Raw genomic sequence first — 55794 nt, 5'->3', positions numbered from 1 at the left:
AACTCGAACAGCAGCGCAACGAGGTGCAGACCCAGTTCCTCACCGCCGAGCGTGATCTGGAGTTCGCCCGGGGCGCGGTCCAGCAGGCGCAGCAGCGCGCCGACCAGGTCGCCGCCGAGGCCATCAAGGCTGCCGCCGCGCTACCTCCCGGTGGTTTCGCCACCGACCTGCGTGACCTGGATCTGCTCAGCCGGGCGAACCGCGGCGAGAAGGTCGGGCACGACACCGGCCCGGCCGCTGGCGAGATGGCGCGTGCCCGCGCCGACGAGCAGGTGGCGACGCAGGCGCACGCCGCCGCCCTGTCGCGACTTCAGGGCGTTCAGCAGCAGTACACCGCCACCAAGCAGGCACTGCGCGACGCCGAGGCGGAACTGATCAAGCTGCGCGACGAGAACTCGGCGCAGTTGGTCGAATTGGCCCGCCAGCAGGAGGCCGCCGAGCAGCAACTCGGCGCCGACTACGTCGACCAGTCCGCCGGTGGGCTGGCCGCGCACCCCATCGCAAAGGCCGCCGTCGCGTACGCCCGCAAGCAGCTCGGCGACGACTACGAATGGGCGGCCGAGGGCCCGGACACGTTCGACTGCTCGGGCCTGATCTGGGCGGCATACCGATCGGCGGGTTACCGCCAGCTGCCGCGAGTCTCCCGGGACCAGTACCGCGCAACCAGCTCGCGGACGGTGCCTCGTACCGCGCTTCTCCCCGGCGACCTGGTCTTCTTCGCCTCCGGCAGCAATTGGCAGAGCATCCACCACATGGGCATGTACATCGGCGGCGGCAAGATGATCCACGCGCCGACCACAGGTGACGTGGTCAAGATCTCCACGGTTCGCTGGTCCCGGCTCTACGCCGCGACCCGGGTGGTGGGTGCGGTTCCGGCACCGACGTCCTCGCCGACCCCGTCGCAGCCACCCAAGCCCAAGCCCAAGCCGACGCCGAAGCCGACGCCGACCAAGACGACAAAGCCGACGCCGAAGCCCACCAAGACGACGACTCCCTCGCCCACCCCCTCGGGCTCGACCACGCCGTCGCCGACCCCGACGGGCTCCACCACGCCGTCGGCAACTCCGTCGGCGACCGCCACCCCGTCGGCAACCCGGTCTGCGACCACCACCCCGTCGGCGACGACCTCGGCCTCCGAGGCCACCTCGCCGACCCTCGGGGCCAGCAGCGTCGCTCCGACCACGGCCGCCAGCAAGGCCGACCCGACCACGGCGGCGAGCAGCGCGGCACCGGACGAGAGCGCTTCGGCCAGCCCGTCCACGGCCAGCGGACGGTGAGCTGAGCCCGCACCCGCCGCCCGCCCGCGCCGCGCACGCCTGCCGGTCACCGGTAGTGACAGGGCAGGGTGCAGATTGCACTTGGACCGTCATGTCTCTGCGGCATTTTCATGTCTCCCTGACATGACGCTCGTGGGACAGGTGTCCGTCCGCGCAGGGCAGCCACGCCAAAGCCACGGCATAGCATCTGATCGCGGCTGGTCGATGTGTGTGCTGCCGGGCGGCCGATGACACCCGCGACGCGGTACGCACTCCGGGTGTGCCGCACGGGTGGAATATGGCACGGTGTCACTCAGGCACTCCCGGTCCGGCGACACGGTCCGGTTGCGAGCGTGGCGCGGAGGCGACGATGACGGAGCAAGAGGTTCCGGCGGGGCTGGCGGGTCCGCCCCCCACGCCCACCGCCGAGCGAGAATCCACCGACACCGCCCAGCCGGAACCCGCCCCCACCAGCGAGCCGGGTGCCGGTGGTTCCGCAGACCCGACGGTCGATGAGCCCGCCCAACCACCCACCGAGCGGCCCAGCGCAGACGCCGCCCAGCCAAGCGCAGACGCCGCCACCCCGCCGAGCGCGGACGCCGCCCCGTCGAACGCGGACATCCCCACCGGGCCGAGCGCAGACATCGCCGCACGGTCCAGCGCAGACGCCGCCACCCGGCCGGCGGGACCGGCCCGGGGCCGGGCAGGCGTCGCCAAGGTGACGGCACCCGGCGGCGTGAGTCACGGTCAGCCACCGGCCGGTGCCGGGCTGACCGGGGGCGGAGGGGGCACCACGTACCGGGCCACCGCCGGACCGGTGGGCACGAGCGGAGGTGTCGCCCTCGGCGGATCGACCTCGGCGGCCGGCACGGCCGGTGTACCCGGTCAGCGGGAGGCCGTCCAGCCGTACCGGAAGCCGACGGCATTGAAACCGGCGCGGGCCAGTGTCCGGGTGCCTGGGCTCAGCCGGGTGAGCGTGGACGAGGCGGAGTCCGCCGGAGGCGGCGGCAAGACGCCCGGTGTCTACCGGTCCGCTCCGGCCCAACCGGGAGCGGCCAGGCCGGCCGAACCGGAACCGGTCGAGCCACCGGAGCCCGCTCGGCCGCCGGAGCCGGCCGAACCGCCGACGCCACCCGCACCCGGGCCGGAACCGGCACCCCATCCCCCGGTGCCTGGACCGGTCCCACCTGGGCCTACCCCACCGTCGCCGTCGCCGGCACCGCCCTCCCCAGCACCGGTGCCGCCGACGCCCGGTCCGTACCCGCCGGGACCAGCCCCCGTTCCGCCGCCCGCCCCCCGGCCCGCGCCGCCGGTTCCGGGCCCGCCGACGCCGCCTCCCGGGCCACCCGTACCGCCGCCGACGCCGCCTCCCGGGCCACCTGTACCGCCGCCACCGCCGCCACCGGGCCCGATGCCGGCGCCGCCGTTCCCGCCGCCACCGGCCAACGCCGACACCATCCGGCCCACACCGTCCACCGCCGTGTCCCACACCGGCTCGCCCGCCAGCCCCGGCGAGGCTGACGTGGCTCCGGTCGTGCCGGCGCCGGCGCTGCCGGTCTGGCCGCCACCGACCAACCCCGGCGGCCGCCGGGACGAGCCCGCGCCCATCTCCCCGGCGCTCGCGCCCCGGCCCTCGTCCCGTCCGGGACTGCGTCCGGGCTCCGCCGGGTCACTCGCGGGCTCCGCCGGGTCGCTCGCGGCGGTGGACGGGCCGGGCGGTGATCCAGGCGCGACGCGAACCCAGAGCAGCACGGCCGAACCGCCTGCCTGGGTCGGGACGTCCGCGACCGGATCCACGCCGGGCGTCCGGTCCCCCGGAGAGAAGGAGCAGACGGACCGCCCGGCCAAGACGGAGCGCCCGGCTGAAGTAACGCCTGCTCAGCGTCCCGGCGGCTCTGACCTGAGCGCGTACTACGCCGGGTTGGAAAGCTCGGCGACGGTGGCCTTCCCGGCCGGTGAGCAGGAGACCTCCGGCTCGTTGACCGGGCACATCCTGGCTCAGGGCTGGGCGGACACGGCGGCCGAGAGGTCGCGCAGCACGCTCCGGGTCGTGATCCTGATGGCGGTGGCACTGGGGGTGCTGGTGGCGATCAGCGTGATGGTGGTGCTCTTCGCAAACGACGCGCTGCCCAGCGCGAGCAGTGGGCTGCCGGGCGACCGCCAGCCCCCGGATCGTTGGTGAGTCCGCCCACTACCCGACTCCGGCGCGGGTGGGCACGCGCCGACCGCCGTACACTGGTCGCTGATCATTGACCTGGCGCGTGCACAAGCGCCCATGGGCGATCTTGCGGAAGATCCGGCGGCCACGGCCGCAGCGGGACATCGCGAAGATGCGCCCCGCTCGAAAGGCATTTCTTGACCACCTCCGCTGAACTCGGCATGCCCCCGTTCTCCCCCGACCTTCCCGCCACGCCGCAGCCGGCCGGCACGACCACCCCGGTCACCTTCGACTCGCTCGGGCTTCCCCGGCAGTTGGTCCGCGCCTTGGACCGACAGGGCATCACCACTCCGTTCGAGATCCAACAAGCCACCGTGCCGGACGCGCTGGCCGGACGCGACGTGCTGGGCCGTGGGCAGACAGGCTCCGGCAAGACCCTCGCGTTCGGGCTGCCGCTGTTGGCCCGGATCGCCGCCGGTGAGCGGGCCCGGCCCCGGCATCCACGGGCTCTCGTCCTGGTGCCCACCCGCGAACTGGCCATGCAGGTAAACGACGCGCTGCTGCCGCTGGGCAAGGCCGTCGGCGTGTTCCTCAAGACCGCCGTCGGCGGGGTGCCGTACGACCGGCAGATCGATGCCCTGCGGCGCGGCGTCGAGGTGGTGGTGGCCACCCCGGGTCGGCTCGCCGACCTGATCGACCGGGGCGTGTGCCAGCTCGACGACGTCGAGGTCACCGTGCTCGACGAGGCCGACCAGATGGCCGACATGGGTTTCCTGCCCGAGGTCACCGAGTTGCTGGCGAAGACCCCTGCGGATGCGCAGCGACTGCTCTTCTCGGCCACTCTGGACGGCGACGTCGACGCGCTCGTGCGGCGGTTCATGACCGACCCGGTCACCCACTCGACCGCCCCACCCACCGCGGCCGTGTCCACGATGGACCACCACCTGCTGCTCATTCCGCCGCAGGAGAAGTTCCCGGTGACCGCGTCGATCGCCGCGCGGCAGGGCCGGACCATCGTGTTCGCCCGTACCCAGTTGGGCGTGGACCGGCTGGTCACGCAGCTCGCCGCCGTCGGGGTACGGGCCGGCGGGCTGCACGGCGGCAAGACGCAGCGGATGCGCACCCGCACGCTGGCGGAGTTCCGCGAGGGACGGACAAACGTCCTGGTCGCCACCGACGTCGCGGCGCGGGGCATCCACGTCGACGGGGTCTCCCTCGTGCTGCACGTCGACCCGCCGAAGGACCCGAAGGACTACCTGCACCGTGCGGGGCGTACCGCCCGGGCCGGTGAGGCCGGTGCGGTGGCCACTCTGGTGCTGCCGAAGCAGCGCCGCACCACCCTGGCCATGCTGGAGAAGGCCGGCGTGGAGCCGGCTCAGTCCCGGGTACGCGTCGGCGACCCGGTGCTGGCTGAGCTGACCGGGGCGCGGGAGCCGAGCGGGGTGCCGGTACGCGAGGAGCCGGAGCAACAGCACCGGCGCGGCAGCCGGCCGGGCGGCCCCCGTCGCTTCGGCGACCGGCCTGGCGGCGAGCGCCGCTACGCCGACCACGGTCACCGGGGCGAGCGCCGCTTCACGGAGCAGGCACCGGGCGACCGCCGGTACCACGACAACCCGCGCGGCGACCGCCGCTTCGGCAGTGACCGGGGCGGTCGGTCGGAGGGCTGGAATCGGTCGGAGGGCTGGAACACGCACGATCGGCCACGCGACGACCGGCGTGGGACGGGCGGCCGACCGCGGGCTCGCAGCTACTGACCACCGCGCTCCGCTCGCGGTGCTGATCTTCGGCGCATACGCTGCCCGGCTCCGCCGGGTGGCGTAACGTCCGGCTCATGCCGACCACGCCGAAGTCACTGCTGTGGACCCGTACGGACACCGCCGGTGCCGAGCACGCCCTGGTCGACGACGGCCACGGCTTGGCGGCGCAGGGCACCCAGTTGGCCGTCGACCCGGTTCCCTACACGTGTCGTTACCAGGTGACCACCGACACCGACTGGGCCAGTGTCCGCCTTGAGGTCGAGGTCGAGGGAGCCGGGTGGCGGCGCAGCGTACGGCTGGAACGGGCGACGCAGCGGTGGCGGGTGACCGCCGCCGAGCAGGGTGACCTCGACGCGGTCCTGACCGCCGCCGGGCACGCCCCGGCCGGGCTGCCCGGCGTGGAGGACCCGGATCGGCTGGCCGACGCCCTCGACGTGGATCTCGGTGGCTCGCCGCTGTTCAACACGCTGCCGCTGCGTCGGCTCGGCCTGAACACCGCGCCCTCGGACACCGCGCACTCGATAAGCGTGGCCTGGGTGCTGCTGCCCAGCCTCACCGTGCTTCCCGCCGAGCAGGTCTACACCGGGCTGGGCCCGAACCGGTTCCGGTACGCCAGCGGCGGCTTCAGCGCCGAGGTCGAGGTGGACGCCGACGGCTACGTGCTGCGTTACCCAGGGCTGGCCGAGCGCGCCGCCACCCGCTGACGGTCCGGCCGGGCGGTCAGGCCGGCCATGGCACTCCGGTTCAGGGACGCCGGCCGGGCGGTCAGGCCGGCCAGGAGCCGTCGGTCAGGAAGCGGTCGACGGTGGCCAGGTGCGGTGCCAGGTCGAGGCCCTGCCCGGCCACCCATTCGTCGGCGTAGTAGGTGTCGGCGTACCTGTCGCCCGCGTCGCAGATCAGGGTGACCACCGAGCCCGTCCGGCCGGCGGCCAGCAGCTCGGCGATCAGGCCGAAGGCACCCCACAGGTTGGTGCCGGTCGAGCCGCCCACCCGCCGGCCCAACACCGCCGAGGCGGCCCGCATGGCCGCCAGGGAGGCGGCATCGGGCACCTGCACCATCCGGTCCACCACCGAGGGCAGGAAGGACGCCTCCACGGTCGGGCGGCCGATGCCCTCGATCCGGGAGCCCCGGCCGGTGCGTACCGACCAGTCGGCCGCCTGCCAGGCGGGGTAGAACGCGGAGTTCTCCGGGTCGACCACGCAGAGCTTGGTGGGCAGCCGCCGGTAGCGGGCGTACCGGCCGATTGTGGCGCTGGTGCCACCGGTACCCGCGCCGACCACGATCCACGCCGGGATCGGATGCCGCTCCAGGGCGAGCTGCGCGTAGATCGACTCGGCGATGTTGTTGTTGCCCCGCCAGTCGGTGGCGCGCTCCGCGTAGGTGAACTGGTCCATGTAGTGCCCGCCGGAGTCCTCGGCGAGCCAGCGTGCCTCGATGACCACCTTCGCCGGGTCCTGGACGAGATGGCACCGGCCGCCCTGGAACTCGATCTGGGCGATCTTCTCGGGCGAGGTGGAGGCGGGCATCACCGCGATGAAGGGCAACCCGAGCATCCGGGCGAAGTACGCCTCGGAGACCGCCGTGGAGCCGGACGACGCCTCGATGATCGTGGTACCCGGCCCGATCCAGCCGTTGCAGAGCCCGTACAGGAACAGGGAGCGGGCCAGCCGGTGCTTCAGCGACCCGGTCGGGTGGACCGACTCGTCCTTGAGGTAGAGGTCGATCCCCCAGTGCCGGGGCAGCGGGAACGGCAGCAGGTGGGTGTCGGCGGACCGGTTCGCGTCAGCCTCGACCGCCGCGATCGCCTCGGTCACCCACCGCCGGCTGGCCTCGTCGCACCGGTCGAGATGAGTCACGCCCGGAAACCTAGCAAGCCGACAGGCGGTGCTCGGGCTCAGGCCGTCGGCGGAGCGACCGACTGCGGGCGGTTCTCCCACTTGGTCGACAGCGCGATGCCGGTACGGGTGGAGGCGACCCCGGGTGTCCGGTTCAGCCGTACGATCAGCTGCTCCAACTCCGCGATGGTGCCTACCCGGGCCTTGAGCAGGAAGGACTCGACGCCGGCCATGAAGTAGCAGGATTCGATCTCGGGCATGACCCGGAACGCCTCAAGCACGTCGTCGGTGTCCGCCCCGGAGTCCTCCACGATGCCGATCAGGGCGGTCACACCCAGCCCGATGGTCTCCGGCTCGACCTCCGCGCGGTACGCCCGGATGACGCCCCCGGACTCCAGCTTCCCGACCCTTTCGTGCACCGCCGGAGCGGAAAGGCCGACCTGGCGGGCCAGCTCGGCGTACGACAGGCGGGCGTTGCCGCGGAGCAGGTCCACGAGGTTGAGGTCGATGGCGTCCACGGACTGTGACCCTAGTCGGCGTGGCGTTACACCCGGACTCCGGTATCCGTTTGACCTGGCAGCGGGTGACAGTTCGCATACCCGGGGTTCGGAGGGCGCGACGCCGGTACCATTTACTAACTTCCCACTCAGTGCGTTTTTCGCGTTTGGCGGACACGCCAGGTCGCTGGTGCTGTAATTGCCATACGTCCCTCATGACGGCTCTGGGCTCGCACCGGCCGGGGGCAGTGTGTTCAGCCGGGGGCTTCGTCGACGCGAGGAGGGGGCTGTGGACACTGGAGATCGCCTGCTGACACCGGGTGAAGTCGCCGCACTGTTTCGGGTGGACCCGAAAACCGTGACGCGATGGGCGGCGGCGGGCCGGATCGGGAGCATCCGGACTCCAGGAGGGCATCGCCGGTTTCGGGAATCCGAGGTGCGAGCCCTGCTTGAAGGGGAGGGCATGCTGGACGAGGCGGACGAGATGGGTAGACCGCAAAACGCGGGCCCGGCCGCTTCGACCGGCACTGCGGGCCCGGCGAATGCCGGAATGTACTGAAGTACGGGTCGGGACGCGGGCCGGTCGTCAGGTCCGGTCCGCGTTCAACTTTCCGGCCCACCGCTTGAACAGCGTGTGCGGCACATCGAGGGCGTCGAGCACCTTGCCCGCCACGAAGTCCACCAACTGGGCCCCGGAGGCGGCGGCGCCCGCACCGTAGAAGCCGGGACTGGCCGGCAGCACCACCGCGCCGGCGTCGTGCAGCGCGATCAGGTGTTCCAGGTGGCTTCGGGTCACCGGCGTCTCCCGGGGCACCACTACCACCCGCCGACGTTCCTTGAGATTCACCTCGGCGGCACGCTGCAACAGGTCCTTGGACAGGCCGATGGCGATGCCGGCGCAGGCCGCCGTGCTGGCGGGCACCACCACCATCCCGCGTACCGGGTAGGAGCCGCTGCTCGGTCCGGCGGCGAGGTCACCGGCGGGCCAGTGGCGCAGATCCGCGGCGGCGATGTCCCGCCCGAGCCAGGCAGCCAGATCCTGGGCCCAGTGAGCGTCCCGGAACGGCCGTCCAGTCTCGTCGAGGACGGTCAGCCGGGCAGCCCGGGAAACGATCAGGTCCACCGGCTCCCCGGCGTCGAGCAGCCCACGTACGACTGCGGCCGCGTACGGCGTGCCGGACGCCCCGGACACCCCGACCACCCATGGTTCGCGCATGCCCTCAGCCTGCCTGGTCACCGCCGGCTCCGGTCGGGCACCCCGGGAAGGCGTCCGAGGTGCCCATGATCGCCGCAGGCTGAGCCGTTACGCCACCGACGCCCGGCGGGTCTGCGGGGGTCACCGCAAGCTGGCATGCTGCCGGGGACGAAAGCACAGTGGGGGCCGACCGGAAGGATGTGGGGACCATCTCGTCGTCGGCCGACTCCGCCCACCACATCCTGCCGTCGCTGCGTGCCGCCTGCCCCATCGCGCCACAGCTCTCCCGGTACGCCGACGATGTGCAGGCGTGGCTGGTGTCCGAGCTGCCGTTGGACGCGCCGACGCGGGAGCGGCTGGGGCGGGCCGGTTTCGCCCGCTACGCGGGGCGGCTCTACCCCGATGCCAGCGAGACCGACCTGCGTACCCTGACCGCGCTGTTCACCTGGTTCTTCCTGGTCGACGACGCCTGCGACGGGCCCGAACGGACCGGCCTCGACGACATCCGTGCCCTACGGGACGGCGCGGTCGCGCTGCTGCGCTTCCGGCTGCGGCACCCGGGTCTGGCCGGTCCGCTACGTCGGCTGCTGGTCAGCGCCTGGCGGGAGCCGCACCGCCGGATGCCCGCCCGCTGGCGGCAGCGCTTCGCCGACGCGGTCGCCCATCACCTCGACGGCACGTGGCAGGAGGCGGTCAACAAGGCGACCGGGTACGCGCCCGGCGTCGAGGAGTACGTCGAGCTGCGCCGGGCGACCTCAGCGGCGTACGTGTCGTATCCGCTTGTGGAGTTCGTCCACGGCCGGTCGCTGCCGGACCCGGTCTACCACCACCCACGGCTGGGCCAGTTCCGCGACATCGGCAACGACCTGCTCTCCTGGTACAACGACATCGCCTCGCTGGACCGGGACGCGGCCATCTCCGGCGGCCACAACCTGGTGCTGGCGTTGGCCACCGCACACCGCGTGCCGGTGCCCGCCGCCGTCGAGCTGGCGGCGCAGCGTTGGCACGAGTCGATGCGCCGCTTCGTCGCCCTGCGCGCCACGATGCCCTCGTTCGGTCCGGCCTTGGACCCGGCCGTCACCGCCCACCTCGACGGGGTGGCCCGAGCCGTCCGCGGCACCATCGACTGGACCATGGAGAGCGCCCGCTACGCCGTGCCGTCCAACAGATGATCAGGCGCGCAGGCCGAGCCGGACGACCAGGTCGAGCAGGGCGAAGGCGAACAGTGCGATGCCGACGAAACCGTTGGCGGTGAAGAAGGCCCGGTTGACCCGGCTCAGGTCGGTAGGCGTGACCACCAGATGCTGGTAGCCGAAGGCGACCGCCGTGAGGGCCAGCCCGATCCACCAGAGCCAGCCGAAGCCGATCAGCACGCCGAACCAGCCGAACAACGCGAAGGTGACCACGTGCGCGACCGTGGAGGCGTGCAGGGCGAAGCGCAGCCCGTAGCGGGCCGGCACGCTGTGCACGCCGATCTCCCGGTCCACCTCGGCGTCCTGGCAGGCGTAGATCAGGTCGAACCCACCGATCCACAGGCCGACGGCGGCACCGAGCAGCCAGGCCGGTCCGGAGCCGGCAAAGGTGCCGGTCACCGCGAGCCAGGCACCGACCGGGCCGACCATCTGCGCGACGGCCAGGATGGCGTGCGGCCAGTTGGTGAACCGCTTGCCGTACGGGTAGAGCACCAGCGGCACCACGGCCAGCGGCGCGAGCGCCAGAACGAGCGGGTTGAGCAGGGCGGCGGCGGCGAGGAAGACCACCAGGGCGACGCCCGCGCCGGTCCAGGCCGTCCGCAGGCTCACCGCCCCGGTCACCAGTTCCCGATTGGCGGTACGCGGGTTACGCGCGTCGATCCGGCGATCCAGGATCCGGTTCGCCGCCATCGCGAACGTCCGCGCCCCCACCATCGCCACAGTGATCAACAGCAGATCCACCCACCGAACCCGCCCCCCGTCCACCTGCATCGCGGCCAATGCCGACAGGTACGCGAACGGCAACGCGAACACCGAGTGCTCAATCGCCACGAGCTTGAGGAAGGACTTCACGCGCCCGGGGCGCTCGGTCGGCTGCACAGCGGCGGTGGTCGCCATCAGATGCCGTACTCCTTCCAGCGCTTGTCGACAAGCGAGACGACCTCGGGAGCCATGGTCATCTCCTCGGGCCAGCCCCGGTGGTAGCCCTCCTCGGGGAGCTTGCGGGTGGCGTCGATGCCGGCCTTGCCGCCCCAGAACTGCTGGTACGAGGAATGGTCGAGGTGGTCCACCGGGCCCTCGGTGAGCAGCAGGTCCCGGGCGTAGTCGACGTTGCCGAACGCGCGGAAGGCGACCTCGCGGTAGTCGTGCACGTCGCAGTCCTCGTCCACGATCACGATCAGCTTGGTCAGCGACATCATGTGCGCGCCCCAGATCGCGTTCATCACCTTCTGGGCGTGCTTCGGGTACCGCTTGCGGATCGACACGATCGCGCAGTTGTGGAAAACGCCCGCGGCCGGCAGGTCGTAGTCGACGATGTCCGGAATCAGGAACCGCAGCAGCGGTGCGAAGATCCGCTCGGTGGCCTTGCCGAGGCCATGGTCCTCCTGCGGCGGCTTCGAGGTGACGATCGAGTGGTAGACCGGGTCGCGCTGCATGGTCATCGCCTCGACGTGCAGCACCGGGAACGGCTCGACCGGAGTGTAGAAGCCGGTGTGGTCGCCGAACGGCCCCTCCGGCAGCCGCTCACCCGGCTCCAGGTAGCCCTCCAGCACCACCTGGGCGTGCGCCGGCACCTGCAACGGCACGGTCAGGCAGTCGACCATCTCCACCCGTTCGCCGCGCAGGAAACCGGCGAACAGGTACTCGTCGATGTCGGCGGGCAGCGGCGCGCTCGACGCGTAGCTGACCACCGGGTCGCAGCCGATGGCGATGGCGACCGGCAGCCGCTGGCCGAGTCGCTCGGCGACGGCGTGGTGCGCGGTGGAGTTCTTGTGGATCTGCCAGTGCATCCCGAGGGTGTTGTGGCTGTGCTGCTGGAGCCGGTAGAGGCCGAGGTTCCGCTTGCCGGTCTCCGGGTGCTTGGTGTGGGTCAGTCCGAAGTTGTGGAAGATCCCGCCGTCACCCGGCCAGACTTGGAGCCCGGGCAGCCGGTTCAGGTCGACGTCGTCACCCCGGTAGACCACCTGCTGGCAGGGGGCGGTCTTGACCTTCTTCGGCGGCATCGACTTGAGCTGCATGACCTTGCCCAGGCCGCCCATCATGCCGGAGAAGCCCACCGGCAGCTCCGGCTTGAGCATCTCGCCGATCCGGTTGCCGATCTCGTCGAGCGACTCGACGCCGAGCGCCATCGCGGTGCGCTTCTCGGTGCCGAACAGGTTGATCGCCAGCGGCATCTCACCCCGGGTGGGCTGCTCGAACAGCAGCGCCGGCCCGTCGGCCCGCACCGTCCGGGTGACGATCTCGCTGATCTCAAGCGTCGGGTCGACCGGGACGCTGACGCGCCGCAGTTCGCCCGCGCGCTCCAGCGCCGCGAGAAAATCCTTCAGATCGGTGTACGGGAAGCCACGAGCCGCCATGCCCGCAAGTCTGTCCTACGCCCTGCGGTCCTGCCCACGCCGGGTGGCCGTACGCCGTGTGGCGCGCCCCACCCGCGCGGCCCCGGCTCGTCGCGCGGCCCCCGGTACGGGTCGCCTGGCGGGGTCTCGTGAAGCGCGGCCTGGGCCTGTGTCGAAGTCCTCGGTCGAGCCGAGGCGGAGCCGAGGTCGAGTCGAGGCGGAGCCGAGGCGGCGGTGGGCAGGGGACGCCGACGCCGGGAGTGAGCGGGTTCGAGCCTGTCGAGCTGAGAGCGCGAACGGATCGCAGGGGCACCGCGATCCGGCGAATCCTGCGATGCTTGCTACCGCCCAGTCGGGGGCAGACCACGCAACCGCCACCTGCGGCGCCCACAGTCGGCCTCTGCGCCTCATCCTCCCGAGGAGTGACAGATGGACCAGGACCGGACGAACCTCTCCCGGTACGCCCGGCCGGGCCGGCTGACCTCCGCCGGCTCGTTGGCCCCGCTGCTCGACGCGCTGCCGTCGGACCCGGCGGGGATCGCCCGGACGTTCCAGGGGCTGCTGATTCACGAGCACATCGCCGAGGCGTACGAGGTCACGTTGACCGACGACGAGCGGCAGACCGTGCACCTGCGACCCGCCGACGCGATTCTCGCCCGCATCGCCGACACTCCGGGCGGCCAGCCACTGACCGTCCCTCGTCCTCCCGACCAGCGGGTGGCTGGCAACTGCCGGCACTACTCGCTGCTGCTGGTCACGGCGCTGCGGGCCCGGGGTGTGCCGGCGCGGGCCCGGTGTGGGTTCGGCGGCTACTTCATCGACGGCCGGTACGAGGACCACTGGGTCGCGGAGTACTGGAGCCCCGAGCAACTCCGCTGGATCATGGTCGACGCCCAGCTCGACGCGCGCCAGCGTGAGCTGTTCAGCATCGACTTCGACACCACTGACGTGCCCCGGGACCGGTTCCTGGTCGCCGGTGAGGCGTGGGCCCGCTGCCGGGCCGGTCACGCGGACCCGGACGTCTTCGGACTCAGCCTGACCGACGAGGGCGGCTGGTGGTGGATCGCCGGCAACATGATGCGCGACGCTGCCGCGCTGCACGGGGTGGAGCTGCTGCCGTGGGACTCCTGGGGCGCGATGCCCGCCCCGGAGGAGAAGCTCGACGATGAGCGGATGGCGCTCTTCGACGAGCTGGCCCGGCTCACCCGCGAGCCCGACGAGCACGCGGATGAGTTGCGCCTGCTGTACGCCGACGAACGGCTACGCGTCCCCGCCACCGTCCGCAACGACGTGCGTGGCCGCGACGAACCTGTGTGACGACAGGTCCCGCGCCGGTCAGGCAGCCGGCTGCCACGCGTACGCGGCCAGGGGCGGGTCGATCGGTGCCCGGGTGAGCCGGTTGGCGAAGGTGGAGATGGTGTACGTGCCGACGCCGAGCACCACGTCCAGGGCGTGCCGGGGCTGGTAGCCGCTGGCCAGGAAGGCAGCCAACTCCTCGTCGGGCACCGCGCCCTGATTGACGAGCACGGCCAGGGTGAAGCGGCGCAACGCCTGAAGCCGCTCGTCGGGCAGGTCGGTGCCGGTGCGCAGCGCGTCGATCAGCTCGGCGGCAGCGCCGTGCCGGACGAGGGTGGCGGTGTGCATGGCGACGCAGAGGTGGCATTCGTTGCGGCCGGCGACCGTGAGCACCACGACCTCCCGCTGGATCGGGTCCAGTCCGCAGCTCTCGAAGTTGGCGTTTGCGGTCAGGAAACCCTTGAGCAGTTCGGGGGACTCGGCCATCAGGCCGACCGCCCCGGGCAGGTGACCGATCTTGCGGCGTACGCCGGTCATGGTGGCGCGGGCAGCCTCCGGCGCGGTGTCGATGGTGTGGGTGGTGAATACGTGCGTGGACATGGCGGCGCCCCTTGCCGTAGATTAGTCAACGTGGTTGACCAAACCGTAAACCAGGTTGTCGAAATTGCCAACACCTGAACCGCAGCGACCCGGCTTCGTGCTGCCGCTGCTGTTGCTTGCCGGCTTCCGGACGCTCATCGACGACCTGCACGCCGAGCTGGCCCGGCAGGGTCACGCGGAGCTGCGCCCGCTGCACGGCTTCGTGCTCCAGGCCGTCGGCGCCGACGGCACCACCGCCTCCGAGCTGGGCAACCGGCTGGGCGTCTCCAAGCAGGCCGCCGGCAAGACCGTGGACCGGCTGGTCGCCCTCGGCTACCTGGAACGCGCCGACGACAGCCGCGACGCCCGCCGCAAGCTGGTCCGGCTGACCCCGCACGGGCTCGACGGGCTACGCCGGTCGGCTGCCATCTTCGACGCGCTGCGACAGCGCTGGACGGAGACGCTCGGCGCGGACCGGGTGGCCGCCATCGAGGACGACCTGCGGGCCGTCACCCCCGCCAACTGGTTCCGCCTCGACATCCCCGGCTGGTTCACCGGCTGATCGGGAGCACCGCCACGAACGTCCGCCAAGCCGCCGGGCCGAAGACCAGCACCGCGCCGTCGCGGTCCTTGCTGTCCCGGACCGCGACCAGACCGGGCAGGTTGTCGGCCACCTCGACGCAGTCTCCGCCGTTGGTGCTGCTCCGGGTGCTTGTGCGCCACCGGGCGTCGGTCAGCTCCGCCATGACTCCGCCACCTCCGTCAACAACTCGATCGACTGCCGGGGCGGCAACGCCTCGCCCTGGATCGCCTCCCAGGAGGCCCGGATCGCCAGCACGTCCTCGGTGTGGTCGATCACCTGGCCCTTGAGCTGATCGTCCAGATAGGCCACATCCTCCCCACCGGGAAGGGTAGCCAGCACGAAGGCCCCGGCGACACCCGGATACGCGCCGACCGAGGCGGGCACCACGTGCAGCCGTACCCGGGCGTGCTCGGTGGCCAGCTTGACCAGCCGCCACAGTTGCTCGCGCATCACCACCGGCCCACCGACCGGCCGGCGCAGCACGTGCTCGTCCAGCACCGTGACCAGCTGCGGCGGTCGCTCGCAGGTGAGCACCGCCTGCCGGGCCAGTCGCGCCTCCACCCGCCGCTCCACCTCCGCGTCGTCGTAGAGGCCGACGCTGCGGAACAGCGCGCGGGCGTACGCCGAGGTTTGCAGCAGCCCCGGCACCACCGTGTGCTGGAACGACCGCAGCACGGTGGCCTGCCGCTCGTTGGCCTCCCACTCCCGCATCCACTGCGGCGCACCGAGCCGGGCCAGCATCCGGACGAACGCGCCGCCGGTGTCGAGCGCCGCGTCCGCCAGCTCCCAGAAGTCGGGCGGCGGCTTACGCGCCTCGGTCTCCACCATGGCCACCGTCGACGGCGAATAGTTGATCGCCCGGGCCAGATCCTCCTGCGTCACCTTGCGTGCCGCCCGCATGTGTCGCAGTTCCTCGATGAGCACTCGCGACCGCTCGTCCACCCACACCACTCCTCACCAGCACGACAGGCGTTTCTCACCGCCCTCACCGGGGGACAGACCAGGCACACAGGGCGACGGGATGCCTTCCGAGCGTAGTCGGCGGCGCACCAGACTGTCCCCATCGGAACCGCCCGGATCCGGCAGAAAGGACGGGCGCAACCGAGGCGGGGCCGTCCGGCACGTCGGCGACGGACGGCCCCGCCTTCAACCGGCTGGCAGACAGGAGTACGCAGATGACGTCGCAGATCCACGTCGCGCTCCGGCCGCTCTGGCTGTGCCGGGCCTGCGCCGCACCGTGGCCCTGCGCCAACGCCCGGCTCACCCTCCTCGCCGAGTACCGGGACAGTCACGTGGCCCTGTCGATCTACCTCGCCGGGCTGCTGTACGACGCGGTCGAGGATCTGTACCGCCTCGACCCCCACAACGCGCCGAAGCCCGCCGCGCTGCACGAGCGGTTCCTCGGCTGGGCCGCCCCACGAGCCCCTCGCCCACACCCCACCGACTGACCGCCGCTTTGGTCGTACGCTCGCACCTCATGACGATCGTCCCTGCCGACCGGCCGCACTCCGACGACGAGCCGGCGGTAGTCGAGGAGCCGGGCGCGGCGGCCACCGCCGAGGAGCCGGGCGCGGCGGCCATCTCGCCGGCCTCCGTGGCCGAGGCGGAGCGGATCCAGCAGGAGCTGCGGCGGCACCTCGACCTGGAGGAATGCCTGGACGGCGCGCCGAGGCTGGTCGCCGGCGTGGACGTGTCGTACCACAAGGATTCGCCGCGGATCGTCGCCGCCGCCGTGGTCATCGACCTGACCACCGGCGCCGAGGTGGAGTCGGCCGTGGTACCCGGCACGGTGAGCTTCCCGTACGTGCCGGGGCTGCTGGCCTTCCGGGAGGTGCCGATCCTGATGGCGGCGCTGGGCCGGCTCGGCCATCGCCCCGAGGTGGTGGTCTGCGACGGGTACGGCATCGCCCATCCCCGGCGGTTCGGGCTCGCCTGCCACCTGGGCGTGCTGACCGGGCTGCCCACCTTCGGGGTGGCCAAGACGCCCTTCGTCGGTGCGTACGACGAGCCGGGCACCCGTCGGGGCGAGTGGTCGGCACTGCGCGACGGCGACGAGGTGCTGGGTCGGGTGCTGCGTACGCAGACCGACGTCAAGCCGGTGTTCGTCTCGGTCGGCCACCGCACCAGCCTCGACCAGGCGACCACGATCACGCTCGACCTGAGCCGGCGCTACCGCCTGCCCGAGGTGATCCGCCGCGCCGATTTCCTCTCCCGCGAAGCCCTCCGCTGACCGTCGACGCCTATTACATCGAGTAATTCTTGGACAGTTCCCGTTAGCGAAGAACGGGAACTGTCCAAGATCTCGACGGATTTGGGGAACATCTCACCGACCGTGGACCGGGATGCCGGGCGACGACACCATTGAGGCATGTCGGATGCGTACGTCGTCGGCGAGCCGGACGGGTTGTCGCCGCTACAGGTCGAGCTGCGCGACGCCATCGCCCGTGAGTTGCACGCGCAGCTCGCACTGCGGTCTGAGCGCATCGAGTTGTCCGATGTACCGGAGGTCGCCTACCAGGTCACCCTGCGGGTGAGCGAGACGCTACGGCGGCACCGGCCGCTGTCGGCCCCGCCTCGGAGCTGTCCGCAAGACGTATAACCACAGTTATTATAAGTGCGGTTATACGTCTTGCGGATCAGAGGCCGCCGTAGGAGTGCAGGCCCTCGAAGAAGATGTTCACGCCGAAGAGGTTCATCAGCACGGTCAGGAATCCGAGGATGGCCAGCCAGGTGGCCGTGTTCCGCCGCACGCTCGGCGTGGCGCGGGCGTGCAGGTAGCCGGCGTACACCACCCAGGAGATGAACGCCCAGGTCTCCTTCGGGTCCCAGCCCCACGGGCGACCCCAGGCCGCCTCGGCCCAGATCGCCCCGGCGATCACCGCGAAGGTGAAGATCGGGAACGAGAAGGCGTGCAGCACGAAGGTGAGCCGTTCCAGCCCGGCCGCCGCCGGCAGCCGCTTCGCCAGGGTGTACGGGAAGCTGCGCTTGCCGTTCTCGTACCCGGCCCGCATCAGGTACGCCGCAGCCGGCACCACGCCCAGCAGGAACAGGCCCGAGGCGAAGACGATCGTCGACACGTGCACGATGAACCAGTACGAGTTGAGCGCCGGCACCAGCGGCACGATCGGGGTGTAGAGCACCAGCTCGGCGGTGGCCACCAGCAGCACCATCACCAGGGTCAGGAACAGCCCGAGGCGGCGCAGGAACGGCCACTTCACCAGCACGGTCAGCCAGGCGGCGACCCCGATGAACGAGACCGTGAGCACGAACTCGTACATGTTGCCCCACGGCATCCGGTCAGCGGCCAGGCCCCGGGTGACGAGTGCTGCCAGGTGCAGCGCGGCGGCGACGGCGGTCAGCCCGACCGCGATCCGGCCGCCCAGCTCCGCCCGCCGCGCGGTCCGATCGGCCCGACCCGATGTCGCCGGGTCCACCACAGCGCCACCGACCGCCGACGACCCGTCGGCGAGATCGCCCGCGCTCCGGCCATCCGTGGCGATGCCGTCCGTCGCCAGGCCGTCCCCGGCCGGACCGACAGTCACCTCGACGGTCGACGCGCCCACCCCCGCGCCGACCAGCTCGCGGGCCGGTGCCACGACGACCCTGGCGCGCGAGTTGCCGAGGGCGTACTCGACGGCGTGACTGATCATCGCCAGCAGATACACAAGCGTGGCGATCGACACCAGCTGATCGGAGAGTGCGGACATCACTCGGCTCCTTCCCGCGCCCGGGCCGACGCGCCCGGGTCGGTGCCGGCGTCACCGGATCGTCCACCGATCGCGGCGACCAGTTGGGCGAACTCGGCGGCGAACCCGGGATGCTCGGTACGCGGCAGACCAGCCACCTCGACCAAACTACTACCGCCCGTCGGAGATCCACCGTCGGGGTCACCCGGACCGGCCGGCAGACCTGGACCCGCCGGCAGCAGCCGCACGAACACCCGCCGACGCCTGACGAAGAGCGAACCCATCAGCCCCAGCACCAGCCCGATGGAGCTGACCAGCAGCAGCATCGTGCCCGGGTCGTGCCGTACCGACAGCACGATGTACCGCTCCGTGCCCACGAACTCGACTGTGGTGCCGTCGTCAAGCGTCCAGCGCTCGCCGATCCGCAGCTGCTTCGCCCCGATCTCGGTGAGCCGGCCGTTGCGTAGCTGACGCTGGTCGAGCTGGTAGACCGAGCCGGGGATGCCGGCGTCGAGCCCCAGGTTCCCCCGGTACGCAACCAGGTCGAGCAGCGGATTCTGCTCGGTCGGGTGCTCCGAGCGTACGAACGGCGGCTCCTGCGGCGCGGTCGGCAGGTAGAGCCCGGAGAAGGCCACCTGGAGATCCGGGTTCCGCTCGCCGGTCTCCGGGTCGACGTTGGCGTCCGGGAAGGCGGCCAGCCCCTCGCCGGTCAGCCCGATGTCGCCGGTGGTGAGGAACGGCACGGTGCTGGTCTGGGTGCCACCGAACCGGTCGGTGTACCGGATCACCGGGGCGTAGCCGTGCCCGAGCAGGTAGACGTTCGCGCCGTCGAGGCGCAACGGTGCATTGACCGAGAACTCGGCCTGGCGGGGCGCGCCGCCGTCCTCGTCGACGGTCACCTTCGCGTTGAACGAGGACGCCTGGCCGTTCGGCAGGAACTGCGCGTCGAACTCGTCCAACTGCATGCAGAACCGGGGCAGGTCGTCACCGACGCGCGGGCCGAGTTTCGCCTCGGCGTACTGCTGGCGGGTGTTGCAGAAGACCTGGTCCGCTCCCGCCACCAGCAGCCGGTTGCCGTGCCAGCCGTACCAGGAACCGAGCGCGACACCGACAAGCACCAGCACCATCGAGGTGTGGAAGATCAGGTTGCCGGTTTCCTTCAGGTAGCCCTTCTCGGCGGAGACCTCGTCGCCACGTACCGCCACCCGCCACCGCCGTCGGCGCAGCGTCTCGGCGACCGCCGCCGCGCCGCCCTCGGGCGCGGGCACCACCGCATGCTGCGGCAGCCGCTCCAGCCGCTTCGGTACGGCCGGCGGACGGGCCCGCAGCGCCCGGACGTGGTCGCGGAGCCGGGGCGTGATGCAGCCGATCAGCGAGGTGAACAGCAGCAGGTAGATCGCCGAGAACCAGACCGAGCTGAACGCCTCGAACGCGCCCACCCGGTCCAGCACCGGAGCCAGGTCGGGGTTGGCGGTGTAGAAGTCGCGTACGTCCTCGGGGTTGACCCCGCGCTGCGGCAGCACCGACCCGGGGATCGCGGCGATCGCGAGCAGGAAGAGCAACACCAGCGCGGTACGCATGCTGGTCAGCTGCCGCCACGAGTTGCGCAGCAGCGCGAGCAGCGGGTTGGGCCGGCGCCGGGGCGCCTCGGCCGGTGTGGCGGGACGGTCGTCCACGGCGGTCATCAGATGCCCACCTCGAAGTTGCCCACCCCGACCGTGGTCTGCAACCAGATCACCACGTTGGTCCAGCCACCGGTGACCAGCGCCAGCCCGATCAGGATCAGTAGCGCCCCGCCGATCCGGGTGACCCAACGGCTGTGCCGGCGCACCGCGCGGAACACCCCGAGCAGCCGGTTGAAGCCCAACCCGAAGACGACGAACGGAAGACCCAGCCCGAGGCAGTACGCCACCGCCAGCACCACCGCCCGGTCGGTCTGCCCGCTGGTGGTGGCCATCCCGAGCACCGCGGCCAGCGTCGGCCCGGTGCAGGGCACCCAGCTCAGCGCGAACACGGCACCGAGCACGGGCGCGCCGAGCAGGCCGGCGGCGGGCAACCTGTTGATCCGGAACTCACGCTGGAACCCGGGCAGCGCACCGAGATAGCCCAGACCGAGTACGACGATGAGCCCGCCGACGATGATCTCCAGCGTCCGTTCGTGGTCGAAGAAGACCCGGCCGACGCCGCTGAACAGGACCGCGGTGGCGGTGAACACGACGGTGAAGCCGGCGATGAACAGCAACGTCCCGGCCAGCACCCGCCCCTTCACCGCCGGGGCGACCCGGGTGCGCTCCCGTACGGCCGTGCCGACGCCACCGCCACCTGGTGACTCTGCGGGCGTCGGCTCGTGCCGACCTTCGAGGTCCGCGCCGGCCAGCCCGGTGACGTACGAGAGGTAGCCGGGCATCAGCGGCAGCACGCACGGAGACAGGAAGCTCACCAGACCGGCCAGCGCCGCCGCGCCCAACGCCAACAGCAACGGGCCGGACTCGGCGAGCTGACCGAAGGTCCCGCCCATCAGCGCTGACCGGCCGGCGCGGGTGCCTCGGCGGCGATCCGCTCGACGATGGGTTGCAGCCCCTCCTGCCGGACCGCCGCCCGGATCACCGTGGCGATGCGTCCCTCCCGGTCCAGTACGACGGTGGCCGGGATGGTGTTCGGCGGGATGTCCATGTCGAGGGCGAGTCGGCTGCCCGGGTCGAAGATGCTCGGGTAGCTGACCCGGCCCTCCTCGAAGGCGATGGCCTTGTCCCGGCTGTCCTGCACGTTGATGCCGAGGAAGGTCACTCCGGAGTCCTTCGTGGCCTGGTAGGTGTTCTCCAGGTCGTCGGCCTCGGCCCGGCACGGCGCGCACCAGGAGCCCCAGAAGTTGACCACCACGACCTTGCCCCGCTGGTCGACCACGTCGTAGGACCCGCCGGCCAGCAGCTCACCGGCGATCTTCGGGGCGGCGGACCGCTGCTCCGGGGCACACTCGACGATGCCGCCGGCACTGTCGCAGTCGGACTCCCGGCCGTCGCCCGTACAACCGCTCAGGAGCATCGCGGTGGTCGCGGCGGCGAGCAGGCCGACAGCCAGCCTCCGGACGCCCATCTCAGGCCCCCTTGGCCGTCCGCGCCGTCGGCGACATCGCCACCAGGTGTGCGGCCGGTTCGGAGTAGCCGATGCCGACGATCTTGGCACCGTCGAAGTGGAAGGTGGTGAGGGAAGCCAGTGCACACTGCCGGCGACGCGGGTCGTGCCACAGCCGCTTGCGCTCCACGTAGCGGCGCAGCGTCCAGATCGGTAGCTGGTGCGAGACCAGGACGGCCTCCCGGCCCTCGGCGGCGATCCGGGCGGCGTGCAACGCGGCGAACATCCGCTCGGCGATGGCCCGGTACGCCTCGCCCCAGGACGGGGTGACCGGGTCACGCAGCACCCACCAGTTGCGCGGGTCGCGGAAGGAGCCGTCGCCGGGCGAGACCTTCTTGCCCTCGAACCAGTTGGCGCTCTCGATCAGCCGCTCGTCCACTCCGACGGGCAGCCGGAACTGGGCGGCGATCGGCTCCGCGGTCTGCTGGGCGCGTTCCAGCGGGCTGGCCGCCACGTGCACGACCTCGCGTTCGGCGAGCCCCTGCGCGGCGGCCTTGGCCATCTGGACGCCCAGTTCGCTGAGGCGGAAACCGGGCAGCCGGCCGTACAGGATGCCGTCCGGGTTGTACACCTCGCCGTGCCGGAGCACGTGGACCACCGTCTTACTCACCGCTACCCCCCGTGACCTGCCGCTGCCGCCGCGTTGGCCGCCGTCGGCAGCGCGCCGGCGATCTGTTCCAGGGCGGCATCGTCGATCGCCGCCGAGACGAACCAGGACTCGAACGCGCTCGGCGGCAGATAGACCCCGGCAGCGAGCATCGCGTGGAAGAACGCCTTGAACGCCGGCACCTGCTGGGTGCGGGCGCTGTCGTAGTCCACCACGTCGGCATCGGTAAAGAAGATCGAGAACATGTTGCCCGCGTACGACAGCCGGTGCGGGACTCCGGCGGCGGACAGCGCGTCGGCGGCCAGCTTGCCCACGACGGCGGCGGTGTCGTCCAGCCGGCGGTAGAGCGCGTCGTCGGCGAGCCGCAGCGTGGTCAGCCCGGCCGCGCAGGCGAGCGGGTTCCCGGAGAGGGTGCCGGCCTGGTAGACCGGACCAGCGGGAGCCAGTCGCGACATGATCTCCGCGCGCCCGCCGAACGCCGCGGCGGGCAGGCCGCCACCCATGACCTTGCCGTACGTCCACAGGTCCGCCTCGACCGGATCGAGACCGTGCCAGCCGGCGCGGGAGACCCGGAACCCGGTCATCACCTCGTCGACGATCAGCAGTGCGCCGTGCGCGTGCGCGATCCGGGCCAGTTGCGCGTTGAACCCGTCACGGGGGGCGACCACGCCCATGTTGCCCGGTGCGGCCTCGGTGATCACCGCAGCGATGTGCTGGCCCTCGGCGGCGAAGGCGGCCTCGACGGCGGTCACGTCGTTGTAGGGCAGCACGATGGTCTCGCTGGCCGCCGCGCCGGTGACCCCCGGCGAATCGGGCAGGCCGAGGGTGGCCACGCCGGAGCCGGCGGCGGCCAGCAGCGCGTCGACGTGCCCGTGGTAGCAACCGGCGAACTTGATGACCTTTGAGCGACCGGTGTAGCCGCGCGCCAGGCGGATCGCCGACATCGTCGCCTCGGTGCCCGAGTTGACCAGCCGGACCTGCTCGACCGGGGTACGCGCGACGATCTCGTCGGCCAGTTCGACCTCGCCGGGGGTGGGCGTACCGAAACTGGTGCCGTTCGCGGCGGCGGCCTGCACGGCCGCGACCACCTCTGGGTGGGCGTGCCCCAGGATCAGCGGCCCCCAGGAGCAGACCAGGTCGACGTAACGGCGACCGTCCGCGTCGTGGAGCCAGGGCCCCTCACCTCGAACCATGAAGCGTGGGGTGCCGCCGACCGCCCGGAAGGCGCGCACAGGGGAGTTCACCCCGCCCGGCACGATGGCGCAGGCGCGGTCGAACAGGGCCGCTGAGGCCGGCGCGTCGACCGGGTAGCGGTCGGATCCGGCGGTAAACACCTCGGTCACGATGCCGCCATTGTGTCAGCGCCCGGCTGTGGATCGGCAGCCACCCCGGCCGGGGGTTACCGGGCTCACCCCCGGCACGCTGCGCGGGGACGGCACGCCTCGACAGGCCGGTCGACGGAGATCGCGATAGGCTGACCCGGTGGATCGTGCCGAACTGTCCATCACCGTACACCGAACGGGCGACGAAGCAGTCCTCCGCCTTGCCGGTGAGATCGACATGCAAACGGCCGCCCAGCTATCGACCGTCGTCAACGAGGTTCTCACCGAGCCCCCGCCCCGGATCGTCCTCGATCTCGGCGGCGTGACGTTCTGCGACTCGCAGGGGCTGGGCACCCTGGTCGTCCTCAGCCGCAAGGCCAGTCACGCGCAGAGCCTGCTCGTCCTGACCAACGTCGGCGAGTTCCTGCTGCGCGTCCTGGACATCACCGGCCTACGCAGCGCCCTGATGATCCGCAACGACACCCCCACCCCCTAACCCATCCCCACCCGGCCCGCCGCCCGCGCCCGCCCGCCGCCCGCGCCCGCCGCCGCGATCTTGCACTTTCGGTCGTCCAAATGCCCCGGATTGCACCTTTCGTCGGGACAAAAACTGCAAGATCGCGGGGGCGGGCGGCGGGGTTGGGGGGGTGTTGAGGGGTGGGGGTGGGTTGGGGGTTAGTCGGGGGTGGTGCCCCAGCGGGCTTGTTCGAGGAGGGCTACGGCGCGGGCGTGGGCCTCCGGGTCGTCGGCGTTGCGGAGCAGGGTGGTGGCTTCGTCGACGGCGTCGGTGAGCAGCCGCCACTGGGCGTCGCGTTCGCGCACCATCTCGGACTGCGCCGCCAGCTGGCGGGTCTTGGTCCACAACTCGACGAAGACGGAGACCTTGGCCCGCAGCACCCACGGATCGAACGGCTTGGTGAGATAGTCGACCGCGCCCGCCGCGTAGCCGCGCAGGGCCAGTTGAGCGTCCCGGTCGGCAGCGGTCAGGAAGATGATCGGCACGTGCCGGGTACGCTCCCGCCGCTTGATGTGGCTCGCCGTCTCGAACCCGTCCATGTCCGGCATCTGGGCGTCCAGCAGGATCACCGCGAAGTCGTCCACCAGCAACTGCTTCAGCGCCGCCTCACCGCTCTCCACGGCGACCGACTGCACCGGCAGCCCCTGGAGGATCGCCTCCAGGGCCATCAGGTTCTCCCGGCGATCATCGACCAGCAGCGCCTTCGCCACCTGCGTCACGAGCCCTCCTCGGTACGGCTGCCACTGATCCAGGTGCCCATCAGCTCGATCAACTGGTCCAGGTCGACCGGCTTGGTGATGTAGTCGCTGGCTCCGGCCGCTATCGCCGACTCACGATCCCCCGGCATGGCCTTCGCCGTCAGGAACACGATCGGCAGGTCCGCGAACCGGTGATTACGCCTGATCTGTCGGGTTGTCTCGTATCCGTCCTGATCGGGCATCATTGCATCCATCAGGACGATATCGACCTCCGGGTGTTCGGCCAACAGGCGGACCCCGTCGGCGCCGTTGTCGGCGTACAGCACGGTCATGCCGTGCAGTTCGAGCGCGCTGGTCAGCGCGAAGACGTTACGCACGTCGTCGTCGACGATCAGCACGGTGGCACCGTCGAGCTGGCGGGTCTTCGGCGCCTCGGGCGCCTCCGACAGCAACTCCATCGGCGGCATCAACAACGACGACGGCAGACCCGCCCGCTGCGGTGACGGTGGCGCGGGTGCCACCACCGCGTCCGGCGCCAGTACGTCGGGCAGGTAGAGCGTGAACGTCGAGCCCTGGCCGGGTGCCGAGGCGACCGTGATCGTGCCCCCGATCAGCCGGGCCAGGTCACGGCTGATCGACAGGCCCAGCCCGGTACCGCCGTACCGGCGGCTGGTCGTCCCGTCCGCCTGCTGGAACGCCTCGAAGATCAGCGACAGCTTGTCGTCGGAGATCCCGATACCGGTGTCGATCACCGTGAAGGCGATCACCTGCCGGGCGTTGGTCAGCGCCGGTACGTCGAACACCGCGTGCTCCGGCGCCCGGGAGATCCGCAGGGTCACCGCACCGTTGTCGGTGAACTTGACCGCGTTCGACAACAGGTTGCGCAGCACCTGCTGAAGCCGCTGCGCGTCGGTCACCACGGCCGGCGGCAGGTCCTTGCCGATGCGTACCTGGAAGTCCAGGCCCTTCTCCTCGGCCTGCGGGGAGAACGCCTGTTCCACGTAGTTGCAGATCTCGGTGAACCGGACCTCGGTCGGCTCGACGTCCATCCGCCCAGCCTCGATCTTGGAAAGATCCAGGATGTCGTCGATCAGGCGCAGCAGGTCCGACCCGGAGCCGTGGATCGTGCGGGCGAACTCGATCTGCTTCGGCGTGAGGTTCTGCTCGGAGTTCTCCATCAGCAACCGGGCCAGCAGCAGCAGCGAGTTCAGCGGCGTACGCAGCTCGTGGCTCATGTTCGCCAGGAACTCCGACTTGTACGCCGAGGCCCGGGTGAGCTGCTGCGCCTTGTCCTCCAGGCCCAGCCGGGCCAGTTCGATCTCCCGGTTCTGGGTCTCGATGTTCGCCTTCTGCTCCGACAGCAGTTTGGCCTTGTCCTCAAGTTCGGCGTTGGTCCGCTGCAACTCCGCCGACTGCTCCTGCAACTCGTGTGCCAGCCGCTGCGACTGCGCGAGCAGTTCCTCCGTACGCCGGTTCGCCTGAATGGTGTTGACCGCGATGCCGATGGTGGAGACCAGCCGTTCCAGGAACGACAGGTGCAGCTCGGAGAAGGGTGTGACGGTGGCGAACTCGATCACGCCGAGCAGCTCGCCCTCGAAGAGGACCGGCAGGACGACCAGGTCGGCCGGGGGCGTGTCGGCCAACCCGGACCGCAGGGTGATCCGGCCGTCCGGTACGGCTCCGACCCGGATGGTGCGCCGGGACAGGGCGGCCTGGCCGACCAGCCCCTCGCCCGGCCCGAAGGTCACGTCGTGCCCCCGGGAGACGTAGCCGTACGAGGCGGTCAACCGCAGCCGCATCACGCCCTCGGAGTTGTCCACCAGGAAGAAGGCACCCAGCTGCGCGTCGACAAGCGGAGTGACCTCCTGCATGATCATCCGGCAGACCTCGCCGAGATCACGCTGGCCCTGGAGCAGGCCGCCGATACGGGCGAGGTTGGAGTCGAGCCACCCCTGCTCGGCGTTCTTGTGGGTCGTCTCCCGCAGAGTGACGATCATCTGGTTGATGTTGTCCTTCAGCTCGGCGACCTCGCCCTGCGCCTTCACCGCGATCCGCTGGGTGAGGTCGCCCCGGGTCACCGAGGTCGAGACGCGGGCGATCGCGCGTAGCTGGGTGGTGAGCGTCGAGGCGAGCTGGTTGACGTTCTCGGTGAGGTCCCGCCAGGTGCCGCTGACGCCCTTGACCTGAGCCTGACCGCCCAGCTTGCCCTCGGTACCCACCTCACGGGCCACCCGGGTCACCTCGTCGGCGAACGACGACAACTGGTCCACCATCGTGTTGACCGTGTTCTTCAGCTCCAGGATCTCGCCCTGCGCGTCGACCGTGATCTTCTGCGACAGGTCACCGTTGGCCACCGCGGTGGTGACCGAGGCGATGTTGCGGACCTGGCTGGTCAGGTTCGACGCCATCGAGTTCACGTTGTCGGTCAGATCCCGCCAGGTGCCGGCAACGCCGCGCACCTGGGCCTGGCCGCCCAGCTTGCCCTCGGTACCCACCTCACGGGCCACCCGCGTCACCTCGTCGGCGAACGACGACAGCTGATCCACCATCGTGTTCACCGTCGACTTCAGCTCCAGGATCTCGCCCCGGGCATCCACCGTGATCTTCTGGCTCAGGTCACCCTTGGCGACCGCCGTGGAGACCTGGGCGATGTTCCGTACCTGGGCGGTCAGGTTCGACGCCATCGAGTTCACGTTGTCGGTCAGATCCCGCCAGGTGCCGCTGACGCCCTTGACCTGAGCCTGACCGCCGAGGTTGCCCTCGGTGCCCACCTCACGGGCCACCCGCGTCACCTCGTCGGCGAACGACGACAGCTGATCGACCATCGTGTTCACCGTCGACTTCAGCTCCAGGATCTCGCCCCGGGCATCCACCGTGATCTTCTGCGACAGGTCGCCCCGCGCCACCGCCGTGGTGACCGAGGCGATGTTCCGTACCTGGCTGGTCAGGTTCGACGCCATCGAGTTCACGTTGTCGGTCAGGTCCCGCCAGGTGCCGCTGACGCCCTTGACCTGAGCCTGACCGCCCAGCTTGCCCTCGGTGCCCACCTCACGGGCCACCCGGGTCACCTCGTCGGCGAACGACGACAACTGGTCCACCATCGTGTTGACGGTGTTCTTCAGCTCCAGGATCTCGCCCCGGGCGTCGACCGTGATCTTCTGGCTCAGGTCACCCTTGGCGACGGCCGTGGAGACCTGGGAGATGTTGCGGACCTGGCTGGTCAGGTTCCCGGCGAGCTGGTTGACGTTCTCAGTGAGGTCACGCCAGGTGCCGGAGACGCCGCGCACCTGGGCCTGACCGCCCAGCTTGCCCTCGGTACCCACCTCACGGGCCACCCGCGTCACCTCGTCGGCGAACGACGACAACTGGTCCACCATCGTGTTGACGGTGTCCTTGAGTTCCAGGATCTCGCCCTGCGCGGCCACGGTGATCTTCTGCGACAGGTCACCCCGGGCCACAGCCGTGGAGACCTGAGCGATGTTCCGCACCTGGGCGGTCAGGTTCGACGCCATCGAGTTGACGCTGTCGGTCAGGTCCTTCCAGGTGCCCGCTACGCCCGGCACCTCCGCCTGACCGCCCAGCTTGCCCTCGGTACCCACCTCCCGGGCCACCCGCGTCACCTGCTCGGCGAAGAGGCGCAGCGTGTCGGTGAGCGAATTCATCGTGTCGGCCAGCTCGGCGACCTCGCCGCGCGCGCTGACGGTGATCTTCTGCGAGAGGTCACCCTTGGCCACCGCGGTCGCCACCTGGGAGATCGACCGGACCTGGCCGGTCAGGTTCGACGCCATGGTGTTCACCGAGTCGGTGAGGTCCTTCCAGGTGCCGGCGACGCCGCGGACGTCGGCCTGGCCGCCCAGCTTGCCCTCGGTGCCCACCTCCCGGGCCACCCGGGTCACCTCGTTGGAGAAGGACGAGAGCTGGTCGACCATGGTGTTGACCGTCCGACCGATCCGCAGGTACTCACCCCGCAGCGGGCGGCCGTCGATCTCCAGCGCCATGTGCTGGGTGAGGTCACCGTCGGCGACCGCCACGATGACCCGGGCGATCTCGGTGGTGGGTCGACCCAGGTCGTCGATCAGCGAGTTGACCGCCCGCTGCCCCTCCGCCCAGGAGCCGTCCAGCCCTTCCTCGTCCAGCCGCTCGGTCAGCCGGCCGTCGCGGCCCACGACCCGACTGATCCGGCGCAGATCCAGGTGCTGCCGCTCCTGGAGCGACACCACGTCGTTGAAGGCGTCCGCCACCTCACCGGCCGCGCCCGAACGCCGGGGCAACCGCACCTTGAGATCACCGCCACGGACCCGCCGTAGCGCCTCCGCCAGCTCGGTGAGGACCGCCTCGTGGTCGGCGGCGGAGGTCTCCGCGGTCACCGACTGTTTCGCCGTGGTCATCATTCCTCGCTCACCTCGGGGTACACCGGCTCCCACCGGCCACCCCATCATTGTCCCCGTGACCTCGAAAACGCCACGGCACGGCACGGTCCGACGGCAAAGCCCCGGTGGTGATCGGCTTGGCACTTCAGAGGTGTCGGTGGAGGATACGAGGGTGTCAGCGGAGGCGGGGCCCGCGGCGAAGACGGGCCCAGACGAGCACGCGCGGCGCGTCCGGCTTCCCGCCGACCGCCGTACACCGGCCGCCGCGCGCGCGGTCGTCCGGTCCGTGCTCGCGGAGGCGGACCTGGACGAACTGCTCAACGAGGCACTTCTGTTGACCACCGAGCTGTCCACGAACGCGGTCGAGCACGCCCGCACCGAACTGGACATCGAGGTCACCGCCGACCAGGCGGGGCTGACCGTCACGGTCTCCGACTTCGCCGCCGGCCCGGTCGACGAGCTGACCGTCGGCGTACGCAACCAGGCGACCGACATCGCCGAGGTCGCCGAACGGGGGCGTGGGCTGCTGCTGGTCGACCACTTCGCCAGCCGCTGGGGCACCACCTACCTGCGCACCGGCAAGGGCGTGTGGTTCCGGCTGGACCGGTCCGATCGGAAGGGCAAGGGACCGGCCACACCCGCGCCACCGGCGAGCGCCGCCCAACCGGACAGCGCCGGACAGACCGCCGTGCCCAGCCCCGGTGCGATGAACGCGCTGATGCAGACCACCCCCGACCCGTACGCCGAGGATCCGCTGCCGGACTTCGCCGCCGGCCTGCTGACCCGGGTGGCGGAGATGGTCGGCGCCGCCGGCGGGGTGGTCCGGCTGGACCGCGGCGACGGCCAGGGCGCCCAGGTCCTCGCCCGGTACGGCCGCCAGCCCCGGGCCGGTAACGACCTGCTCCGGGTGCCGCTGGCCGTGCACCGCCCGTACGCCGGTGAGCTGGAACTGGACGCCGCGCCCACCGCGTACGCCCAGCCGCTGGCGGTGCTGACCGCCGAGCGGCTCTCGCTGCACCTGGAGAACGACCGGCTGCGCCGCGCGGACGTACGCCGGCAGGCCTGGCTGACCTTCCTCGCCGAGGCCAGCGAGCTGCTCGCCCAGTCGCTGGACGTGGAACTGACCATGGCACTCATCCCGCAGCTGGTGGTGCCCCGGCTCGGCCAGTGGTGCGCGGTGCACACCACCGACGAGTGGGGCCGGCTCCGGCTCGCGGCGGCCAGCCACGCCGACGAGTCGGTGCTGCCGCAGCTGCACGCCACGCTCCGCGAGGCCGGCCCTGATTCCATTTTGGCTCGGCTACGGGAGGCCAGCCGCAACGGCACCCGGACCCCGCTCGGCGCGCCGATGGAGGGCTTCGCCGTACCGTTGATCGCCCGAGGGCAGCGCCTCGGCACCCTGGCCGTCGGACGGCACCAGCGGCACCGGCAGGATCCGGACGAGATCGCGGTGCTGGAGGACGTGGCCCGACGGGCCGCCCTCGCCATCGAGAACGCCCGCATCCATGCCGAGCGCCGCCGGGTGGCCCAGACCCTGCAACAGTCGTTGCTGCCGCCGGTCCTGCCGGTGGTGGAGGGCATCGGCTTCGCCGCCGAGTACGTGCCGACCGGCGGGGACGTCGACGTCGGCGGCGACTTCTACGACGTGGTGCCGCTGCCGGACGGGCGCTGGCTGGTGGTGATCGGCGACGTCTCCGGCAAGGGAGTGCAAGCGGCGGCGGTCACCGGGCTGGTGCGGGACGTCATCCGGGTGCTGGCCGGCGACGGCAAGCCGCTGCCCGAGGTGCTGGCCCGGCTCAACGAGACGCTTGTGGATCGGGGTGCCGGCCGCTACTGCACGCTGGCGTTGGCGGCGGTCGGGCCGGGTGAGGGCGACCGGCTCGACGTCGGGCTGCACCTGGCTGGGCACGACCGGCCGGTGCTGCTGCGATCCAGCGGCGGCCCGGCCGCCTTCGTCGGCACCGGTGGTACCGCACTCGGGCTGCTCGACACGATCGCCTCCCCCACCGCGCAACTCGCCCTCGCCCCGGGTGACTGCCTGGTCTTCTACACCGACGGGGTGACCGAGCGTCGCCGGGGCCGGGAACTGTTCGGCACCGGGCGGCTGCGCGACGCCGCCGCGCCGCTGGCCGGTTACTCGGCGGACGTGGTGGCGGCCCGGTTACGCTCCACCGCGATCAACTTCTCGGTCGAGGAGCCCCGCGACGACATCGCCATCCTCGTCCTCCGCAACGACGCGCTGCCGGACTAGCGCGCGCCGGCCAAGGATCTCGACACCGCCAACGATCCTGGACACCGGCCTAGAGGCCGCCGGGGAGGCGGCCGGGGGCGAGGCGGTGGGTCGGGTCCAGGTGCTGCTTGACGGCGCGTAGCTGGGCCAGATCGGCCCGCTCGCCCCACAGGTCGACGGTACGGCGGACGGCCGGCGGGGCGGCGAGCACCACGCACCGGCCCTGTCGGGCGAGCAGCACGCCACGCACCGCGGCCAGGATCGACGCGACCCGGCTCGGTGCCATCGCCCCGGGCAGGGCGGCGTGCACCACGCCGAGCCCGGCCGAGCCGCGTACCGGCACCGGCCCACCGGCCGCGTCGCGCAGGGCGTAGACGGCGGCGTGCAGATCGGTCATCGGCACCTCCAGCCGCAAGGCCGTGTCGCCGGGGGCGAAGGGGTAGCTGCGCCACCACGGTGGCGCCGTCCGGGCGACCACGGTGCTGGAGCCGAAGAGACCGATCAACCGGTCGGTGCGCTCCGCCACCTCCGCGGGGCCGCCCTCCAGGAGCACCACAAGCGAACCGGTGCCCGCCGGGCCGGTCGACGCGCGCCCGGTCATCGACGGGTGCAGTGCCATCGACTCGGCACGGCGGTCCCGTCGTGGGCGACAGCCGGTGCCGACCGGCAGATCGAGCTCGATCGCGGCCGGGTCGAGCCGGGCCGCGAGCACCGCCCGGATCAGGTCGTGCACCTCCAGCGGGGTCCACACCGGCCGGGTCACCCAGACCCGGGCGGCCGGCACCGCCTGCACCCGCAGCGTCGCGCTGACCAGCACGCCGAGTGCTCCCTCCGAACCGCACAGCAGTCGCGCCTCGGCCAGCCCGGCCGCCCCGCCGCCCGCCTCGGCCAGCTCACCGTCGGCAGCCAGGTAACGCAGGCCGACGAGCTGATCGCAGGCGGTGCCGTGTCGGTGACGCAACGGACCGGCCTCGTCCGCCGCCAGCACTCCGCCGAGCGTGGCACCGGGTGAGGGAGCGTCCAACGCGAGCCGCCGGCCGGTGCGCTCCAGGGCGGCCTGTACCGCACGCAGCGGCGTACCGGCGCCGATCTCGGCAGTGCCCCGGTCCGGCGACTGGTGGCCGATGCCGGCCAGTCTCCCGGTGTCGAGCATGATGTCGACCCGTTCGGGCGGCGCACCCCAGTCGATCTTGGTGCCGGCCCCTCGGGGCACCACGCTCAGGTCGTGCCGGGCGGCCAGTCGCAACACCTGCGCAGCCGCGTGCGGACCACCGGGCACCGCCACCCAGCGGGCCGTGCTCCCGGCCACCTCGTCGGCGGGACCGGCGCGGCGCGCGAAGCGCGGACCGCAGATCTCGCTCAGTCGGCGGGTGATGTCGCGGACACCGGACGTACCGGCGGAAGGGGGTGGCACCATGCCGGCGATCGTACATGTGTTCGAACGATTGGAGGTGGAATTGCACCGCGCCACATGTCGCTACGGCCGGTAACGTGGCGCCGTGACCACCGAGACCCCCGTTCCCGCGGCCAGGCGGGTGCCGACCGAACGTGTCCACCACGGCGACACCGTCGTCGACGAGTACGCCTGGCTCGCCACCAAGGACGATCCGGAAACGATCAACTATCTGAACGCCGAGAACGCCTGGACCGAGGCCCGGACGGCGCACCTGTCCGGGCTGCGTACGACATTGTTCGAGGAGATCCGGCGGCGTACCCAGGAGACCGACCTGTCCGTGCCGACCCGCAAGGGCCAGCACTGGTACTACACCCGCACCGTCGAGGGCCAGCAGTACGGCGTGCACTGCCGTCGGGCGGTCCGCCCCGACGAGACCACCCCGCCGATCAGCACCGATGGCGCCCCGCTCGACGGGGAGCAGATCCTGCTGGACGGCAACGAGTTGGCCAAGGGGCACGACTTCTTCTCGCTCGGCGCCTTCGACGTCAGCCCCGATGGGCGCTACCTGGCCTACTCCACCGACTTCTCCGGTGACGAGCGGTTCACCCTGCGGGTGAAGGACCTCAGCACCGGTGAGCTGCTCCCCGACGAGATTCCCGGCACCTTCTACGGCACCGCGTGGTCCGGCGACGCCTCGGTGCTGTTCTACGTGACCGTTGACGAGGCGTGGCGACCCAACCGGGTCTGGCGACACGTCATCGGCACCGCCACCACCGAGGACGTGGTGGTGCACACCGAGGACGACGAGCGGTTCTGGGTCGGTGTCGAGCTGACCCGCTCGGAGCGGTTCGTCCTCATCGACATCGCCAGCAAGCTCACCAGCGAGGTACGGGTGATCCCGGCCGGCAACCCGACGGGCGAGCCGGCGGTGATCGCACCCCGCCGGCAGGGGGTCGAGTACTCGGTGGAGCACCACGGCCACCGGTTCCTGATCCTGCACAACGACGATGCCGAGGATTTCGCCCTCGCGTACACCTCGGCCGACGCCCCGGGCGACTGGGTGCCGTTGATCGAGCACTCGCCGGGCACCCGGCTGGAGTCGGTCGACGCCTTCGCCGACCACCTGGTCGTCACGGTACGCAGCAACGGCCTGACCGGGCTGCGGGTCCTGCCCGTCGGCGGCGGTGACGCCCACGACATCGAGTTCCCGGAGCCACTGCACACCGTCGGCCTGGACGCCAACCCCGAGTACCGCACCGGCCGGCTGCGGCTGCGCTACACCTCGCTTGTCACGCCCGACTCGGTGTACGACTACGACCTCGTCACCCGGGAGATGACGCTGCTGCGCCAACGGCCGGTGCTGCCCGGGCCGGACGGTCAGGTGTACCGGCCGGAGGACTACGAGCAGCAGCGCGACTGGGCGCTGGCCGACGACGGCACCAAGGTGCCGATCTCCCTGGTGTACCGGCGCGGCACCCCCCGGGACGGCTCGGCGCCCTGCGTCATCTACGGCTACGGCTCGTACGAGGCGAGCATGGACCCGTGGTTCTCGGTCGGCCGACTGTCCCTGTTGGACCGTGGGGTGATCTTCGCGGTGGCCCACATCCGGGGCGGTGGCGAGTTGGGTCGCCGGTGGTACGACCACGGCAAGATGCTCGCCAAGAAGAACACCTTCACCGACTTCGTGGCCTGTGCCCGACACCTGGCGAAGGCGGGCTGGACGGCACCGGACCGGCTGGTCGCCCGGGGTGGCTCGGCCGGCGGGTTGCTGATGGGCGCGGTGGCCAACCTGGCCCCGGACGCCTTCGCCGGCATCGTCGCGCAGGTGCCGTTCGTGGACGCGCTCAACACGATCCTGGACCCGTCGCTGCCGCTCACCGTCACCGAGTGGGAGGAGTGGGGCAACCCGCTGGCGGACCCCGAGGTGTACGCGTACATGAAGTCGTACACCCCGTACGAGAACGTCGCGGCCCTGGACTACCCGGCGATCCTGGCGATGACAAGCCTCAACGACACCCGGGTGCTCTACCACGAGCCGGCGAAGTGGATCGCGCGGCTGCGGGCGGTCGCGCCGCAGGGTGACTACCTGCTCAAGACCGAGATGGAGGCGGGTCACGGCGGGCCGAGCGGGCGTTACGACGCCTGGCGGGAGGAGGCGTTCATAAACGCCTGGACCCTGGACCGCTTCGGCCGCGCCTGACCGGCTGGCCAGCCGGGTCAGCTCGCGGGATGCGGCATCTCGCGGCTTCCTGGAGGCAGGAAAGCCCGACATCCCGCATCCCGCGAGCGCCGACGGCTGCTCAGGTGGCGCGTAGCTCCTCCACCGCTGTGGTGGACCGCAGGAAGAGCACCCCCAGCCCGACCACGACCAGCACCGCGACGATCGCGCCGGCACCCTGCAACGCCAGCTGCTCAAGCGGTACGTCCGGCCGGCGCGCGCCCGGGCTGAGGTCGCCGGTGAGCAGTCGGCCGATGGCGTACCCGACGCCGAGCGCGATCAGCACGGCGGGCACCACCGGGGCCAGCACCTGCCAGGCGATCGAGGTGCCGATGGTGGCCCGGGGCACGCCGGTCGCCACCAGGGCGGCGTACGTCCGGCGGCGGGAGACGATCCCCTCCACAAGTGTGACGAGCAGGCCGGCGGCGGCGATGGCCACCGCTGCGGCCACGGCGAGGTCGACCAGATCCATGGTGTTCAGGTAGAAGGAGTCGTGGAAGGCGTCGTCGCCGAAACCGGCCAGCCGGTTCTGCTCCTGTTCCAGCTCCGCCCTGAGCTGGAACGAGGCTCGGAAGGCCGCCGCGCCGCCAGCGATGATCAGGGCGGCCAGCAGGGCGGCGAAGGTGCGGCTGCTGGCCCAGGGGTCGTCGGTCAACCGGCGGGCTGCCAGCAGCGCGGCCGGACGCCTGGCGAGACGGTGCAGCGTCCGCCCGGCCAGGTGCGCGATCCAGCCGGCCCCGAAGATCACCCCCATCACCGCGCCGAAGATGCCGACCATGGCGACCAGGGCCAGCCATTCGAGGGCGGCCCCCCGTAGGGCCCACTGGATCGGTTCGACAACCGCCGCCGCCAGCACTCCGAGCCCGATCAGCAGCGCCGGCCATGGCTGGGGGGACCCGGTGCGTCCGGCCCGGCGGACCACCCCCAGCGGTGTGGTGGCGACCGCACGGAGCAGGACTGCGGTGGCCGCCGCGGCGAGCACCGGGAGCCCGAGCACCACCGCCGCCATCGCCGGCACCGGCGGCAGCACGTCGGTGGGCAGGGCCAACTGGCCGTTGTCGTCCGGCCGGTGCAGCACCTCCCGCCCGCCGAGGTAGCAGGCCAGCCCGAGAACGGTTCCGGCGAGGCTGGCGAGCCCGGTCTCCAGCATGGCGACCCGGGTCACCTGGCCGGGGGTCGCGCCGGCCAGCCGCAACGCGGCGAGCCGTCGGTCCCGCGACGGCGCGCCCAGCCGGGCGCTCTGGCCGGCCAGGGCCAGCACCGGGATGGTCAGCATCACAAGCGCGAACGCCGTCCCGCCGCGCAGCCCCGGCTCGCGCAGCAACGCGTTCACGTACTGCTCGGACTGCTGCCACGCGTCACCAGGCGGTTTCTCGATGGCCAGCACCGTCAGGGCCGCGAGCCCGGCGAGCGTGGCCAGCAGGGCGCTCAGCGCGGTCAGCGCCACCCGGGCGGCGTCGGTGCGGTTGCCGGCGAGGGCCAGCCTGGTCAGGGTCGCGAGGCTCACCGGGAGCCGCCGGCGAGCGGCGCGTCGAGGCCCAGACCGGTGTGGTCGATCACGCCGTCGCGCAGGACGACCTCACGATCGGCGTACGCGGCGATCCGTGGCTCGTGGGTGACCAGGACGACGCTCGTGCGGTGCTCCCGGGCCAGCCGGACCAGTTGCGTCAGCACCTGCTCCCCGGCGAGGGTGTCCAGCGCACCTGTCGGCTCGTCGGCGAAGAGCACCCGTGGTTCGGTGACAAGTGCCCGGGCGGTGGCGCAGCGCTGTTGCTGACCGCCGGACATCTCGCCGGGACGCACGTCGGCGCACTCCGCCACACTCAGCCGCTCCAACCAGGTAAGCGCCGCCGTCCGTGCCGCTCGCCGCCCCGTGCCGGCGAGCAACAACGGAAGGGCGACGTTCTCCGCCGCGGTCAGCTCGGGGACGAGCTGACCGAACTGGAACAAGACCCCGAAATCGGTACGCCGCAGCCGGGAGCGGGCCGCCTCGGACCAGGTGTCCAGCCGGTGCCCACGCCAACTCACCTCGCCCGCGTCGGGCCGCAGGATGCCGGCGAGGCAGTGCAGCAGGGTGGACTTGCCGCAGCCGCTCGGCCCGGTCACCGCGACTATCTCCCCCTCGTCGATGTCGAGGGTGATGCCCCGCAGCGCGGGTGTCGGTCCGTACGACTTCACCAGACCGCGAGCCTGAAGTTGCGTCACGGGTGCACCTCCCGGTGCCAGTCGGCGACCCGGTCCAGGGTGGTGTGCAACCACCGCAGGTCGGCGTCGAGATGAGCGATGGCGTAGTCGGCCGCCACGATGTCGTCGACGGTGACCGACGGGGCCGTCTTCAGTGCGGTCAGCTCACGCAACCGCTCGGTGTGCGCGCGCCGCTGCGCGACGAGGTATGCCCGCGCCCGGTCCACGTCGGCCACCAGCAACGCCACCACGACCTTTGCGAACAGCGGACTGTTCACGTACGGCATCGGTGGCTCGACGCTGCTCAGCCACTGGTCCAGCGTGGCCCGCCCCTGCTCGGTCAGCGTGTACGCCGTCCGATCCGGCCCGGCGAGGCGCTCCGGCCCGGTCGAGGCCACCAAACCGTCCCGCAGCAGCCGCCCCAGCGTGGCGTAGACCTGCCCGAACGCCAACGGGCGGGCCTGCGGCAGCCGGGTGTCGTGGGCCCGCTTCAGCTCGTACCCGTGCATGGTGCCGGTGGCGAGCAGCCCCAGCAGCAGGTGCGGTGTGGACACCCGGCCACTATTCACTCAGTGAATAGTGGCCGTCAAGTCACTGGGTCAGCGCGGTGTCCAGGCCGGGTCGCGGCCGGTCATGCCAAGCAGCCGGGGCAACTCCGGCAGGGTGCCGTCGACCGGCACCGCCTCGCCGAATACACCCATCTGCCGGGCGGTCGGAGCGAGCTGAGCGGCCAACTCGTGCAGCGCGGGCAGCACCTCGGGCGCCGGCTCATACGGCTGACCGGTGGCGACCGCGAGATCCCACCCGTGCACGGTCAGGTCGAGCAGCGCCATCGCACCCACCACCGGCTGCGGCATGCCCATTCCCGGCGAGACACCCTCCTCGCTGGCCGGGTCCGACCACGCCTCGACCAACCGGCCGGTCTCGGTCTCGAACCGGTCCCGCCAGCCGTCGGTGAGATGGTCAGGCTTGTCTGCCCAGGTCACCGACGAGCGCCCGGCGAGCGCCTGGAAGTTGACCACCACCTCGTACAGGTGGTTCAGCAGGTCACGGACCTGATAGTCCTGACAGGGGGTGGGCAGGTCGAGCTGGTCATCGGTGATCTGCCGGACCACCGCCACGGTTCGCGGCGCGGCAGCCGCCAGCAGGTCGCTAGTCTGAGTGGCCATAGGGCCAGCGTATGAGGGCGGTCTTGAACAAATGCGACAGCCGCGCGGCGATAGCCGAGGCATCCTCGACCCGGCCGGGTTGAAGCGGCGGGTGCGGTTCCGACGGCACCTGCCCGCGGTTCCGCTACGCCACTGGGTGGAGCACTACTGGCTGATCGACTGGGACCTCAGCGAACCGTTCGAGCAGCGGATCGTCCCGCATCCGGCGGTAAATGTGGTGTTCCAGCGCGACGGTGACGAACCGGAACGCGCGGAGCTGGCCGGCGTCAGTCAGGAACTCTTCTCGATCACCCTCACCGGTTCCGGGCGGGTCAGCGGCGTGCAGTTCCGGCCCGGCGGCTTCCATCCATTCTGGCGGCGGTCGGTCGCCGAGCTGACCGGCCGCCGGCAGCCGCTCCCCGGTGCCGCACCCGATCATGTGGTCTGCGCCGGTACGGACACCGAACGTTGCCAGGCGCTGAACGTACTGCTGACCGGCTGGGCACCCCGAGCAGATCCCGTCAACGACGAGGTGATGCGCCTGGTCGAGACGATCCGGACCGACCGGAACGTACGCCGGGTCGACGAGTTCGCCAGCGAACACGGCGTGTCCGTCCGCCGGTTGCAGCGACTCTTCCTCACCCACGTCGGGGTCGGTCCCAAGTGGGTGATCCGCCGCTACCGGCTACACGAGGCGATCGAGCGGGCGGCGGACGGGCCGCTCGACTGGGCCGGGCTCGCCGCCGAACTCGGCTACAGCGATCAGGCCCACCTGGTACGCGACTTCACCGCGACGACCGGCGTCTCCCCCGCCGCGTACGCCCAGGGTCGGCGTTAGGAAGGAGCCCGCTCGCCACCGAGGGCGTCGCACCTCAGCGACGGCGCAGGGCGACCACGGCAACGTCGTCCTGGATCTCATCCGGGGCCAGTTCGACGAGTAGCCGTTCGCAGTACCGGTCGAGGTCGTCGTCGACCTGGGCGGCGCAGGCCGCGAGGGCGGCCAGCCCCTCGTCGATAGTCGCGTCCCGCCGTTCGATCAGGCCGTCGGTGTAGAAGACCATCGTCGCCCCGGCCGGCAGCACGAACTCCAGGTCGGCGGGGCGGGGCGCACGCACCCCGAGCAGGGGCGCGGCATGCTGCACGTACTCCACCTTGCCGTCCTGAATGATCAACGGGGGCAGGTGGCCGGCGCTGGCCAGCCGGATGTGACCGGTGGTCGGCTCCAGCAGCAGCACACAGATCGTCGCCAGCTCGCTGGGCAGCAGCGTACGCATCAGCTCGTTGACCCGGTGCAGGATCTCGCCCGGCTGGTGCCCCTCCACCGCGTACGCCCGCAGCGCGTGCCGCAGCTCGGCCATGATGGTGGCGGCGTGCAGGGAGTGGCCGGCCACGTCCCCGATGGCCAGCAACAGGTGACCGTCGAGCATCACCAGCTCGTAGAAGTCGCCGCCCACCTCGGTCTGGGCGCTGGCCGGCTCGTAGCGTACGGCGAGGTCGAGGCCGGTGATCTGCGGGATCTGACGCGGCAACAGGCTGCGTTGCAGCGTCACCGCGATCCGGTGTTCCTCGTCGAAGGAGCGTTGCGCCTCCACGGCGGAGGCCACCGCCTGGGCGAGCTGGACCAGCACCGGGGTACGGGCGGTCTGCGTCGCGGTGGGCACCACGACGTAGAGCGGCGCGCGGTCCTCGCGCAGCCGGGCAGCGGCGACGGTGACCGTGTCGCCGGCCGGCCAGTCGACAAGCGACCAACCGTCCGGCTCCTGCACCGTGACGGTGGCGCCGGTCGGCACCCCGGTGTCATCGACGACCCAGGTCACCACGCGGGGCTCGGCACCCGGCCCGGCGCAGATGCCGGCGAGGCAGTCCCCGTCGAAGGTTTCGGCGACCACCGCGGCGGGGCTCTTGAAGATCTCCGCTGCGCCGGCCGCCGCCAGCTGTAGCAGTCTGGTGAAGCTCGGCGCGGCGTGCACCGCGACGGTGGTGTCCGCCAGCCCGGTGAGCCGCTCGGCGAGCACCTCCGCGCGTTGCCGGGCCTGGTAGTACCGCAACACCGACTGGGCGGTGGCGACAAGTTCCTCCGGCTCGATCGGCTCGGCCAGGTACGCGTCCGCCCCTCGGTTCAGGCCCTGGGTCCGGTCGTTCGTGTCGACCGCGTGCGCGGACACGTGGATCACCGGCAACGCCGGATGCGCCAATTTGATCCGCTCGCACACCTCGAAGCCGCTCATGTCCGGCAACCGGACGTCGAGCACGACCAGGTCGACCGGATCCACCCCGACCCGGCTCAGCGCCTCGCCTCCCGTCTCCGCCTCCAGCACGGTGAAGCCGGCTCGGGTCAGCCAGTTCACCAGGAGGTAGCGCTTGGTCCGACTGTCGTCGACCACCAGCACTGTCGCCGCGCCGTCCACGTCACGTCCCGTCCGCGGGCAGCCAGACCGTGAACGTGCTGCCTCGACCCGGCTCGCTGGCCAGGTCCAGAGTGCCGCCGAGCAGATTCACCAACCGCCGGGCGTACGGCAGGCCGAGGCCGGTGCCGCCGAACCGGGTCGGGCCGGGGGCCTGGTAGAACTCCTCGAACACCCGATCGTGCAGCTCCGGTGGGATGCCCGGACCGGTGTCGGAGACGGTCAGCCGCCAACCGTCACCATGCCGTTCGGCCCGCAGCCGGACCTCGCCCTCGGTGGTGAACTTCAGAGCGTTGTGCAGCAGGTTGCGCAGCACCTGGGCGAGCAGCACCTCGTCGGTGCGTACCGTGGCCGGCGTGACCGGGTCCTCCACCACCAGTTCGACCCCGTCAGCGGCGGGCAACGCCCGCAGCGTGCCGCGCAGCTGACCGAAGACGGCCCGCAGGTCCACCTCGGACCACTCCGGCTCGATCCGGCCCGACTCCGCCTTGGCCAGGTCGAGCAGCTCGTTGACCAACGTGAGCAGATCCGACGCCGAGGAACGGATCAGCCCGACCTGGCGTTCCTGCTCGGTGGTCAGCGGATCGGACGCGGAGTCGCCGAGCAGCCGGGCCAGCCCGATGATGGCGGTCACCGGTGCCCGCAGCTCGTGGCTGACGTTGGCCAGGAAACGGCTCTTGGACTCGCTCGCCGCGCGCAGCTGCGCCGACTTCTCGTCCAGCTCCGCGTAGAGGGCCACCACGCCCTGGTTGGTCGCCTCCAACTCGTCGGTGAGCTGTTGGTAGAGCGCCATCACGCCCTGGTTGGTCTGCTCCAGCTCCTCGTTGAGCCGGGCCAGCTCGTCGCGCTGGTTGCGTACCTCGTCCAGGGCGTTGATCAGTTGGCGGTTCTGGGTGGCGAGTTCCTCCTCGGCGGTGCCCGGGGCGCTCTCGCCGAGCTGGGCGCGCAACTCCGCCAGACGCTCGGTGGTGAGCGTCCGGGCGGTGGCCGGAACCCGTCGGGACATCCTGACGACCGTATCCCGCTGAACCGTCAGGACGCTCAATGTGTCCACCAGGCGTGCCACCGCGCCCGACTCCGGTTCGTACCGCCCACCTGGCAGGGGCGCCACCGGGGTGAGATCGACCCGCAGGTGACAACGCCCGTCCGGCGACTCGACGACGGCGAACACCACGTCGGCACCGCCGACCGCCCGCAGCAGGTCCCGGCCGACCTCACTCAACGCGGTGGCGATCCGGACCTGGTCCTGATGCTCCAGTCCGACCGCTGCGGCGACCTCCCGGCCGCGCTGGCGGACCACGAAGATGTCCTGCTCCACCCGCAGTGTCATCTGTAGCAACGGCGTGGTGGTCATGACCAGGACCTCGCCACCAGCACCCCGGCGTCGTCGCGCCGGATGCCGGCGTCGCGCAGCAGGGTGGCGGCCACCACCAGGGGTGCCCGCCCGGTCAGACCCGGGTAGTCGGCGAGCTGCCACCGGTCGACCACGCCGTCGGTGTGCATGACCAGCAGGCTGCCCACCTCGAAGGGATAGTCGTACTGCCGGATCACCGGTCGTTGGTGCCCGGCGATGCCCGGCAGCGAGACCAGACCGCGACGGCGACCGTCACCGGTGGCCACGACGCCGGTGATGTTGCCGAGCCCGGCGTAGCGCAGCACGCCGGCCGCTGGGTCCGGCTCGGCCACCGCGAGGGCCGCACCCCGGGTGTGCGACATCGACCGGTGCAGGTGACCGACCACCTCAGCCGGCGACGCCGCCGGGGCGTCCCGAAAGGCGGCGAGCGCCGCATCGGTGGCCGCCGCGGCCAGCGGCCCGTGCCCCAGACCGTCGCTGACCATCACCTGACGGCGATCGTCCACGATGCGGACCGCGTAACCGTCCCCACTGACCGTCTCCCCGGTCAACGGTCGGGTCAGCCCGCCGACCCAGGACACTGCGGTGTCCGGGGCGGCGAAGACCCGCACGGCGATGACCGTTCCCCGGCCCGGCCGCGAGTACGCGTCGAACCAGCTCGCCTGCCGGACGATCGCGCCCAGACCGATGCCCAGGGTGCCGGCGGTGGAGTGCCCGTCGCGGGCGGAGTCGGCGAGGTCGACCATGCCCGGGCCGGTGTCGACCGCGATCATCTCCACCCCGGCGTCCAGCTCACGGCGTACCGGCCGGAGCAGCAGCAACCCGTCGTCGGCGTGCTTGATGAGGTTGCTGGTCAGCTCGGCGGCCACGATGGCCAGGTCGGCGATCCGCCCGACGGGCAGACCCAACTGGCCGCCCAGCCGCTCGGCGGCCCGCCGCACGGCGCTGCCGGCGCTGCCGTTCTCCACCCGGAACCAGGTGCCCCGGTCGGCGACCGGTTCGACGGTCACCGGGACCACTTGGTGATCGTGATCCGGGTGCCCTGACCGGGCGCGGTCTGGATGTCGAACTCGTCGACAAGTCGGCGGGCACCACTGAGGCCGAGGCCGAGGCCACCACCTGTGGTGTAGCCGTCGGTCAGCGCGAGATCCAGGTCGGCGATGCCGGGGCCGGAGTCGGCGAAGACGATCCGGATGCCGGGTCGCCGGCCGTTGTCGATGGCGGTCACCTCGACCGTTCCGCCGCCGCCGTAGACGAGCGTGTTGCGGGCGAGCTCACTGGCCGCGGTGACCACCTTCGTCTGGTCGACCAGGGAGAGCCGGACCGCCACGGCCGCGGTGCGTACCAGCTGGCGGACGCGTACGACGTCCTCGTCGCTGCCGACCGACTGCGTCTGGGGGCGGCCCAGGTCGACCCCGCTGGTCACGGTGACGCCGTCGGCTCTGGGACAGGATCGTCGTCCGGCTCGTCGTGGTCGTCGTCAGCCCGCTCGATCGCGATGAGTTCCATCCCCCGCTCGACGTTTAGTGCGGTACGGATGCCGTTGAGTGACAGCCCCAGCTCGACCAGGGTGATGGCGACGGCCGGGCGCATGCCCACGACCACCGTCTCCGCGTCGAGCACCCGCGAGATCGAGGCGATGGTGGAGAGCATCCGACCGACGAAGGAGTCGACGATGTCCAGTGCGGTGATGTCGATGATCACCCCGTGGCAGCCGGTCGCGACGATCCGCTCGGCCAGGTCCTCCTGGAGCGCGACCGCCGTCTGGTCGGACATGTCCACCTGGATCGAGACCAGCAGGATGTCGCCGATCTTGAGGATCGGCACCCGCTCCATCACGCCTCCCGACGCGACTGGCGGCGGGAGGTCTCCACCCCGGTGAGCCGCAGCACGTGCCGCAGCGCGTCGGCGAGACTCGCCTTGGTGGCGATGTCACCGAACTCGATGCCGAGCGCGACGATGGTCTGCGCGATCTGCGGCCGGATGCCGGAGATGATGCAGTCGGCGCCCATCAGCCGGGCGGCCACCACCGTCTTCAGGATGTGCTGGGCCACCTGCGTGTCCACCGCCGGCACGCCGGTGATGTCGATGATCGCGTACGGCGAGCCGGTGTCGACCAGGGTCTGCAACAGCCGTTCCATCACCACCTGGGCACGGGCCGAGTCGAGCGTGCCGACCAGTGGCACCGCCACCACGCCCTCCCAGAGCTTGACCACCGGGGTGGAAAGCTCCAGCAGCTGCTCGGCCTGGTCGGCGATCAGGCTCTCCCGGGTGCGGACGAAGGTCTCGAAGGTGAACAGGCCCATCTGGTCGACAAACGCGGAGAAAGCGACGTAGTCGCGAAGCGTCTCGACGCTCTGGTCGGCCTTCAGGGTGCTGAGCAGCGCCTCCTTGAGAGCGAACACGCCGGTGGCGGTCTCGGTGGCGGAGAAGCCCTGCCGCGCCTGCCCGCGGGAGAACTCGGCGAGCACGGCCCGCAGCTCGGTGGCCTCCTCGACGTTCAGGTCGACCGCGCCCTTGCTGAGGGCGTCGACCAGGGCGCGGTGCAGCTCCTGCACCTGCCGGACCAACTCGGCCTGACTGAGCCGCCCCCGCAACTGCCCGGCGATGGTCTCGGTCCACCGCTGGGTGACCGGCTCGGCCCGGCTGGTCAGCAGCTCACCCAACCGGACGCTCTCGTCAGCGCTGAGCGCCATGGCAATACCCCCTAGACCTGGACCGGCCGGACTCTATCACCGGGGCCCGACCAACTACTTGTCGCAGAGCAACGGAATGACAGTGGCCACCTGATCCTGCTCCCGTTCTGCGTATCGCGGTCCGGGTGGGATACCGTTCCACCGATAAACAGGAGGTCTGGCAAATGTCCTTGACGGTGCACACGGAGCAGCGCGGTGACGTGGTCGTCGTGTCGGTCGCTGGCGAGCTGGACATGGCCACCGCACCGCAGTTGCAGGACCAGATCACCGACCTGCTCGACAAGGGGCGCAGCCGCCTCGTGTTCGACCTGTCGGACGTCTCGTTCTGCGACTCTACCGGTCTGTCGGTGTTCGTCCGCGCGAAGAACAGCTGCGACGAGGCCGGCGGAGTGGTCCGACTCGCCGCGCCACAGCGCGGCGTACTGCGGATCCTGGAGGTGAGTGGCCTGGTCGAGGTGCTGCACACGTATCCCACCGTCGAGCAGGCGGTCGCCGGCGATCCGACGCCGGCCTCCTCCTGACCCCGACGGCTCAACGCTCGTCCTCGATGTAGCGGGGGCGAGCGATCAGCACGCCCGCGCAGGTCTGCACGGCCAGGGCGACCAGCAGGAAACCGATCGGTGCCAGCCAGCCCCCGGTCGCGTCGTGGAGGATCCCGACCAGCAGCGGACCCGACGCGGCGATGACGTAGCCCGTGCTCTGCGCGAAGGCCGACAGCGCGACCGTGCCGTCGGCGGTGCGGGCCCGCAGCCCGATGGTGGCCAGGATCAGCGGAAACGCGCCCTGCCCGAAGGCCAGCAGCACCACCCACACCAGTGCCCCGCCGCGCGGCGCGAACGCCAGACCCAGGTACGCCAGGCTGGAGGCAGTGGTCAGCGCGAAGACCAACGGCCGCAGGCTGCCCAGTCGGCCGGCCAGCGTCGGCATCAGCAGCGCGATCGGCACCCCGAGTGCGGTCACTCCGGCAAGCAGCAGCCCGGCGTCCTGCGGGCGGAAACCCGCGTCCCGGAACATCTGGGCCAACCAGCCCATGATCGCGTACCCGCTCAGCGACTGCGCCCCGAAGTAGACCGCCATGGCCCAGCCGAGCCGGGTGCGTCCGGGCCGCACTCCCGAGCGGAGCGTGGCGCCACTGCGTCGTGCGGCGGCCCGGCCGCGCAGCGCCGCCGGCAACCATGGGAGTACGGCCACCGCCGCCAGCCCGGCCCAGACGCCCAGTCCGGCCCGCCAACTGCCGAAGGCGTGCGCCACCGGCACCGCTGAGGCGGCGGCCACCGTCGTGCCCACGGTCAGCGCCATCGTGTACGCCCCGGTGACCAGCCCGGTGCGATGCGGGAAGTGCTGCTTGACCAGCATCGGCAGCAGGATGTTCGCCACCGCGATGCCGGACAGCGCGAGCGCGCTGGTGAACAGGAACACCACGGCGGAACCGGTGACCGCCCGCAGCACCTGCCCGACGGTGAGGGCCAGCATCGCCAGCACCAGCAGCCTGGCCGGGGAGAACCGGCGGACCAGCCACGGGGTGGCCGCCCCGAGTCCGGCGAACGCGATTGTGGGCAGGGTGGTGACGAATCCGGCCATCGTCCCGGAGAGGGCCAGGCCGACGCGTACCTCGTCGAGCAGCGCACCGAGGCTGGTGACGGCGGCCCGCAGGTTGAGCGCCACCAGCAGCATCCCGGCCAGCACCAGCCATCCCGCGTTGACGCGGGACGCGGTCGAAGCCGCGCCGCCGGCCGGGCTGACCGCGCCCGCTTCGACGGTCGGGACGCCCTGACCGGTGACCGCACCCGTCGAGACGGCCTGGCGGGTGATCTCGTCCGTCGGGACGGCGGGGGATGACGGGGGCATGACCTCGAACCTACAATCATGGGATGAATTCCGGCGAGAGGTTGTAACCAGTGCCACCCGCAGTCGATTCCACCCCGGTTCCGCCGCGCGGACGGCGGGTCCGGGAGACGATCGTCCAGCTCCGGCAACGGATCATGGACGGCGAGTGGCCGGTGGGCGGACGGATCCCGACCGAGCCGCAACTGGTCGAGACGCTCGGCGTGGGGCGCAACACGGTGCGCGAGGCGGTCCGCGCCCTGGCCCACGCCGGGGTGCTGGAATGCCGCCAGGGCTCCGGCACCTACGTGCTCTCCACCGACGAACTCGCCCCGGTGGTGGCCCGCCGACTCACCGACGACCGGATGACCGAGGTGATCGAGGTACGCCGCGCCTTCGAGGTGGAGGCCGCGCGGCTCGCCGCGCGGCGGCGTACCCCCGAGGACCTGGCCACCCTCGACGACGCGCTCGCCGCCCGGGAGGCGGCCTGGCGCGGTGGCCGGGTCGCCGAGTTCGTGGCGGCCGACGCCGCGCTGCACACCGCCGTGGTCGCGGCGGCGCACAACACCATGCTCGCCGAGCTGTACGCCTCGATCGGCACCGCGATGCGCAGCACGCTCACCCAGGCCATGGGCGACGCGCTGACGCCGGACCGGCACGTCGACCACGCCCGGCTGGTGGCGGCGATCAGGGTTGGCGATTCGGAGCTGGCCGCCCGGGAAGCCGGCGCTTTTCTGGAGCCCCCACCCGGGGCATAGGTTGTCCCCGACAAAAACGGGACACCTCGGGAGTACGGATGATCAAGGGATTCAAAGACTTCATCATGCGCGGCAACGTCGTCGACCTCGCGGTCGGCGTCGTCATCGGCGCCGCGTTCACCGGCGTGGTCACCCAGCTGACCAAGTCCTTCCTGGAGCCACTGATCCGGGTCTTCGTGCTGCTGATCACCGGCAGCGACAAGGGCATCGCCGGCACCGCGCCCAAGTTCCGGGGCATCGCCTTCGACTGGATCGCCTTCGTCAACGCGACGATCACGTTCCTGCTCACCGCCGCCGCGCTGTACTTCCTGGTGGTCTACCCGATGAACCGACTGGCCGAGCGCCGCCAGCGGGGCGAGGAGCCGCCGCCGGCCGCGCCGAGCGAGGAGGTCAAGCTGCTCACCGAGATCCGGGACGCCCTCGTCGCCGCCGGCCGGACCACCCCGGCTCAGCAGCGCGGCGCCCTGGACGACGTGCTCGGCCGCCGGGACGAACCGCCCGCCGCGCGCTGAATCCGGCAAGTGCACACCGGCTCCTGCGGGAATCCCGCAGGGGCCGACTTGTGTCGAACAGATGTTCGATAGAGTCCCGCCATGGAGCAGCGAAAGCACTGGTGGAACGGGAAATGGGGGCGACTGGCCCGGCGGGACGTCTTCCTCCGGGTGGATGCCGACCGATGGTTCGTCGAGCAGCGCGCCGGCGGCGCCGAGGGCGTCTCCCGGTTCTACGAGTACGACACCGTCGACGCGGCCGAGGACACCATCCGCGCCCTGCTCCAAGGCACCGACACCTGGCGCGAACTAACCCCCCGCCCCGGCCTGCGTCCCCACCCCGGCCCGCGTTGATCAAGAAGTTTTGGTCGGAGTTCGCCGCGGATCCCGACCAAAACTTCTTGATCAACGGGAGCGGCGAGGTGGGGTGGGTTTAGGGGGTGGGGTGGGCGGGAACCGCGCGGGGATGGAGCAGCAGGGCATCGATCAACGGACAACCCTCTCGCGGGTCACCACCGGCATGCGGGTGGTCGACTCGGCCGGCGTCGACGTGGGCACCGTGGACCTCGTCCAACGCGGCGACCCGAACGCGGTGACCGTGCAGGCACCGACCACCGACCCCGGCAGCAGCCTGGACGAACTGATCGAATCCGCGACCGTGGAGGAGCCGGACGTGCCGGCGGACCTCGCCGCCCGACTGCTGCGCACCGGCTACCTGAAGGTCTCCACCGACCTGGTGCCCACCGGCGCCGTCTACGTCCTCGCCGATCAGATCTCCACAGTCACCCCCACCGAGGTCACCCTCAACACCCCCGCCACCGCCCTCCCCTCAGAGGCATAACCCACCCCACACCCAGCTCTGTCGATCATGAAGTTACTGCTGCGGGTAAGCGCTCGCCCGGGCAACAATTTCATGATCGACGCTCTGGGTCTGGGTGGGTCGCTGGCGGACCGACCAGAGCGCCACCTCGGTACGGGAGGCGGTGCCGGTCTTACGCAGCAGGTTCGACACGTGCACGGTGACCGTGCGTACCGAGATGCCCAGGGCGCGAGCCACCTGCTTGTTGGACATGCCGGCCACCAGACAGTCGAGCACCTCCGCCTCCCGGCCGGTCAGGCAGACCGGGGACGGGGACTCGGGCACGGCCCGACGGGACGTCGGCACGGCCGAACTCGACGCGGGCGGGAGACGCGAGCCCGACGGAGGTGCCGCCGGTGCCAGCAGGGCGTCGAGACCCTGCCCGGCGTGTGCGGCGAGCAGCTCGGTGAGCGCGTACGGGTTGCCGTCGGTGCGCCGCCAGACCTCGTGCACCAACTCGGGGCGCGGGTCCGGGTACACCTGGGTCAGCACCTCGGCGACCTCGGCCGGACGCAGCGGGCCGAGGTGCTGGCGCACCACTCCGCGTACCCCGCACAGGCGCGCCAGGGTGCGGCCGGCGAGTTCCGGTGAGACCGCGCGCGCGGCGGGCCTGGTCGCCACCACCAGCAGGGCCGGCAGCCCGTCGGCGGTGGCCAGTTCGCCGACCAGGTTAAGGCTGGCCGGGTCGAGGGCGTGCAGGTCCTCCACCACGAGCACCGCCGGACCGGCACCGACCAGCACCCGGACGGTACGCACGGCCAGCCGGAGCAGGGTGCCGGGGGCGTAGCGCTCACGCGGCGCGGTGGGCTGCTGGGCGAGCCAGGCAAGCGCGTCGGCCGGCAGGTCGAGCCGGCTGGTGTCCCGGCCGCTCAGCACCGCCGCCAACCAGTCGTACGGTGCGGGACTGTGCACCCGGGCGGTGCCGCTGAGCACCACCTCCGGTCGCGGGGTGAAGGCGTCCAGCGCGGCGGCGACCAGCAGGCTCTTGCCCACGCCCGGCCCTCCGGTGACGACCGCGACGGCCGGGGAGCGGCGGCGGCCCAGGACCACGCTGGACCAGGCCCGGTCCAGCTCAGCCAGCTCACCGGCGCGCCCGACCATGGACACCGGCAACATTCCTCAACCCTACGCAGTAGTGCGTAGAGACGCGGGAAGGGTCTTCTTGGCAAGCTTGTCCCATGACGCTGATCCTCCGCTCGGCCATCCTCAACGACATCGGTCTGGTCCGGACCAACAACGAGGACTCCGCCCTCGCCGGCGAGCGCCTCGTCGCGGTGGCCGACGGCATGGGTGGACTGCCCGCCGGCGAGGTGGCCAGCGAGATCGTCATCCGGATCCTCGACGAGCTGGTTCCGCCGACCGCACCGGAGGCCGCCGCCGAGGCGCTGCGCGCCGTGGTGAGCACCGCCAACCAGCGCATCCACGCCGCGATCGCCGCCGACCCCGCCCGCGACGGCATGGGTACGACGCTGACCGCCGCCCTGCTGGCCGGGGAGACGCTGGTGCTGGCGCAGGTCGGCGACTCCCGCTGCTACCTGCTCCGCGACGGCCAACTGCGCCAGCTGACCCGGGACGACACGTTCGTGCAGGCGCTTGTCGACCAGGGTGCCCTCTCCCCCGAGCAGGCCCGCCACCACCCGCAGCGCTCGCTTGTCACCCGGGCGGTGCAGGGCGCCGACGCGCCGCCGACGATGGGTGCGGTGACCCTGGCCGCCGGTGACCGGCTGCTGCTGTGCAGCGACGGGCTCTCCGACTACGTGGCCGACGACGCGATCGCCGCCACGCTGGGCATGCACGCCGACCGCCACCAGTGCGGCGAGCAGTTGGTGAAGCTCGCCCACCAGGCCGGCGCGCCGGACAACGTCACCGTGGTCATCTCCGATGTGGTGACCGGCTGAGGTACGCCGACACCGGCCGGTCGGACCGCCGTACCGCACTAGGTAGTTGTGCCATCTAGATAGCGGCACTAGGGTTCGGCCTGTGGATTCCGACCGTCGGGGGCAGTGGTTGCGCGGGGTGCTCGACCTCTGCGTGCTCGCCCTGCTGCGCGACGGCGAGTCCTACGGCTACCAGCTCGCCCAGTCGCTCGACGCCGCGGGCGTCGGACCGATCCAGGGCGGCACGCTCTACCCGGTGCTGCTGCGGCTGCAACGCACCGGGCTGGTCACCGCGCGGTGGCGGGAGGGCGATTCCGGTCCCGCCCGCAAGTACTACCAACTCACCGACGACGGGCGAGCGGCGCTGCGGCACGGCGGCAACGCCTGGTTGGCGTTCGTGGCCCCGGTGACCGGCATCGTCACGAAGGGGGTCGACGGGTGAACGCCGACGACTGGCTGCGCGCATTCGCGGCCGAGCTGTACCAGCGCCGGGTGGGCGGAGACGCCAGCCGGCACGTGGTCGCCGAGGCGGCCACCCACCTGCGCGAGGGCGGCGGTGATCCGTGGCTGGTCTTCGGCTCGCCGCAGGCGTACGCGGCCGCCATCGTGGAAAGCATCGGCACCACGCCCGGCCCGCGTCCGGGCCCCGTCCGGCTACACGCCCGGGGCATCACCAAGCGGTACGGCCGGCAGGTGGTGCTCCGCGACGCGTCGCTGACCGTACGGGCCGGGCAGATCGCCGCGGTGGTCGGCGCGAACGGCTGCGGCAAGAGCACGTTCCTGCGGATCTGCGCCGGTCTGGTCTCGCCGGACGCCGGGGAGGTGACCGTCTCGGGCCGGCTGGGCTACTGCCCGCAGCAGGGCGGCACCGCCGACTTCCTGCTGCCCGACGAGCATTTCGTGCTGGTGGGTGCCGGTCAGGGCGTGCCACGGGGGCCCGCCCGGCAGGCCGGCCGGGCGGCGGCCCGGCAGCTCGGCTGGGACGCCGAGAACGCCGTGCTCGCCCGCCACCTCTCCGGGGGTACGCGGCAGAAGCTGAACCTCACCATGTCCACCCTGGCGCAGCCGGACGTGCTGTTGCTCGACGAGCCGTACCAGGGCTTCGACCAGGGTAGTTACGTCAACCTCTGGGACCAGCTGACCCGGCTACGCGACGAGGGACGGGCCATCGTCGTGGTGACCCACCTGCTCAACCAGCTCGACCGGGTCGACGTGGTGCTCGACCTGACCCCCGCTCACCAGGGAGGCCGATCGTGAACCGGCTGGTCACCGTGGCCGAGATGACGCTGCGGGAACTGGCGCGCCGCCGGGGCGTACTCCTGCTCCTGCTGTTGATGCCGTTGACCTTCTGGCTGATCCGGCGCGACTCCTACGTCGGGCAGTCGGTGCGCGCGCTGCTGCTCGGCATCAGCTGGGCGGTCAGCACCGCAGCCCTCTTCGCCACCAGCGCGGCCCGCGAGTTGGAGCCCCGGCTCCGGCTCACCGGCTACCGGCCGCACCACCTCTACCTCGGTCGGATGCTCGGCCTGTGGGGGCTCGGATTGGCGATCTCGGTGCCGTTCTTCCTGCTCACCGTCGTCGACGCGAACAACCTGCGGTACGGCGGGATCGCCGTGGCGATGCTCTGCTGCGTGGCCGTGGCCGCGCCGTTCGGCATGTTGATCGGCGCCCTGCTGCCCCGCGAGTTGGAGGGCACGCTGCTGCTGCTCACCGTGGTGGCGATGCAGATGCTGCTCGACCCGGCCGACGCGGGGGCGAAGCTGACGCCGTTCTGGTCCAGCCGGGAGATCGCCACCTGGGCGGTGGACCACACCGACGACGGTTACCTGACCCGAGGTTTTCTGCACGGGCTGGTGGTCACGGTGCTGCTGATCGTGACGGTGGCCGGCGTCTTCGCCGTCCGGCTGCGTCGGCGGCGGCACCTGCACCACGTGCCGATCGCCTGATCTTGCGCCCACGACCGGGGCACAGGTTCGTTGACACAGGACCTAGCATCACGGGGTGCGCCTCAGATCCTCAATTGCCGCGGTCGCGTTCGGCGTCGCCATCGCCAACCTGGCCGCGTGCAGCCCGTCCGTGCCGAGCGCCGACCCACGCGGCGCGCAGGCCCCGGCGAGCGGCGCTTCCGCGACGCCGAGCACGGGGCAGGCACCGGGCGCGCAGGCCACCCCGGCGGCCCAGACCGGCTTGGGCAGCAGCCCGGCCAGCAGTCTCAGCCCCACCCCGCCTGGTGCGTCCAAGGGTGCACGCGGCACCGGCAACCCGACCGGACGGGTGACCGTACCGGCGGCCGGGAAGGCGGTCGACACGTCGAAGCCGACCCGTACCGTCGGCAACGGCACCGCCGACAGCTGCACCTCCGCCGCTGTCATCCGGGCGGTCGCGGCCGGCGGGATCATCACCTTCGACTGTGGCCCCGACCCGGTGACCATCCGGATGACCGCCACCGCCAAGGTGCGCAACGCCAACGGCCCGCAGGTGGTGCTCGACGGTGGCGGCAAGGTCACCCTGAGCGGGCAGGGTAAGCGGCGCATTCTCTACATGAACACCTGCGACGCGTTGCAGGGCTGGACCACGTCGCACTGCGACGACCAGGACCACCCGCAGCTGACCGTGCAGAACCTCACCTTCGCTGACGGCGACTCCACCGGGCAGCGCACCGAGGGCGGCGGCGGTGGGGCGATCTTCGTCCGGGGCGGCCGCTTCAAGGTGGTCAACTCGCGCTTCGTCGACAACCGCTGCGACCGCACCGGCCCGGACCTGGGCGGTGCCGCGATCCGGGTCCTCGACCAGCACGACGACCAGCCGGTGTACGTGGTCAACAGCACCTTCACCGGCGGATCCTGCGCCAACGGCGGCGCGTTGAGCAGCATCGGCGTGTCCTGGGTGGTCCTCAACAGCGTGCTGCGGGACAACGAGGCGGTAGGTGAGGGCGCCAACCCGGCCCGCTCCGGCACGCCTGGCGGCGGCAGCGGCGGGGCGATCTACTGCGACGGCAACAAGTTCTCCGTACGCCTCGCCGGCACGGTCGTCGAGGACAACGACGCCCGGGAGGGCGGTGGGGCCGTCTTCTTCGTCAGCAACGACCGCACCGGCACCCTGCGCATCGAGAACTCGACCCTGCGCCGCAACCCCAGCCACGGCTTCCAGACCTACCCCGGCATCTTCTACCAGGGCTCCGGCAAGCCCACCTTCACCGCCTCCACCATCCGCTGACCCGTCCATCATTCTCGGTTGATCAAGAAGTTTGCGTCACCGTCGAGGTGGTTTTTCGACTCGAAGCTCTTGGTCAACAGCGGCGGCGGAGGCGGGTCAGTAGGGGTTGCCCTGGCCTGCGGGGAGGGTGGGGGAGATGGACAGGGGTGGGCTGGCGGTTCCGGCGCGCTCGGCCAGGCCGGTGAAGAGTTCCCGCAGCGCGGTGACCGCGTCGACGCTCGGGCGCCAGCCAAGCTCGGTCTCGGCCCGCTCGCTGGACATCAGCGGCGCGTTGAGGGCCAACTCGACCCAGCCGGCGTCGACCGGTTGCAGCCGCGCCCGCCAGGTGAGCGCCGCAGCGGCCCGCAGCACCGGGGCGGCCACCGGCACCGTCCAGCCGTGAAAGTGCCGGGCCACCAGCTCGGGAGTCAGCACCGGGTCCGCGGCGACGTTGAAGGCGCCGCGGGCGTCGCCCATGACCGCGCGGGCGTACGCGTCAGCCACGTCGTCGGCGTGTACCACCTGCATCCGCAGCCGCCGGTTGGTCGGCACAAGTGGCAGCCGGCCAAACCGCAGCAGCCGCACCGGTGCCAGCGGGCCGAGGAAGTACCGGCTGATCTCGGTGCCGGCGTCCCGCTGAAAAATCAACCCAGGACGCAGCCGGACCAGCCGTAGCGCCGGATGGCTCCGCTCGATCCCGTCGAGCATCTCCTCCACCGTCGCCTTGTCCCGGCTGTACGACGACCCGGGCACCCCGGTGGCCGGCCAGCGCTCGCTGACCGGCATGTCCTTCGGACCGGGTGCGTAGGTGCCGACCGACGAGGCGTACACCAGGGCCGGCACCCGGGCGCGCAGCACCGCGTCGACCACCGCCCGGCTGCCCCCGACATTGGTACGGCGCAACACGTGCTGGTCGTGACTGGGCTGGATCTGCCAGGCCAGGTGCACCACCGCATCGGCACAGGCGAAGACACCGGCCAGCTCATCCGCCGCACCGGCCAGGCCGATGTCGCAGGAGTGCCACCGCACCGCGTCGTACGGCTCACCCGCCCCCGCCGGCGGCAGCCGCCGCGCCACCCCGACGATCTCCACACCGGGCTCGCGCCGCAACCGGCGCAGCACCGCCGAACCGACGTTCCCGCTCGCTCCCACGACCACGATCCGCATGCCCGGTCCGTACCCGGTCAGCCGCTTTCCAAGCGCAGCAGCCAGCCCGCCGTCGCCCGCCGATCCCGGGGTGCCGCTGACACCGGTCGCTCAGCGGGCGAGCAGCGCGCCGATCAGGCACGCGAAGGCAGCGGCCGAGCTGACCGTCCGGACCAGATTCCACCGCACCCACGGCCCCTCGAACCACCGCCGTACCCCCGCCAGGTCGTCGATCCCGTCGACCGGCCCGGCGGCTTCCAACCGGTTGTTGAGCGGCACGTTGCACCGGCCGGTGACACCGAGGGTGACCAGATGGCTGACCAACGCGGCGACGAGCCAGCCGAGCACCGCACCGCCGGTGCCGAGATACCCGACGACGGCCACCGCCACGAGCAGCGGCCCACCGAGAAACGCCGACAGGAACCAGCCGTTGATGATCTTCCGATTGATCGACTGCATGGTGCCGACCAGGGTCCGACCGTCGGTCGCGGCCAGACCCGGCATCACCGAGCAGGCGTACGCGAAGAACAGCCCCGCCACCAGCCCGGTGGTCAGCGTGGCCCCGGCCAGGACGGCGAGGCGGATCGGCTCCGACATCTGCGGCACCTCCAGGACGCAGGGCGGCCCGGCAGGACGCGAGGCAGCCTGGCCAACGACGAGTCCGAGCGTCGACCCAGCCGATCCTGCCAGCCGACGTCCACCCCGATCTCACTGGAGCCGCCACCAGGCATCGACGGCGGGCCGGAAGCCGCGAGCCCGCTCCCGTCGGTGTCCGGTAACCTGAGCGGCGCGGGCCGCTAGCTCAATGGCAGAGCTGTGGACTTTTAATCCATAGGTTCAGGGTTCGAGTCCCTGGCGGCCCACTCTTACGCAGCTCAGCGGCCTTCGCGGGGCCTTCGGCCGCGATCTTGGCTCGCACAGCAGCACCCGTGGATCCATCGCCAGCTGAACCAGGGACGAGAACCGCGCCGCCCGAGGTACAATTTTCTGTACCT

57 protein-coding genes and 1 tRNA gene (1 of these 58 cut by a window edge) are annotated in these 55794 nt (G+C 71.5%); 26 read left to right on the top strand and 32 right to left on the bottom strand.

The features are described from left to right. Positions 1 to 1277: the 3' portion of an NlpC/P60 family protein gene (locus ACN26Z_RS03790; protein WP_421459870.1), read on the top strand. Its footprint begins 328 nt before the window's first position; the window shows 1277 of its 1605 coding nt (coding positions 329-1605); its start codon lies off the left edge, out of view; it ends in the stop codon at positions 1275 to 1277. 1172 nt (positions 1278 to 2449) lie between these two features. On the opposite strand, the gene ACN26Z_RS03785 is transcribed toward ACN26Z_RS03790, so the two are convergent. Beyond that, a complete protein-coding gene (locus ACN26Z_RS03785; protein ID WP_421459869.1) occupies positions 2450 to 2650 on the bottom strand; it encodes a hypothetical protein in 201 nt (66 codons plus the stop codon). An 86-nt stretch (positions 2651 to 2736) separates the two neighbouring features. Between ACN26Z_RS03785 and ACN26Z_RS03780 the strand changes: the two genes are divergently transcribed. The 3 genes from ACN26Z_RS03780 to ACN26Z_RS03770 all read left to right on the top strand — a co-directional run bounded on the left by ACN26Z_RS03780 (position 2737) and on the right by ACN26Z_RS03770 (position 5875). After that, positions 2737 to 3438, top strand: a complete 702-nt coding sequence (locus tag ACN26Z_RS03780; RefSeq protein ID WP_421459868.1) for a hypothetical protein — start codon at positions 2737 to 2739, stop codon at positions 3436 to 3438. Positions 3439 to 3635: 197 nt separating this feature from the next. Next, positions 3636 to 5168, top strand: a complete 1533-nt coding sequence (locus ACN26Z_RS03775) for a DEAD/DEAH box helicase (RefSeq protein WP_421464517.1) — start codon at positions 3636 to 3638, stop codon at positions 5166 to 5168. Between the two features lie 77 nt (positions 5169 to 5245). Further along, a complete protein-coding gene (locus tag ACN26Z_RS03770) occupies positions 5246 to 5875 on the top strand; it encodes a putative glycolipid-binding domain-containing protein (protein WP_421459867.1) in 630 nt (209 codons plus the stop codon). A gap of 61 nt (positions 5876 to 5936) precedes the next feature. On the opposite strand, the gene ACN26Z_RS03765 is transcribed toward ACN26Z_RS03770, so the two are convergent. Together ACN26Z_RS03765 and ACN26Z_RS03760 are read right to left on the bottom strand one after the other, a co-directional pair. Beyond that, the gene (locus tag ACN26Z_RS03765) at positions 5937 to 7028 is read right to left on the bottom strand and encodes a PLP-dependent cysteine synthase family protein (protein WP_210940022.1); all 1092 of its coding nucleotides are present in this window, start codon (positions 7026 to 7028) and stop codon (positions 5937 to 5939) included. A 38-nt stretch (positions 7029 to 7066) separates the two neighbouring features. Further along, entirely contained in the window at positions 7067 to 7525 is a 459-nt protein-coding gene (locus tag ACN26Z_RS03760; RefSeq protein WP_093403973.1) for an Lrp/AsnC family transcriptional regulator, read from the bottom strand. Between the two features lie 268 nt (positions 7526 to 7793). Here ACN26Z_RS03760 and ACN26Z_RS03755 point away from each other — a divergent pair, with 268 nt between their 5' ends. Then, entirely contained in the window at positions 7794 to 8063 is a 270-nt protein-coding gene (locus ACN26Z_RS03755) for a BldC family transcriptional regulator (protein WP_093403972.1), read from the top strand. Between the two features lie 27 nt (positions 8064 to 8090). Here the strand turns inward: ACN26Z_RS03755 and ACN26Z_RS03750 are convergent, their stop codons facing one another. Further along, entirely contained in the window at positions 8091 to 8720 is a 630-nt protein-coding gene (locus ACN26Z_RS03750) for a UbiX family flavin prenyltransferase (RefSeq protein WP_282240628.1), read from the bottom strand. Between the two features lie 179 nt (positions 8721 to 8899). Here ACN26Z_RS03750 and ACN26Z_RS03745 point away from each other — a divergent pair, with 179 nt between their 5' ends. Next, positions 8900 to 9871 (top strand): terpene synthase family protein, encoded by a 972-nt coding sequence (locus ACN26Z_RS03745; protein ID WP_282240352.1) that lies wholly within the window; start codon positions 8900 to 8902, stop codon positions 9869 to 9871. Here ACN26Z_RS03745 and mqnP read toward each other — a convergent pair whose 3' ends face one another. Together mqnP and ACN26Z_RS03735 are read right to left on the bottom strand one after the other, a co-directional pair. Further along, positions 9872 to 10789 (bottom strand): menaquinone biosynthesis prenyltransferase MqnP, encoded by a 918-nt coding sequence (gene mqnP, locus ACN26Z_RS03740; protein ID WP_421459866.1) that lies wholly within the window; start codon positions 10787 to 10789, stop codon positions 9872 to 9874. Further along, on the bottom strand, positions 10789 to 12249 hold the full coding sequence (locus ACN26Z_RS03735) for a menaquinone biosynthesis decarboxylase (RefSeq protein WP_210940027.1): 1461 nt from the start codon (positions 12247 to 12249) through the stop codon (positions 10789 to 10791). The genes mqnP and ACN26Z_RS03735 overlap by 1 nt, the downstream gene beginning before the upstream one ends. Positions 12250 to 12657: 408 nt before the next feature. Between ACN26Z_RS03735 and ACN26Z_RS03730 the strand changes: the two genes are divergently transcribed. Beyond that, complete coding sequence (locus ACN26Z_RS03730) at positions 12658 to 13545, top strand: transglutaminase-like domain-containing protein (RefSeq protein ID WP_421459865.1); 888 nt, start codon at positions 12658 to 12660, stop codon at positions 13543 to 13545. Positions 13546 to 13563: 18 nt separating this feature from the next. On the opposite strand, the gene ACN26Z_RS03725 is transcribed toward ACN26Z_RS03730, so the two are convergent. Next, positions 13564 to 14124: a carboxymuconolactone decarboxylase family protein gene (locus ACN26Z_RS03725; protein ID WP_421459864.1), complete on the bottom strand. Its 561-nt coding sequence runs from the start codon at positions 14122 to 14124 to the stop codon at positions 13564 to 13566. A 64-nt stretch (positions 14125 to 14188) separates the two neighbouring features. On the opposite strand from ACN26Z_RS03725, the gene ACN26Z_RS03720 reads away from it, so the two are divergent. Then, entirely contained in the window at positions 14189 to 14665 is a 477-nt protein-coding gene (locus tag ACN26Z_RS03720; protein ID WP_421459863.1) for a MarR family winged helix-turn-helix transcriptional regulator, read from the top strand. On the opposite strand, the gene ACN26Z_RS03715 is transcribed toward ACN26Z_RS03720, so the two are convergent. Further along, positions 14655 to 14849, bottom strand: coding sequence for a DUF397 domain-containing protein (locus ACN26Z_RS03715; protein ID WP_093403961.1), 195 nt, complete (start codon positions 14847 to 14849; stop codon positions 14655 to 14657). The genes ACN26Z_RS03720 and ACN26Z_RS03715 overlap by 11 nt on opposite strands. After that, positions 14837 to 15628 carry a helix-turn-helix domain-containing protein gene (locus ACN26Z_RS03710; protein WP_307818610.1) on the bottom strand — a complete coding sequence of 264 codons (792 nt, stop codon included), beginning with the start codon at positions 15626 to 15628 and terminating at the stop codon, positions 14837 to 14839. The genes ACN26Z_RS03715 and ACN26Z_RS03710 overlap by 13 nt, the downstream gene beginning before the upstream one ends. A 233-nt stretch (positions 15629 to 15861) precedes the next feature. Here ACN26Z_RS03710 and ACN26Z_RS03705 point away from each other — a divergent pair, with 233 nt between their 5' ends. From ACN26Z_RS03705 to ACN26Z_RS03695, 3 genes are all read left to right on the top strand, one after another. Further along, the gene (locus ACN26Z_RS03705) at positions 15862 to 16134 is read left to right on the top strand and encodes a hypothetical protein (RefSeq protein WP_093403960.1); all 273 of its coding nucleotides are present in this window, start codon (positions 15862 to 15864) and stop codon (positions 16132 to 16134) included. Between the two features lie 176 nt (positions 16135 to 16310). After that, positions 16311 to 16916: an endonuclease V gene (locus ACN26Z_RS03700; protein WP_421464514.1), complete on the top strand. Its 606-nt coding sequence runs from the start codon at positions 16311 to 16313 to the stop codon at positions 16914 to 16916. A 138-nt stretch (positions 16917 to 17054) separates the two neighbouring features. After that, complete coding sequence (locus tag ACN26Z_RS03695) at positions 17055 to 17285, top strand: hypothetical protein (protein WP_421459862.1); 231 nt, start codon at positions 17055 to 17057, stop codon at positions 17283 to 17285. A gap of 37 nt (positions 17286 to 17322) precedes the next feature. Here the strand turns inward: ACN26Z_RS03695 and ccsB are convergent, their stop codons facing one another. The 6 genes from ccsB to hemL are packed head-to-tail and all read right to left on the bottom strand — an operon-like array spanning position 17323 to position 23454. After that, entirely contained in the window at positions 17323 to 18393 is a 1071-nt protein-coding gene (ccsB, locus tag ACN26Z_RS03690) for a c-type cytochrome biogenesis protein CcsB (protein ID WP_421459861.1), read from the bottom strand. Beyond that, positions 18393 to 20057 (bottom strand): cytochrome c biogenesis protein ResB, encoded by a 1665-nt coding sequence (gene resB, locus ACN26Z_RS03685; RefSeq protein ID WP_421459860.1) that lies wholly within the window; start codon positions 20055 to 20057, stop codon positions 18393 to 18395. The genes ccsB and resB overlap by 1 nt, the downstream gene beginning before the upstream one ends. Then, positions 20057 to 20890 (bottom strand): cytochrome c biogenesis CcdA family protein, encoded by an 834-nt coding sequence (locus tag ACN26Z_RS03680; RefSeq protein ID WP_421459859.1) that lies wholly within the window; start codon positions 20888 to 20890, stop codon positions 20057 to 20059. Before ACN26Z_RS03680 ends, resB begins: the two co-directional genes overlap by 1 nt. Then, entirely contained in the window at positions 20890 to 21414 is a 525-nt protein-coding gene (locus ACN26Z_RS03675; RefSeq protein ID WP_421464512.1) for a TlpA family protein disulfide reductase, read from the bottom strand. Before ACN26Z_RS03675 ends, ACN26Z_RS03680 begins: the two co-directional genes overlap by 1 nt. Before the next feature lie 52 nt (positions 21415 to 21466). Then, positions 21467 to 22114, bottom strand: a complete 648-nt coding sequence (locus ACN26Z_RS03670; protein ID WP_093403947.1) for a histidine phosphatase family protein — start codon at positions 22112 to 22114, stop codon at positions 21467 to 21469. A 2-nt stretch (positions 22115 to 22116) separates the two neighbouring features. Continuing rightward, positions 22117 to 23454, bottom strand: a complete 1338-nt coding sequence (gene hemL / locus ACN26Z_RS03665) for a glutamate-1-semialdehyde 2,1-aminomutase (RefSeq protein WP_421459858.1) — start codon at positions 23452 to 23454, stop codon at positions 22117 to 22119. A 139-nt stretch (positions 23455 to 23593) separates the two neighbouring features. On the opposite strand from hemL, the gene ACN26Z_RS03660 reads away from it, so the two are divergent. After that, complete coding sequence (locus ACN26Z_RS03660) at positions 23594 to 23929, top strand: STAS domain-containing protein (protein ID WP_093403944.1); 336 nt, start codon at positions 23594 to 23596, stop codon at positions 23927 to 23929. 179 nt (positions 23930 to 24108) lie between these two features. Here ACN26Z_RS03660 and ACN26Z_RS03655 read toward each other — a convergent pair whose 3' ends face one another. Together ACN26Z_RS03655 and ACN26Z_RS03650 are read right to left on the bottom strand one after the other, a co-directional pair. Next, entirely contained in the window at positions 24109 to 24669 is a 561-nt protein-coding gene (locus ACN26Z_RS03655; protein WP_093403943.1) for a response regulator, read from the bottom strand. Further along, positions 24666 to 29036, bottom strand: a complete 4371-nt coding sequence (locus ACN26Z_RS03650) for a hybrid sensor histidine kinase/response regulator (RefSeq protein ID WP_093404188.1) — start codon at positions 29034 to 29036, stop codon at positions 24666 to 24668. Before ACN26Z_RS03650 ends, ACN26Z_RS03655 begins: the two co-directional genes overlap by 4 nt. Before the next feature lie 154 nt (positions 29037 to 29190). Between ACN26Z_RS03650 and ACN26Z_RS03645 the strand changes: the two genes are divergently transcribed. Beyond that, positions 29191 to 31269, top strand: coding sequence for a SpoIIE family protein phosphatase (locus ACN26Z_RS03645; protein WP_421459857.1), 2079 nt, complete (start codon positions 29191 to 29193; stop codon positions 31267 to 31269). A gap of 49 nt (positions 31270 to 31318) precedes the next feature. Here ACN26Z_RS03645 and ACN26Z_RS03640 read toward each other — a convergent pair whose 3' ends face one another. Beyond that, positions 31319 to 32665, bottom strand: coding sequence for an FAD-binding oxidoreductase (locus tag ACN26Z_RS03640; protein ID WP_421459856.1), 1347 nt, complete (start codon positions 32663 to 32665; stop codon positions 31319 to 31321). Between the two features lie 82 nt (positions 32666 to 32747). On the opposite strand from ACN26Z_RS03640, the gene ACN26Z_RS03635 reads away from it, so the two are divergent. Then, positions 32748 to 34844, top strand: a complete 2097-nt coding sequence (locus ACN26Z_RS03635; protein WP_093403938.1) for a S9 family peptidase — start codon at positions 32748 to 32750, stop codon at positions 34842 to 34844. Between the two features lie 100 nt (positions 34845 to 34944). Here the strand turns inward: ACN26Z_RS03635 and ACN26Z_RS03630 are convergent, their stop codons facing one another. Genes ACN26Z_RS03630 through ACN26Z_RS03615 form a run of 4 tightly spaced genes read right to left on the bottom strand, consistent with a single transcriptional unit; the run spans position 34945 to position 38215 of the window. After that, entirely contained in the window at positions 34945 to 36369 is a 1425-nt protein-coding gene (locus ACN26Z_RS03630; protein ID WP_421459855.1) for an FtsX-like permease family protein, read from the bottom strand. Continuing rightward, positions 36366 to 37067, bottom strand: a complete 702-nt coding sequence (locus ACN26Z_RS03625) for an ABC transporter ATP-binding protein (protein WP_093403935.1) — start codon at positions 37065 to 37067, stop codon at positions 36366 to 36368. Before ACN26Z_RS03625 ends, ACN26Z_RS03630 begins: the two co-directional genes overlap by 4 nt. Then, positions 37064 to 37600, bottom strand: coding sequence for a PadR family transcriptional regulator (locus ACN26Z_RS03620; RefSeq protein WP_093403933.1), 537 nt, complete (start codon positions 37598 to 37600; stop codon positions 37064 to 37066). Before ACN26Z_RS03620 ends, ACN26Z_RS03625 begins: the two co-directional genes overlap by 4 nt. A 45-nt stretch (positions 37601 to 37645) precedes the next feature. Then, positions 37646 to 38215 (bottom strand): TIGR03086 family metal-binding protein, encoded by a 570-nt coding sequence (locus ACN26Z_RS03615; protein ID WP_093403932.1) that lies wholly within the window; start codon positions 38213 to 38215, stop codon positions 37646 to 37648. 31 nt (positions 38216 to 38246) lie between these two features. On the opposite strand from ACN26Z_RS03615, the gene ACN26Z_RS03610 reads away from it, so the two are divergent. Next, the gene (locus ACN26Z_RS03610; protein WP_421459854.1) at positions 38247 to 39032 is read left to right on the top strand and encodes a DUF6597 domain-containing transcriptional factor; all 786 of its coding nucleotides are present in this window, start codon (positions 38247 to 38249) and stop codon (positions 39030 to 39032) included. Positions 39033 to 39066: 34 nt separating this feature from the next. On the opposite strand, the gene ACN26Z_RS03605 is transcribed toward ACN26Z_RS03610, so the two are convergent. From ACN26Z_RS03605 to ACN26Z_RS03580, 6 genes are read right to left on the bottom strand one after another with little or no spacing between them, the layout of a single operon-like run. Then, positions 39067 to 40602, bottom strand: coding sequence for a SpoIIE family protein phosphatase (locus ACN26Z_RS03605; RefSeq protein WP_282240372.1), 1536 nt, complete (start codon positions 40600 to 40602; stop codon positions 39067 to 39069). Between the two features lies 1 nt (position 40603). Further along, complete coding sequence (locus tag ACN26Z_RS03600) at positions 40604 to 41953, bottom strand: sensor histidine kinase (RefSeq protein ID WP_282240373.1); 1350 nt, start codon at positions 41951 to 41953, stop codon at positions 40604 to 40606. Continuing rightward, entirely contained in the window at positions 41950 to 42972 is a 1023-nt protein-coding gene (locus tag ACN26Z_RS03595) for a SpoIIE family protein phosphatase (protein WP_282240374.1), read from the bottom strand. Before ACN26Z_RS03595 ends, ACN26Z_RS03600 begins: the two co-directional genes overlap by 4 nt. Beyond that, positions 42960 to 43379, bottom strand: a complete 420-nt coding sequence (locus ACN26Z_RS03590; protein WP_093403926.1) for an ATP-binding protein — start codon at positions 43377 to 43379, stop codon at positions 42960 to 42962. Before ACN26Z_RS03590 ends, ACN26Z_RS03595 begins: the two co-directional genes overlap by 13 nt. Next, the gene (locus ACN26Z_RS03585; RefSeq protein WP_093403924.1) at positions 43376 to 43789 is read right to left on the bottom strand and encodes an STAS domain-containing protein; all 414 of its coding nucleotides are present in this window, start codon (positions 43787 to 43789) and stop codon (positions 43376 to 43378) included. Before ACN26Z_RS03585 ends, ACN26Z_RS03590 begins: the two co-directional genes overlap by 4 nt. After that, a complete protein-coding gene (locus tag ACN26Z_RS03580) occupies positions 43789 to 44649 on the bottom strand; it encodes an STAS domain-containing protein (RefSeq protein WP_421459853.1) in 861 nt (286 codons plus the stop codon). The genes ACN26Z_RS03585 and ACN26Z_RS03580 overlap by 1 nt, the downstream gene beginning before the upstream one ends. 164 nt (positions 44650 to 44813) lie before the next feature. Between ACN26Z_RS03580 and ACN26Z_RS03575 the strand changes: the two genes are divergently transcribed. Further along, complete coding sequence (locus ACN26Z_RS03575) at positions 44814 to 45170, top strand: STAS domain-containing protein (protein WP_093403921.1); 357 nt, start codon at positions 44814 to 44816, stop codon at positions 45168 to 45170. 10 nt (positions 45171 to 45180) lie between these two features. Here ACN26Z_RS03575 and ACN26Z_RS03570 read toward each other — a convergent pair whose 3' ends face one another. Then, positions 45181 to 46497 (bottom strand): MFS transporter, encoded by a 1317-nt coding sequence (locus ACN26Z_RS03570; RefSeq protein ID WP_421459852.1) that lies wholly within the window; start codon positions 46495 to 46497, stop codon positions 45181 to 45183. Between the two features lie 50 nt (positions 46498 to 46547). On the opposite strand from ACN26Z_RS03570, the gene ACN26Z_RS03565 reads away from it, so the two are divergent. The 4 genes from ACN26Z_RS03565 to ACN26Z_RS03550 all read left to right on the top strand — a co-directional run bounded on the left by ACN26Z_RS03565 (position 46548) and on the right by ACN26Z_RS03550 (position 48563). Further along, complete coding sequence (locus tag ACN26Z_RS03565) at positions 46548 to 47231, top strand: FadR/GntR family transcriptional regulator (RefSeq protein WP_282240377.1); 684 nt, start codon at positions 46548 to 46550, stop codon at positions 47229 to 47231. Positions 47232 to 47269: 38 nt separating this feature from the next. Continuing rightward, positions 47270 to 47743: a large conductance mechanosensitive channel protein MscL gene (mscL, locus tag ACN26Z_RS03560; RefSeq protein ID WP_421459851.1), complete on the top strand. Its 474-nt coding sequence runs from the start codon at positions 47270 to 47272 to the stop codon at positions 47741 to 47743. 81 nt (positions 47744 to 47824) lie between these two features. Further along, positions 47825 to 48076 (top strand): hypothetical protein, encoded by a 252-nt coding sequence (locus tag ACN26Z_RS03555; protein WP_421459850.1) that lies wholly within the window; start codon positions 47825 to 47827, stop codon positions 48074 to 48076. 127 nt (positions 48077 to 48203) lie between these two features. Then, complete coding sequence (locus ACN26Z_RS03550) at positions 48204 to 48563, top strand: hypothetical protein (RefSeq protein ID WP_282240631.1); 360 nt, start codon at positions 48204 to 48206, stop codon at positions 48561 to 48563. 33 nt (positions 48564 to 48596) lie between these two features. On the opposite strand, the gene ACN26Z_RS03545 is transcribed toward ACN26Z_RS03550, so the two are convergent. Continuing rightward, positions 48597 to 49697 (bottom strand): LuxR C-terminal-related transcriptional regulator, encoded by a 1101-nt coding sequence (locus tag ACN26Z_RS03545; protein ID WP_421459849.1) that lies wholly within the window; start codon positions 49695 to 49697, stop codon positions 48597 to 48599. Between the two features lie 62 nt (positions 49698 to 49759). Here ACN26Z_RS03545 and ACN26Z_RS03540 point away from each other — a divergent pair, with 62 nt between their 5' ends. The 5 genes from ACN26Z_RS03540 to ACN26Z_RS03520 all read left to right on the top strand — a co-directional run bounded on the left by ACN26Z_RS03540 (position 49760) and on the right by ACN26Z_RS03520 (position 53674). After that, positions 49760 to 50479: a PP2C family protein-serine/threonine phosphatase gene (locus tag ACN26Z_RS03540; RefSeq protein WP_421459848.1), complete on the top strand. Its 720-nt coding sequence runs from the start codon at positions 49760 to 49762 to the stop codon at positions 50477 to 50479. A gap of 82 nt (positions 50480 to 50561) precedes the next feature. Beyond that, the gene (locus tag ACN26Z_RS03535) at positions 50562 to 50900 is read left to right on the top strand and encodes a PadR family transcriptional regulator (RefSeq protein WP_093403911.1); all 339 of its coding nucleotides are present in this window, start codon (positions 50562 to 50564) and stop codon (positions 50898 to 50900) included. Next, positions 50897 to 51715, top strand: coding sequence for an ATP-binding cassette domain-containing protein (locus ACN26Z_RS03530; RefSeq protein WP_421459847.1), 819 nt, complete (start codon positions 50897 to 50899; stop codon positions 51713 to 51715). The genes ACN26Z_RS03535 and ACN26Z_RS03530 overlap by 4 nt, the downstream gene beginning before the upstream one ends. Further along, positions 51712 to 52404 (top strand): ABC transporter permease, encoded by a 693-nt coding sequence (locus ACN26Z_RS03525; protein ID WP_093403907.1) that lies wholly within the window; start codon positions 51712 to 51714, stop codon positions 52402 to 52404. Before ACN26Z_RS03530 ends, ACN26Z_RS03525 begins: the two co-directional genes overlap by 4 nt. Positions 52405 to 52459: 55 nt before the next feature. Beyond that, positions 52460 to 53674: a hypothetical protein gene (locus ACN26Z_RS03520; protein ID WP_421459846.1), complete on the top strand. Its 1215-nt coding sequence runs from the start codon at positions 52460 to 52462 to the stop codon at positions 53672 to 53674. Between the two features lie 96 nt (positions 53675 to 53770). Here ACN26Z_RS03520 and ACN26Z_RS03515 read toward each other — a convergent pair whose 3' ends face one another. Then, positions 53771 to 54820 (bottom strand): NAD-dependent epimerase/dehydratase family protein, encoded by a 1050-nt coding sequence (locus tag ACN26Z_RS03515; RefSeq protein WP_421459845.1) that lies wholly within the window; start codon positions 54818 to 54820, stop codon positions 53771 to 53773. 90 nt (positions 54821 to 54910) lie between these two features. After that, positions 54911 to 55396: a DUF1772 domain-containing protein gene (locus ACN26Z_RS03510; RefSeq protein WP_421459844.1), complete on the bottom strand. Its 486-nt coding sequence runs from the start codon at positions 55394 to 55396 to the stop codon at positions 54911 to 54913. 194 nt (positions 55397 to 55590) lie between these two features. Here ACN26Z_RS03510 and ACN26Z_RS03505 point away from each other — a divergent pair. Further along, a tRNA-Lys gene (locus tag ACN26Z_RS03505) sits at positions 55591 to 55662 on the top strand. Positions 55663 to 55794: the final 132 nt, after the last annotated feature.

It is taken from the genome of Verrucosispora sp. WMMD703 (assembly GCF_049178935.1).
Lineage (GTDB): Bacteria > Actinomycetota > Actinomycetes > Mycobacteriales > Micromonosporaceae > Micromonospora > Micromonospora sediminimaris.
The sequence above is the reverse complement of the archived record's forward strand: the minus strand, read 5'-3'. Positions and strand labels throughout refer to the sequence as shown.

Coding starts and splice junctions, on each gene's coding strand:
- ACN26Z_RS03640 (WP_421459856.1), bottom strand. CDS start 32,665: ATGGTGCCACCCCCTTCCGCCGGTACGTCCGGTGTCCGCGACATCACC.
- ACN26Z_RS03735 (WP_210940027.1), bottom strand. CDS start 12,249: ATGGCGGCTCGTGGCTTCCCGTACACCGATCTGAAGGATTTTCTCGCG.
- ACN26Z_RS03750 (WP_282240628.1), bottom strand. CDS start 8,720: ATGCGCGAACCATGGGTGGTCGGGGTGTCCGGGGCGTCCGGCACGCCG.
- ACN26Z_RS03580 (WP_421459853.1), bottom strand. CDS start 44,649: ATGGCGCTCAGCGCTGACGAGAGCGTCCGGTTGGGTGAGCTGCTGACC.
- ACN26Z_RS03515 (WP_421459845.1), bottom strand. CDS start 54,820: ATGCGGATCGTGGTCGTGGGAGCGAGCGGGAACGTCGGTTCGGCGGTG.
- mqnP (WP_421459866.1), bottom strand. CDS start 10,789: ATGGCGACCACCGCCGCTGTGCAGCCGACCGAGCGCCCCGGGCGCGTG.
- ACN26Z_RS03585 (WP_093403924.1), bottom strand. CDS start 43,789: ATGGAGCGGGTGCCGATCCTCAAGATCGGCGACATCCTGCTGGTCTCG.
- ACN26Z_RS03540 (WP_421459848.1), top strand. CDS start 49,760: ATGACGCTGATCCTCCGCTCGGCCATCCTCAACGACATCGGTCTGGTC.
- ACN26Z_RS03680 (WP_421459859.1), bottom strand. CDS start 20,890: ATGGGCGGGACCTTCGGTCAGCTCGCCGAGTCCGGCCCGTTGCTGTTG.
- ACN26Z_RS03510 (WP_421459844.1), bottom strand. CDS start 55,396: ATGTCGGAGCCGATCCGCCTCGCCGTCCTGGCCGGGGCCACGCTGACC.
- ACN26Z_RS03600 (WP_282240373.1), bottom strand. CDS start 41,953: ATGACCACCACGCCGTTGCTACAGATGACACTGCGGGTGGAGCAGGAC.
- ACN26Z_RS03775 (WP_421464517.1), top strand. CDS start 3,636: ATGCCCCCGTTCTCCCCCGACCTTCCCGCCACGCCGCAGCCGGCCGGC.
- ACN26Z_RS03650 (WP_093404188.1), bottom strand. CDS start 29,036: ATGACCACGGCGAAACAGTCGGTGACCGCGGAGACCTCCGCCGCCGAC.
- ACN26Z_RS03725 (WP_421459864.1), bottom strand. CDS start 14,124: ATGTCCACGCACGTATTCACCACCCACACCATCGACACCGCGCCGGAG.
- resB (WP_421459860.1), bottom strand. CDS start 20,057: ATGACCGCCGTGGACGACCGTCCCGCCACACCGGCCGAGGCGCCCCGG.
- ACN26Z_RS03715 (WP_093403961.1), bottom strand. CDS start 14,849: ATGGCGGAGCTGACCGACGCCCGGTGGCGCACAAGCACCCGGAGCAGC.
- ACN26Z_RS03555 (WP_421459850.1), top strand. CDS start 47,825: ATGGAGCAGCGAAAGCACTGGTGGAACGGGAAATGGGGGCGACTGGCC.
- ACN26Z_RS03705 (WP_093403960.1), top strand. CDS start 15,862: ATGACGTCGCAGATCCACGTCGCGCTCCGGCCGCTCTGGCTGTGCCGG.
- ACN26Z_RS03675 (WP_421464512.1), bottom strand. CDS start 21,414: ATGCTCCTGAGCGGTTGTACGGGCGACGGCCGGGAGTCCGACTGCGAC.
- ccsB (WP_421459861.1), bottom strand. CDS start 18,393: ATGTCCGCACTCTCCGATCAGCTGGTGTCGATCGCCACGCTTGTGTAT.
- ACN26Z_RS03570 (WP_421459852.1), bottom strand. CDS start 46,497: ATGCCCCCGTCATCCCCCGCCGTCCCGACGGACGAGATCACCCGCCAG.
- ACN26Z_RS03545 (WP_421459849.1), bottom strand. CDS start 49,697: ATGTTGCCGGTGTCCATGGTCGGGCGCGCCGGTGAGCTGGCTGAGCTG.
- ACN26Z_RS03730 (WP_421459865.1), top strand. CDS start 12,658: ATGGACCAGGACCGGACGAACCTCTCCCGGTACGCCCGGCCGGGCCGG.
- ACN26Z_RS03770 (WP_421459867.1), top strand. CDS start 5,246: ATGCCGACCACGCCGAAGTCACTGCTGTGGACCCGTACGGACACCGCC.
- ACN26Z_RS03610 (WP_421459854.1), top strand. CDS start 38,247: ATGCGACAGCCGCGCGGCGATAGCCGAGGCATCCTCGACCCGGCCGGG.
- ACN26Z_RS03615 (WP_093403932.1), bottom strand. CDS start 38,215: ATGGCCACTCAGACTAGCGACCTGCTGGCGGCTGCCGCGCCGCGAACC.
- ACN26Z_RS03695 (WP_421459862.1), top strand. CDS start 17,055: ATGTCGGATGCGTACGTCGTCGGCGAGCCGGACGGGTTGTCGCCGCTA.
- mscL (WP_421459851.1), top strand. CDS start 47,270: ATGATCAAGGGATTCAAAGACTTCATCATGCGCGGCAACGTCGTCGAC.
- ACN26Z_RS03575 (WP_093403921.1), top strand. CDS start 44,814: ATGTCCTTGACGGTGCACACGGAGCAGCGCGGTGACGTGGTCGTCGTG.